Origin of the sequence: Pseudomonas sp. PA1(2017) (genome assembly GCF_001945375.1) — a bacterium.
Taxonomy (GTDB): Bacteria; Pseudomonadota; Gammaproteobacteria; order Pseudomonadales; family Pseudomonadaceae; genus Aquipseudomonas.
The window spans coordinates 57,672-113,501 of record NZ_MSXU01000010.1; the positions used below are offsets into that span (position 1 = coordinate 57,672).

A 55,830-nucleotide genomic window follows, 5' to 3' on the forward strand; every position below is an offset into this window, starting at 1 on the left:
ACGGTATTTGTCGTCCAGACGAATTTCGGCCAGAGACATAAGACGGCGCTCCTGTTGTTTTTATAGCGACCTGTCAGGTGACACGGTTAATCACCTGCCTGTTGCATCCACCAGGATCACTGTGAGGATGACTGCCTTAAGCATAGACCGGAGCGTGGCAATTTTTTCTTTCCCATTTATGCCGCCAACGCCAATACTGCGCATGAACGTTTCGAAAATAATCACAAATCGGAAACGAATATGCATGACTCCCTCAGTGCAATCGACCGCCGAATCCTTCGTCTCATGCAGCGCAATGCCGACCTCAGCGCCGCGGAAATCGCCAAGAAGGTCGAACTGTCCCAATCGCCTTGCTGGCGCCGTATCAATCGCCTTCAGGAAGAAGGCTTCATCGAGCGCAAGGTAGCGTTGCTCAGCCACAAGCGGCTCGGTTTCACCATCACGGTGTTCGTCAGCATCAAATTGTCCGCCCATGGGCGTAGCAATCTGGATGAGTTCGAGCGTGCGATTGCCGGTTATCCCGAGGTCATCGAGTGCTACACCATGGCAGGTAGCTCGGACTATCTGCTCAAGGTCGTGGCGCGGGATATCGCCAGTTACGAGCGTTTTCTGCGTGATCAATTGCTCCAGCGGCCCCATGTGCAGGAAGCCCATTCCGGCATCGCGATGAGCGAAGTCAAGCGCACTACCGAATTGCCTTTGGATTGACTCGCGAGAGTCGCCGTGCATTTTGCAATACAACAACTCAAGCACCTTGCAACATGCACGGAAACGCACGAGATATCAGTAACTAAGCTATTGATTTTAAAAGATTTTTTTTGAATAAATTCCTGGCACGGGAACTGCTATCTCACTCGCATAGAATTCGAATGCGAGAACCCACCCCATGAACAGCCTCATCGCCCTGGCCACTGCCATTGCCCTGACCCTGCTTGCAGGCGCCGCATTCGCCAATTTCCAGAACAACCAGCAACAAGCGACCGCCATGCAGCTGGTTCAGCAGATGCGCGCCACTCCGGTGCAATTTCAACACGCCACCAAAGTCGAGCCTGGTCAATTTGCTGCCAAGCCGCTGACCACCGGTGAGTGGGAGCCACGTCCACAACAGCGCTTCACATTCTGAGTGCCTGATCATGTGGAGCGTATTTTTCCCAGGTTTCGTGCTGCTACTGGCAACCATCACCTGTACGGCCATCTGGCTGATCGATGGACTCTCGGATAGAGCTCCACCCCAACACTCCAATGATGATCACAATGGTCCCCACGACCCTTTTTTCTAGAGGCAACCCTGCCGCGCGAGGAGAGCATGATGTCTAAACCAGCTGTATTGTTTCTGCTGATCGCGGTTCTATCAGGCGCTCTGCTTGCCTTGCCCGATCAGGCGACGTGGCTCACGTCCACCGCCAAGGTCACCCTGACGATGAGCAGTGTCGCCCTGGCCGTTGCCCTGCTGATCGGCAAGCGGGTCAAGTTCGACCCTATCCTGCGCTAGGGCACGATCACTCTTCGCTCGAGCCAGCTATCGGCTGTCGATGAGCTGGAGTAATCGCTGCACGGCGTTATCGAGACTGCCGGAGTTATCGAGCCGGACGATGCGCTCGTCACCTTGCAGGAGGGCACTGGCAGCCAGCTCGGCGCCACGTATCAATCGCGCTTCGATCTGAACGGCATCTTCCCGGGCTCGCGCAAGCAATCTTTGCCTGAGAATGGCGGGTTCGACTTCCAACAGAACGGCAAGCAGATCGGGATACCTTCGGCGAGCCTCTTCCAGATAGCTCCGTGAGCCATTGACGATCACTTGGCAATCGTCCGCGAGCCACCCGTCTATTTCTCTGGGAATACCGTAAGCCAAACCATTGGCACGCCAGACCATGGCGAAATCGCCAGCGCGCTCGCGTTCGTCGAACTCGTCTGGCAACACCGCAATGGCTTGTTCACCCACCGCTTCGGCTGAACGGGTGATGACCCGCCGGGCTATGCGGCAGCGACGCCCCTCAAGATAGGGGTGCAGGCCTTGTAGCACGCTGTCCTTGCCGGCCCCCGAAGGTCCCATCAGGTAGATCAGCCTGCCAGCATTCATCAAACACCTCGCCGAGAAGAGAAAACACAGAACATTAACCAGCTACACAGGGCTGCAGCGGATGCCGATCATATGCAATTCACGCTGCACGGGCGCTACCTAATGCGCGAGTGCATAGAAAACGCATTTTTTATCTCGATTCTTGGTGAATATCGCAAAAGGCGGCCCACTGCCATCCACCAGAAATGCGACGCTGCGCGCAATCAGAATCAATTTCGACAAGTTGTGCTGGCAAAAAGCCGGTACCCAGTCCAGAATACGACACGTAATTGGCGTCAAATATCTGCTGGCAAGAAGTACGATCACCAGACAAAATGCCGACGTCGTTGAACGGCATGGGCGAAAGATGGTCAGAACTCTGACATTCCGTAGCTATATGCCATTACAGCTTCGTTTCCCTGAACTAATTTGGTTGATGTATGCGCCCTATGAAACAGGCTATCTACTCCAGCCGTACGGCTGACAAGTTCGTCGTTCGGTTGCCCGACGGCATGCGCGAGCGCATTGCTGAAGTGGCTCGCCAACACCATCGCAGCATGAACTCCGAGATCATCGCTCGCCTGGAGCAGAGCATGCTTCAGGAAGGCGCGCTGGACGATGAGCTCGGCATAAGCCTCGACAGCCCTGAACTGTCATTGCACGAGCGCGAGCTGCTGCAACGTTTTCGACAGCTGTCGCGTCGCCAGCAGAACGCCCTGGTAGCGCTGATTGCGCACGATGCAGAGATGGCCGCCGGCAACGACGACTGACACAGCGCGCCATCGCAGAAAGCTCTTTACGCCACTTGCGGCGCCCCGCGAGCGACGGCATAGAAACGAAAAAACCGGCTAAAGGCCGGTTTTTTTGTTGGCTGCCAACGGGCGCCTAAAGCAGGAACAGCGAGGCCAACCCCAGGAAGATGAAGAAACCGCCGCTGTCGGTAACCGCGGTGATCATCACACTGGCGCCCATCGCAGGGTCACGCCCCATGCGCATCAGCGTCATGGGGATCAGCACCCCCATGAGCGCTGCGAGCAGCAGGTTGAGCGTCATCGCCGCGGTCATCACCACACCCAGCGACCAACTGTCGTACAACCCATAGGCCACGACGCCGATCACCCCACCCCACACCAGGCCGTTGATCAACGCGACGCCCAATTCCTTGCGAATCAGTCGCGAGGTATTTCCGGTGCTGACCTGGTCGAGCGCCATGGCCCGCACGATCATGGTGATGGTCTGATTACCCGAGTTACCGCCGATACCCGCTACGATCGGCATCAATGCCGCCAAGGCCACCAATTTTTCGATGGAGCCTTCGAACAGGCCGATGACGCGCGACGCCATGAATGCGGTGATCAGGTTGACGGCCAACCAGGCCCAGCGGTTGCGTACCGACTTCCACACCGAGGCGAAGATATCTTCTTCCTCACGCAGACCCGCCATATTGAGGACTTCGCTTTCGCTCTCCTCACGAATCAGGTCGACCATCTCATCGATGGTCAAACGGCCGATCAGCTTGCCGTTCTTGTCGACCACGGGCGCGGAAATCAAGTCATAACGCTCGAACGCCTGGGCGGCGTCATAGGCGTCTTCATCAGGATGAAAGCTGACCGGATCATTGGCCATGACCTCGGCGACCTGCTTTTCCGGGTCGTTCACCAACAGACGCTTGATCGACAGCACGCCCTTCAGCACGCCATCGTAATCGACCACGAACAGCTTGTCGGTATGGCCCGGCAACTCCTTGAGACGGCGCAGGTAGCGCAACACCACTTCGAGGCTGACGTCTTCGCGAATGGTGACCATCTCGAAGTCCATCAGCGCACCGACCTGCTCCTCCTCGTAGGAGAGCGCGGAACGCACCCGCTCACGCTGCTGGGCATCGAGGGTTTCCATGAGCTCGTGCACGACGTCGCGCGGCAGCTCGGAGGCCAGGTCGGCCAGTTCGTCGGCGTCCATCTCCTTGGCGGCCGCGAGGATCTCGTGATCCTCCATGTCGGCCAGCAGGGTTTCACGGACGGCATCGGACACTTCAAGAAGAATGTCACCGTCGCGATCGGCCTTGACCAGCTGCCAGATGGTCAGGCGGTCTTCCAACGGCAAGGCTTCGAGGATGTAAGCGACGTCGGCCGAGTGCAGGTCGTCGAGCTTGCGCTGCAGCTCGGTGAGGTTCTGCCGATGCACCAGACCTTCGACGCGGTCGTGGTGCGGGCCTTCCTGGCGATGAGTCAGGTCTTCGACCAGCCTGTGCCGCTGCAACAGTTCGACGACCTGAGCGAGTCGATCCTGCAGGCTTTCTTGCGGCTTCTTAGCTTCTACTTCGGTCATGGCACACTCCGCCCCCAGCGGCGGCGCGCGCCAGCGAGGGTCAATCAGTCAATACGTGATTGCACACTTGGAATTCTGAGTTACTACTGGGTAAGTCCATGGAAGGAATCCACAAGCCCCGGCGGGGCTGACGGCGCGAATAATAACATGCCAATCGGCCACGTACGTGACAAAGGCATGGCAGGACAAGCGCTTGCAGCATTTTCTTGAGAGCATCGGCACGAGTCCGGTGATGCGACGTTACCAAATCGGCACAAGACACCTGGCAACCGCAAGGGCATGACCTACGCTTGCGAGCACCCGACCAGGAGGAAGCCCTATGCGCTGGATGCATGGCGCAGCCGTATGCGCCATTCTGCTCTGCCCCGCCCTTTCACAGGCCTCGAGCGTCTTTCGCTGCGAAGACGCCGATGGCCACGTCACCTTTTCCCAGCACGGCTGCAGCGACCATCAGCAGCAGCACATACAAAGCACCCATAATCCAAGACCCGGAAGCGGCGCCCCCGTTCCGCTCGCAATTCCGAACAGCGATGACAGAGCCGGCAACGCCGCCAGGATCGATGCCAGTGAAAGCACCCTGACCGTGGTCGGCGGTCAGCAGGACGGCTGCGACAATGCCGTCACCGGCAGCGCCAGACGCGAAGCGATCATCAGAAAGCAGGTACGCGCCGGCATGACCCGCAGCGACGTGGAAAGCGCCCTGGGCAAGCCTGATCGCATCAGCACACGCAACGGCCAGACCACCTACCACTACGCGAGCAAGCACAACAGCGAACGCCGCACCGTCACCTTCGACCAAGAAGGCTGCGTGACCGGCAGACGATGAGACCTGTTACCGCTTCACGCACGGCCGCTGAAACGGCAACAGCGCCCAGGCAAAAACACCAGGCAAAGAAAAAGGGCCTGCATCGCTGCAGGCCCTTTTGATGTGGCGGACTCAGGAGGATTCGAACCTCCGACCGCTCGGTTCGTAGCCGAGTACTCTATCCAGCTGAGCTATGAGTCCGTGTGGCGCTTTTAGACCAGATCACCGCTGGTTGACGCTAAATGCCCTGCACTGCTGCAAGCCATTCAATATGGCGGACTCAGGAGGATTCGAACCTCCGACCGCTCGGTTCGTAGCCGAGTACTCTATCCAGCTGAGCTATGAGTCCGTTGGTGTTTTTATACCAGATCACCTCTGGTTGTTTGCCAGCCCGGTAAAACCCGGCTTGCCAAATAATGGCGGAGAAGGGGGGATTCGAACCCCCGACACCCTTTTGAGGTGTACTCCCTTAGCAGGGGAGCGCCTTCGGCCACTCGGCCACCTCTCCGCAACACGGGGCGCATGATAAACATGTTTTCCCCGTTTGCAAACCAAAATTTTGAGAAAAATTAATGGTTTGGTTCTTCGCCCTTCTCTTTCTGGATGCGCTGGTAAATCTCTTCGCGGTGAACGGCGACTTCCTTCGGCGCGTTGACGCCAATCCGCACCTGATTACCTTTAACACCCAATACGGTGACGGTGACTTCGTCACCCACCATCAGGGTCTCTCCGACCCGGCGAGTCAGAATCAGCATTCCTTTCTCCTTACGGATTCAATTTCGGACAACAAGTCTGCAAACGTGAAAAGCGCCGGCCTGACGCGAAAGCAACAGGCCAGCACTCAAGTATTGACCAGTACGGACGGAAGGAAAGTTCCACCAACACCAACCAAAACAACAAAAGGCGCGGGTAGCCGCGCCTTTTGCAGGATGCCTCAGTCGCCCTGACGGGCCGGGGCATCGAGTTCGAACGCAGTGTGCAGGGCGCGCACCGCCAATTCCAGATATTTCTCTTCGATGACCACCGAGACCTTGATCTCGGAAGTGGAGATCATCTGGATGTTGATGTTCTCCTTGGCCAGCGCTTCGAACATACGGCTGGCCACACCGGCATGGGAACGCATACCCACACCAACGATGGACACCTTGGCGATGTTAACGTCTCCGACCACTTCGCGAGCACCGAGTTCGCGCGCAGTGGCTTCGAGCACCTGCTGAGCGTTCTGGTAATCGTTGCGGTGCACGGTGAAGGTGAAGTCGGTGGTGTTATCGTGCGCGACATTCTGCACGATCATGTCCACTTCGATGTTGGCGGAGCTGATCGGGCCGAGAATCTTGAACGCAACGCCCGGCAGGTCAGGCACGCCACGGATGGTCAGCTTGGCTTCGTCGCGATTGAAGGCGATGCCGGAGATGATCGGCTGTTCCATGGATTCCTCTTCATCAAGGGTAATGAGGGTGCCCGGACCCTCCTGGAAGCTGTGCAGAACGCGCAGCGGGACGTTGTACTTGCCGGCGAACTCCACCGAGCGAATTTGCAGCACCTTCGAACCGAGGCTGGCCATTTCCAGCATCTCTTCGAAGGTGATCTTCTCCAGGCGCTGGGCCTTGGGCACCACACGCGGATCGGTGGTGTAAACGCCATCGACATCGGTGTAGATCTGGCACTCATCGGCCTTCAGCGCCGCCGCCAGGGCAACGCCGGTGGTGTCGGAACCGCCGCGGCCGAGGGTGGTGATGTTGCCCTGCTCATCCACGCCCTGGAAGCCGGCGACGACCACCACGCGACCGGCCTTGAGGTCGGCGCGGATATTGGTGTCGTCGATGCTCAGAATACGTGCCTTGGTGTGCGCGCTGTCGGTCAGGATGCGCACCTGGCTGCCGGTGTAGGACACCGCCGGCACGCCACGCTTGATCAGCGCCATGGCCAGCAGCGCGATGGTCACCTGCTCACCGGTGGAGACCATCACGTCGAGTTCGCGAGCGATCGGCTGGTCATCGCTGATCTGCTTGGCCAGGTCGATGAGGCGATTGGTCTCGCCGCTCATCGCGGATACCACGACGACGATATCGTCGCCCTTCTCGCGGAATTTCTTCACCTTCTCGGCGACCTGCGAGATTCGCTCGACGGTGCCGACGGAGGTACCGCCGAATTTCTGTACGATCAAAGCCATTTCAAAGCTGCCTCAGCCCGTGAAGGGCGCCCATTAAACAGACAACACCACCGCACACCACCGCGTCGTTCGCCGGGCATGGCGGGCGACGCGGTCACGCTTGAGTTACAGGCCTCAGAGGCCCTGTTCGACGAACGGGCCGACCAGCGCCAGGGCGCCATCGAGCGCAGCCACATCGACCCCGCCACCCTGCGCCATGTCCGGACGACCACCGCCCTTGCCGCCTACGGCTGCAGCGGCCTGTTTCATCAGGTCGCCGGCCTTCAGCTTGGCGGTCAGGTCCTGGGTCACGCCAGCCACCAGCACGACCTTGTCGTCCTGCACGCCGCCGAGCAGGATCACCGCACTGCCGAGCTTGTTCTTCAGTTGATCGACCAGCGCCAGCAGGCCTTTGCCATCAAGGCCATCGATGCGCGCGCTGAGCGTTTTCACGCCCTTGACGTCCACGGCCGAACCGGCCAGGTCGCTGCCTGCCGCACTGGCGGCCTTGGCCTTGAGCTGCTCCAGCTCCTTTTCCAGCTGACGATTGCGATCGATCACCGCCGCGAGCTTGTCGAGCAGGTTGTCGCGGCTGCCCTTGACCAGGCTCGCCGCCTCTTTCAATTGCTCCTCGGCACCGTTCAGGTAGGCGAATGCCGCTGCGCCGGTGACTGCCTCGATACGACGTACGCCGGCGGCCACACCGCCTTCGCTGACGATCTTGAACACGCCGATGTCGCCGGTACGGTTGGCATGAATGCCGCCGCACAGCTCGACCGAAAAGCCGTCGCCCATGGTCAGCACGCGCACGCTGTCGCCGTACTTCTCGCCAAACAGCGCCATGGCGCCCTTGGCCTTGGCGCTCTCGATGTCCATTTCCTCGGTTTGTACCGGGGTGTTGCGACGCACTTCGCGGTTGACGATCTCTTCCAGTTCTTTGAGCTGCTCAGGCTTGATCGCCTCGAAGTGGCTGAAGTCGAAACGCAGGCGCTGGCTGTCGACCAGCGAGCCTTTCTGCTGCACGTGCTCGCCAAGTACCTGGCGCAGCGCGGCATGCAGCAGGTGCGTAGCCGAGTGGTTGAGGCCGGTGGCGGTACGCACCGAAGCGTCCACTTCGGCGTTGATGGTGGCGCCGACGCTCAGGCTGCCCTTGCTGACCACGCCGTGGTGCAGCCACGCGCCACCGACCTTGGTGGTGTCGCGCACGTCGAAGCGCACACCCGGGCCTTCAAGGAAACCGCAGTCACCGATCTGGCCACCGGACTCGGCATAGAACGGCGTCTGGTCGAGCACTACGACACCCTCCTCGCCCTCGTTGAGGGTGTCGACGGGCTGGCCGTCGCGCAGCAGCACCAGCAGTTCGCCACTGGCAACCGTGGCGCCGTAGCCGAGGAAACGGGTGTCCTTGTCGACCTTGACCAAGCTGTTGTAGTCCACACCGAAGGAGCTGGCGGAGCGCGCACGCACGCGCTGAGCTTCCATCTCACGCTCGAAGCCGGCCTCGTCGAGGGTCAGCTCGCGCTCGCGGGCGATATCGCCGGTCAGGTCCATCGGGAAGCCGTAGGTGTCATACAGCTTGAAGATCACTTCGCCCGGGATGACCGAGCCCTGCAATTCGGCCAGATCCTGCTCGAGGATCTTCAGGCCCTGCTCCAGGGTCTTGGCGAACTGCTCTTCTTCGGTTTTCAGCACGCGCTCGATGTGCGCCTGCTGCTGTTTCAGCTCAGGGAAGGCTTCGCCCATCTCACTGACCAGGGCCGCGACGATCTTGTGGAAGAAGCTGCCCTTGGCGCCCAGCTTGTTACCGTGGCGGCAGGCGCGACGAATGATGCGGCGCAGCACGTAGCCGCGGCCTTCGTTGGACGGCGTGACGCCGTCGGCGATCAGGAAGCTGCAGGAGCGAATGTGATCCGCCACCACTTTCAGCGACGCGTCACCGTTGTTGGCGCAGCCGATAGCCTGGGCACTGGCAGCCAGCAGGCTCTGGAACAGGTCGATCTCGTAGTTGGAGTTGACGTGCTGCAGCACCGCGCTGATGCGCTCCAGGCCCATGCCGGTGTCCACGCTCGGCGCCGGCAGCGGGTGCAGCACGCCGTCCGCGGTCCGGTTGAACTGCATGAACACGTTGTTCCAGATCTCGATGTAACGGTCGCCATCTTCTTCCGGGCTGCCGGGCGGGCCGCCCCAGATGTGCTCGCCATGGTCGAAGAAAATTTCGGTGCAGGGGCCGCACGGACCGGTATCGCCCATGGTCCAGAAGTTGTCGGAAGCGTACGGCGCGCCCTTGTTGTCGCCGATGCGGATCATCCGCTCGGCCGGCACACCGACTTCCTTGTTCCAGATGTCGTAGGCCTCGTCATCGGTGGCGTACACCGTGACCCAGAGCTTGTCCTTGGGCAGTTTCAGCCACTTGTCGCCGGTCAGGAATTCCCAGGCGAAGTGGATGGCATCACGCTTGAAATAGTCGCCAAAGCTGAAGTTGCCGAGCATTTCGAAGAAGGTGTGGTGACGCGCGGTATAACCGACGTTTTCCAGGTCGTTATGCTTGCCACCGGCGCGCACGCACTTCTGGCTGGTGGCGGCGCGGGTATAGGCGCGCTTTTCCAGGCCCAGGAAGCAGTCCTTGAACTGGTTCATGCCGGCGTTGGTGAACAGCAACGTGGGGTCGTTGTTCGGAATCAGGGAGCTGGAAGCGACACGGGTGTGCCCCTTCTCTTCGAAGAAGCTCAGGAAAGCTTCACGGATTTCTGCGCTTTTCATTGGCAATTTCCAGGAAAACAGGCGGCCACGGCAGAGCCGGCAAAAGCCCGCATTATATCGGGCTTGTCCGCGGCGGCTAGGGCAAGGGCTGAATTATTTGCAGGCGGCGCGATGGCCGGAAAACACAGGGCCGCAGCGGCCAGGCCACTGCCTGGCACTGCACGCAGGCCTTCTCAGGCGCGGAAGGCGGCGAAGGCTTCGATCACCTGAGCCATGGCGCCGGCATCGACATCCAGATGCGTGACCATGCGCAGGCGTGGCGCGGCGCTCAGGCGGATACCCCGCTCGGCGCAGAAGTCCTTCAGCGCAGAGGCGCGCTCGCCGATCTGCACGTAGACCATGTTGGTCTGCACCGGCTCGACCGAATAGCCCAGCTCGCGCAGGCCGGCCGCCAGGGAATCGGCATTGGCGTGATCCTCCACCAGGCGCTCGACCTGATGGTCCAGCGCGTACAGCCCGGCTGCCGCCAGCACGCCGGCCTGACGCATGCCGCCGCCGACCATCTTGCGCAGACGACGAGCCTTGGCGATCAACGCCTCGCTGCCGCACAGCACCGAGCCGACCGGCGCCCCCAGGCCCTTGGACAGGCACACGGACACCGAGTCGAAATGGCGGGTGATTTCCCGCGCGTCGACACCCTGCCTGACCGCCGCATTGAACAGCCGCGCGCCATCCAGATGCAGCGCCAGGTCCTTGTTGTGCGTCAAGGCGCGAGCCTCGGCCAGGTACTGCAGCGGCAGCACCTTGCCCTGCATGGTGTTTTCCAGGGCCAGCAGACGGGTACGGGCGAAATGGAAGTCGTCCTGCTTGATCGCCGCTTCGACCCGGTCAAGATCCAGGGAGCCATCGAGTTCCATGTCCAGCGGCTGGGGCTGTATCGAGCCGAGCACCGCCGCGCCGCCACCTTCGTATTTATAGGTGTGCGCCTGCTGGCCGACGATGTATTCGTCGCCCCGCTCGCAGTGGGCCATCAGGCCAAGCAGGTTGCTCATGGTGCCGGTGGGCACGAACAGCGCCGCGGCAAAGCCGAGATCCCGCGCCAGGCGCTGCTCCAGCTGATTGACGGTCGGATCTTCGCCGTACACGTCATCGCCCAGTTCGGCGGCCAGCATCGCCTCGCGCATGCCGGCTGAGGGCTGGGTCACGGTGTCGCTACGCAGATCGATGATTCGCATGGGCACTCCTGTGCAAGTAAACAACGTGGATTGGCAGCGCTGCCGAGAGCCTGATCATGATCTTGATATGCATGAAGCGGCAGTCATGAGGCAGGAGCGGAAATCGTTGCTTTACCTGCGGGAGCGGGCCATACCCGCAAAATCACGGGCATGGCCCGTTCCCACAAGTGGCTGCCAGCCGCTACCGCCACTTAGCTGCCAAAATCGACAAGCCCGGGCTGCAAGATCATGAACAGATTCTAAGCGGTCACTCCAGTGAAGAGTCGGCAGCGGGCACCAGCAGGATGCCGGCACGCTGACCGTTATGGACTTTAGGGTTGGGAAAAATGATTCGTGCGCCCTGCTCTTCCACCACCCAGCGGCTGTTGGCCAGGTCTTCGGCGAGCAGATAGCCGGGCTCCAGCTCGGTGAAATTCTCCACGTCGGCAGGCAAGTGCAGAACGAAGGCATCGCTGTGCTTGATCAGCTCGCGGGAGAAGGCGAACAGCTTGAGGTGCTCGACGGCGCGCTCCTCGATCGGCGGCTCGTTGCCTTCGATCAGCGCCTGCAGACGCAATTCGAGGCGATCCAGATTGACCAGCTCGTTGTGGCCGAACGGCCTGGCCTTGCCTAGCTCGAGGGTGAAGGCTTCGGCGCCCAGCTCGGCGTAAGTGTAGGCACTGAAGGTGGTCGAGGGTTTGCTTTGCAGCAGCACCGCATCGATACCGGCGGCCTGCAGGCGCGCGCATTCGCGGCGCGACTGGCGACGCCCCTCGGCCCAGGGGTAAAGGGCGAATTGCTCGATACGCGAGGCGCGGATCGCCGTGTGCAGGTCGTAATGCAGGCGCTCGCGGCCGGAGTCGATGAAGAACGACGACGCCAGGTGTTCCAGTTCGCAGGCGCGCATCGCCTCGCCGCCACTGCTCAGCTCATGACGGCCGCTGAACAGGCGGTTGATGTCCTGCTCGACGAAACGCTCGCCATGGCGCATTGCTGCCGGGTTGCCGAACAGCAGCAGCACGCGTGCGCGCGGCTGCAACTCGCTGCGAGCGATGCGCCGCAGCAAGCGGTCGAGTAATTCGATCGGCGCGGTCTCGTTGCCGTGGATGCCCGCGGACAGCAACAGGTCCATGCCGTTGTCGCGCCCGCAGGCCGGGGTGATTTCGAGGGCGCCCTCGGCCAGCCAGCGCAAGCGCGTGCCCTGCGGCGTCAACTGGATCTTCGAGGCCGGCTCATGGCCGGTCAGGGTCAGTTCGAGCAGTTTGCCGAGGGCGAGCATGGGCGTTCCTCAGTGATTGCAGTCCGGACCATGGACATGGTCGTCGTCGGCGCCGTCATCGGCCGGCTCCATTTCCAGCTCCAGGCTGACCAGGTTGGTGGCCAGCGGGCGCAGCAGCAGATTGGCGTATTCGCTATCACCTTCGGCGACATCCACGCCGATCATCAGCTGGCCGTTGCCGACCTGCTGAATCCACACTTCCTTACCTTGCCACATTACGGCAAAACGGGTGCACGAGGTTTCCAGCTGGGTGCCGTCGGCGTCTTCGAGAATCAGTTGCAGGGCGTCGCTCATGGTAACTCCAGTAGGGTTGGCGGCTCGCCATCGAGCCGCTCAAATGAGTTGAAAGGGGTACACGGCGCCAAGATCGATGATTTGCGTCAACTCATCCAGCGCCGTGCGGCATTCGTCGAGTAGCTGCGGGTCGGCCAGGTCATGCTCGCTCAGGCGATCACGATAGTGGCAGTCGACCCATCGCAGCAGCCGCTCGTACAGTTCCGGCGTCAGCATCACGCCCGGGTTCATCGCCGCCAGCTCCTCTGCCTGCAAGGCTACACGCAGACGCAGGCAGGCGGGGCCGCCACCGTTCTGCATGCTCTGCTTGAGGTCGAAGGCACGAACCTCGGCAATCGGCCCGTCGCTGCCCAGCAGCGTCTGCAGGTAGGCCCAGACCCGCGGATTGCCGCGGCATTCCTCTGGCACCACCAACAGCATACGCCCGTCGGCACGGCTCAACAGCTGACTGTTGAACAGATAGGAGCGCACCGCATCCTCGACACCCAGCACGTGGCGCGGCACGCACACCGATTGCAACTGCCCACCGAGGCGCGCCAGCTTGTCGCCAAGCTCGCCCACCACCCGCTCGCTGTCGAGAAAGGCATCTTCGTGATGGAACAGCACCTGGCCGTTACCCACGGCTATCACGTCATTATGGAACACGCCCTGATCGACCACCGCAGGGTTCTGCTGGGCGAATACCACGGCGTCATCGGCGAGGCCGTGCAGCCGGGCCACGGCCTGGGAAGCCTCCAGGGTCTGGCGCGCCGGGTAGCGCTGCGGCGCCGGCAAGCGCAGGTCGAAGGCACTGCGGCCGAACACGAAGAACTCCACGCCCCGCTCGCCATAGTCGCGGCAGAAGCGGCTATGGTTGGCCGCGCCCTCGTCGCCGAACTGGCTGACGGCGGGCAAGGCGCCGTGGTGAGCGAAATGGCGCTCGTCAGCGAACATCGCTGCCAGCACTCGGCTGGTGGTGGGATGTTCGATGGAGCGGTGAAACTTGCAGTTGAGGTTGGCCGCGGTGAAATGCACGCGCCCGTCGGCGGTATCGGCGCTGGGGCTGACGGTCGCCGCATTGGCCGTCCACATGCTCGAGGCCGAGCAACTGGCGACCAGCAGCGGCATGGCCTCGCGCGCTGCCTTCTCGATCACCTGGGCATCGCTGCCAGTGAAACCACAGGCACGCAGCGCCTGCACATCGGGGCGCTCCTGGGGCGCGAGCACCGCCTGGGCGTAGCCCATGTCCATCAGTGCCTTCATCTTCGCCAGGCCCTGACGCGCCGCTTCCCGCGGGTTGGACGCCACCTGGCAGTTGTTCTGCGAGGCCACGTTGCCGTACGACAACCCGCCGTAGTTGTGTGTCGGGCCGACCAGCCCGTCGATGTTCAGCTCGCAGGAGGTGAGTCGACTCATAGGCTGACTCCCGGTGCCAGGCTGTCGGGCAACGCCAGTTGCTCGCTTTCCAGCGAAGCGACCGGATAGGCGCAGTAATCCGCCGCGTAATAGGCGCTGGGACGATGGTTGCCCGACGCGCCGATGCCGCCGAACGGCGCGCTGCTGGCGGCGCCGGTCAGTGGCTTGTTCCAGTTGACGATGCCGGCTCGGCTGCGCAACCAGAACTGCTCGTAACGCTCACGCGAATCGGACAGCAGCCCGGCCGCAAGCCCAAAACGGGTGGCGTTGGCTTCGACGATGGCGTCGTCGAAATCGGCATAGCGAATCACTTGCAGCAAGGGCCCGAACACTTCTTCGTCGGCGCGCGGTTGCACGGCGGTGACATCGATGATGCCAGGCGTCAGCAGCGCCGCGCCTTCGAGCGGCTGGCTCATGTCCAGCAGCGGCCGCGCGCCCTTGTCGATCAGCCGCTCCTGCACCTTGAGCAGGTGCTGGGCGGCGTCCAGGGAAATCACCGCGCCCATGAACGGCGCCGGCTCGGCATCGAAGGCGCCGACCTTGAGGCTGGCAGCCACACTGACCAGCCGCGCCAGCATCGCGTCGCCCCAATCGCCTTCGGGCACCAGCAAACGGCGGGCGCAGGTGCAGCGCTGGCCGGCGGAAATGAATGCGGACTGGACGATGCAATACACCGCCGCATCGACATCGGCAGGCTGATCGACGATCAGTGCATTGTTGCCGCCCATTTCCAGAGCCAGGATGGTTTGCGGGTGGCCGCCGAACTGTGCGTGCAATTGATTGCCGGTGCGGCTGGAGCCGGTGAAGAACAGGCCGTCGATACCCGGGTGAGCCGCCAGTGCCGCGCCAGTTTCCCGCGCGCCCTGCACCAGGTTCAGCACGCCAGCCGGCAGGCCGGCCTCGATCCAGCAGTTGAGCGTCAGCTCGGCGACCTTCGGGGCCTGCTCACTGGGTTTGAACACCACGGTATTGCCGGCCAGCAGGGCCGGCACGATATGCCCGTTGGGCAGATGACCGGGAAAGTTGTACGGGCCGAACACGGCGACCACGCCATGGGGCTTGTGGCGCAGCACGCTGCCCTGGGCGCCGCTGCGCTGGCCGGTGCGCTCGGCATGGCTGTGGATGGAGATGGCCACCTTGCCGATCATGCTGGCGACTTCGGTGATCGCTTCCCACAGCGGCTTACCGGTTTCTTCACCGATGGTGCGGGCAAGTTCGTCCTGCCGGGCTTTCAATACGGCGGCGAAGCGCTCGAGCAGTGCGATTCGTTCGCTCAATGGTGCCGCCGCCCATTCGGCGAAGGCTTCGCGGGCCGCCTGCACAGCCGCCTCGACCTGGGCCCCGTCGGCTTCGCGGCCCACCCAGAGCACCTGCTGGCTGACCGGGTCGAGGGACTCCAGGGTGCTGCCCTGTCCTATCTGCCAGAGACCTGCAATGTAATGCGTGCTCATGGTCTATCACTCCAGGCTTCACGGTTGCACAAGCCAGCGCTGGGCGCTGACCTGCTACCTGTCACGGCTGTCGCTCTATGGCAACATTGCCGGTCGGGGCGGCGCGCCGCCCCAGGTCACATCAGAAACGGTGGCTCAGGCCTTTACCGCCAAGGGCACTGCGCGCACTTGATCGCCGACATTCAGGCGCAGGCGCCGGGCGGTCAGCGGGTCGACCACCAGCGTCCCGGCAGCCATACGCGCACGGGCTGCGGTAATGCGGCAATCGGCATGCTTGCGGTTGTGCACCAAGTACACTGGCGCATCGTCGCCCGGCGTGCCGATGGCCAGCACCAGTAGCTGGCTGTCGCGAATCGCGCGGATCTTCGTGATCTCCGCCTCGATGGCCGGGCCGGCATCGAAGATATCGACATAGCCCTGGTAGCTGAAGCCTTCGGACTTGAGCATCGCCAGCGCCGGTTCGGTGTTCGGGTGCACTCGGCCGATCACCTCGCGGGCGGCTTCGGACAGGAAGCAGGTGTAAAGCGGAAACCGCGGCATCAGCTCGGCGATGAACGCCTTGTTACCGACGCCGGTGAGGTAGTCCGCCTGGGAGAACTCCATGCGGAAGAAGTGCCGACCCAGGCACTCCCAGAACGGCGAACGGCCCTGCTCGTCGGACACGCCGCGCATCTCGGCGATGATCTTCTCGCCGAAACGCTCACGAAACTCGGCGATGAACAGCAGCCGCGCCTTGGACAGCAAGCGCCCGTTCAGGCCGGTGCGATGGTCGGCATGCAGGAACAGCGAGCACAGTTCGGAATGACCGGTCAGGTCGTTGGCCAGGAATAGCGTCGGCACCTGGCGGTGGATGCCCAGCTCCTGAGACGCACAAACGGTCAGGCCGACCCGGTAGTTGTACCAGGACTCGCGCAAGCCGACGCCGCCGGCGATGGCGGAAATGCCCAGCACGCGGCCGTCATCGTCCTCGAGCACGAACATGTAGTCGCAATCGCCGCGCTCGGCTTCGCCGCTGAAGGTTTTCTCGGCGCGCCCGACCCGGTAGGCCAGGCGCGCTTCGTTGGCCGGCAGAGTGGTCAGGCCGGTGCCGGTGCTGCGTGCCAGGTCGATCAGTGCCGGCAGGTCACCGGCACGTACGGAGCGAACGATCATGCTGCCTCCGGAAAATCGCGAGCCAGACGGGTGGCGCTCATGGTTGGAAAACTCATACCGCCACCAGCCTTACCTGGCCGCCTTCGGCGACACCAAGGACCTGCGCGGTCTGCGGATCGAGCACCGCGGGCTGACCAGGCGCCCAATCCAATTGGGCGACGACCGCACGAAACCCCTGCAATTGCTCGTTGCTGACCAGGTAAGCCTGGCCGCCCTCCCCTGCCTCGCCGAGCACCACCGGCACCAGCGCGCTCTGGGCGATGGAGCGAATGCCGGAGGTGCGCGCATGCAGGGTCGGGCCGCCGTCGAAGATGTCGATGTAGTGGTCGGTTTCGAAGCCGTCGCGCATCAGGATGTCGAACGACACCTGGGCACGCGGGTGCACCAGGCCCATGGACTCCTGAGCGGCATCGGGCAGCAGCGGCACATAGATCGGGTAATGGGGCATCAGCTCTGCCAGGTAGGCGCGGCTGCGCAGCCCGCACAAGCGCTCGGCCTCGCCGTAGCTCATGCCGAAGAAATGCCGGCCGACCGCGTCCCAGAACGGCGATTCACCGGCGTCGTCGCTCTCGCCGACGATCTCCACCACCATGGCGTCGGCGAAGCGCTCCGGGTGGCAGGCGGCGAACAGCAGGCGCGCACGGGAATTGAGCTCGGCCCAGACACTGTCGACCAGCCCGCGCTCAACGTAGAAGCTGGTGAGCAGGCTGTTGCCGGTCAGGTCGTGGCACAGCGACAGGACGTGGATCTTGTTGTGGATCTTCAGCTCGCGGGAGTTGTGAACGAAGGTCTCGTTGCGAAAGCTGTAGAAAGGCTCGGAGTAGCCAGCCGAGGCGACGATGCCCGAGCAGCCGGACAGGCGACCCGTTTCGCTGTCTTCGAGCACGAAGAAATAGCGCTCCTCGCCGTTGAAGCTGACTTCGGCGGCGAACGACGCTTCCGACGCGGCGATCTTGTCGCGCAGGCGCTCGGCGTTGTCGGGCAGCGAGGTGACGCCCACCGGGCTGTCCGCGGCCAGGCGCTGCACTTCGGCGAGATCGGTCATTCGCGCAGGGCGCATAACCAGCATGGTTCACTCCTTCAGCAAGGCTGGGGCGTTGCAGCCCTGGCAGCGAGAATCATCGTCCGTGAGGCTGGCCGGCACGGGCCGACACAGCGAATTGAGCGGGCGGCGCCCAGCCGCCCGTAAGGGTCAGGCGCCGGCCAGCTTGGCCACGGCACGCTCGAAGCGATCCAGACCCTCGTCGATGTCGGCATCCTCGATCACCAGGCTGGGCGCAAAGCGCACCACGTCCGGGCCGGCCTGCAGGATCATCAGATTCTCGCCGGCCGCCGCATCGAAAAATTCACGCGCTTTGCCTTTCCAGGCATCGGAGAGCACCGCGCCGATCAACAGGCCCATGCCGCGCACTCCGGAGAACACCCCGTAGCGCTCGCCGATCTGCAGCAGGCGAGTCTTGAAGCGCTCATGCTTGGCCTTGACGCCCGCCAGTACCTCGGGTGTGTTGACCACGTCGAGCAGCGCCTCGGCGACCGCGCAGCCCAACGGGTTACCGCCATAGGTGGTGCCATGGGTGCCGACGGCCAGATGGCTGGCCAGGGCGTCGGTGGTCAGCATCGCCGCGATCGGGAAACCGCCGCCCAGGCTCTTGGCGCTGGACAGCACGTCAGGCGTCACGCCGTAGTGCTGGTAGGCATACAGATGACCGGAACGGCCGACACCGCTCTGCACCTCGTCGAACACCAGCAGCGCGTTGTGCTCGTCGCACAGCGCGCGAGCGCCTTGCAGATAGGCCAGATCCGCCGGCAGCACGCCACCCTCGCCCTGAATCGGCTCGATGACGACGGCGCAGGTTTTGTCGCTGATCGCCGCCTTGAGTGCTTCCAGGTCGTTGTACGGCACATGGGTGATGCCCTGGATCTTCGGCCCGAAGCCATCGGAATACTTCGGCTGGCCACCGACGCTGACGGTGAACAGGGTACGGCCATGGAAGCTGTTGGTCGCCGCGATGATCTCGTACTTGTCCGCCCCGAAGCGGTCGTGGGCTACACGGCGGGCCAGTTTGAACGCCGCTTCGTTGGCTTCGGCGCCGGAGTTGCAGAGGAACACTCGGTCGGCAAAGGTGGCGTCCACCAGCTTCTTGGCCAGGCGCAGCGCCGGCTCGTTGGTGAACACGTTGGAGACGTGCCACAGCTTGCCGGCCTGCTCGGTCAGCGCCTGGACCAGCGCCGGATGGGCATGGCCCAGGGCGTTGACGGCGATGCCGCCGGAGAAGTCGATCAGCTCGCGACCGCTCTGGTCCCAGACGCGCGAACCGGCGCCGCGAACCGGTACGAACGTAGCCGGCGCGTAACTGGGCACCATCACCTGGTCGAAATCGGCGCGTTGCACCGGGTCGTGCTGAACGGACATCGGGACTCTCCTGACGAGACACACAGGCCTGGCGGGCCTGCGATGCGAAAGATTGTAGGGGGTGCTAATGGGCGGGCATTGCCGGCATGCGACAACTTCTTACAGCGCCGTAGCTGGCCGCAGCTGGGGGAACTCCGTCCGTCGGCCCGCGAGGTGCAGTTTAAACGTTGCGGCTGCTCCGGCGCACGGGTCGACTAACATTTATCGACAGCACCCATCGAGGTGGGGCGGATCAGCAAGGGATTTGCCGACCCGAAGCGGCCTGGGGCATGAAAAATATTTTCATTCGCCCTGCTGCGGCATATTGCCAGCCCCTGGAGTGACGGTGATATCATTTTGCTCGCAGTGCGACGTTCTATTGTGAACGACGTCTCACTGTCGGCCATCAAGGATCTGATGGTCTGACGCAGGTTCCTATCAATGCTGTGCATCGACTCGTCCAGTCAAGGAAGCACGAGATGACCGCCAAAGAACAACAACTGACCGAACTGCTCACCCTCACCTCTCGCAGCATCACCCATATGACTGCCGCCATGACGGCGCTGTCATTCGACCTGCTGCGCAGCGATGACAGCGGCGTTCGCTCTGCCGCTTCGAAGATGATCACCCGCCTCGGCGCGGTGAGCCGTGAGCTGGATCAGCAGTGGGTGCTGATCAGCGAACTGACTGGTGTCGAAGCCCCGACCCGCGTCGATGCCATAGAGGAAGTCCAGCTGCACTCGGCCTGAGTCGCATCGCTTCCCGTACGGGCCGACGTCGTCGGCCCGCCTAAATGCTCTCCCCCGTCAGCAGTCCCCGTTTAGCCGCGTGCCGCCAAGTACTCGCGCTGCAGCACAGCAACCAGTTCGGCCGCCGGCATCGCCCGAGCCAGGGCCGCGCCCTGCCCGGCCCAATGGGCGGCGAACTCGGCATTGCCGGCCTTGGCGGCGGCGGCGATCAGTTGCTTGCCAGCATCGTAGGCAATCCCGAACCCAGGCACTGCAGGGTGGCCGGGCGCCCCGACTTCGGCCATGAAACGATTGACGATGCCGCGCGCCAGGCGCCCGGAAATCGCCGTAGTGACCTGGGTGACCTGCGCCCGCTCGCTGCCCAGCATGCGGCGATAGGCCTCGTTGGCGGCCGACTCGGGGCAAAGAATGAATGCGGTGCCCAGCTGCGCAGCGCTGGCCCCCAAGCTCAAGGCCGCGGCGATCCCGGCGCCATCCATGATGCCGCCAGCGGCGATCACCGGGCGCTTCAGGTGCTTGACCAGCACCCGCACCAGGGCCAGCGTGCCGATGCCCTGATCGTAGGCTGGGTCGAAAACGCCGCGGTGGCCGCCGGCCTCGATGCCCTGGGCAACGATGATGTCGATGCCCGCATCCTGGGCCAGCAACCCCTCCTCCAGCGTGGTGGCCGACGCCAGCAAGGTGATGCCGGCGCTTTTCAGGGCATCGATGCGCGGCTGAGGCGGCAGCCCAAGATGAAAGCTGACGATGGGCGGTCGTTCTTCCAGCAGAACCTGCAGTTGCCCTTCGTCCTCCTGGAAACTGCAGTAGATATCCCGGATGGCCTCTGGCGCAGCCGCGCCGAACTCGGCGAAATAAGGCTGCAAGTGCGCCAGCCACGCCTGTTCCCTGGCCGCATCAGCGACGCTCAGGCGATGGCAGAACACGTTGATGTTGAACGGTTTGCTCGTAGCGGCTCGGGTTTCCCGGATCATCTGCCGGCCGGCCTCGGCCTGCACCGCGGCGATGGAGATCGAGCCCAGCCCGCCGGCGTTGCTGACCGCCGCGGCAAGAGCCGGCGTGGCGGTGCCCGCCATGGGGGCTTGGATGATCGGATAGTCGATGCCCAGAGCTGCGCAACTCATAAGATCCTCGCTTGATGAAGATGACACGGCTCCCGACTATAACGCCGCGGGCCGCGTAACGCTCACCTGACCGGCCAGCCGCACAATCCGTTTTACCTGCCGCCCCTGACTTGGCACTCTGTAACTTCTCCGATCAGGCAGGTCCCCGATGAGCCTTCGCACCGCCCACGTTCAGTTGCATACGGCCGCCCTGCTGGTCGGCGTTTCGGCGCTGTTCGGCGAATCACTGAAGGTCAGCGCCAGCATGATCGTGCTGGGCCGCTCGGCCTTCGCGCTCTTGGCCCTGAGCCTTTTCTGCCTGTGCCTGGGCAAGCGGCCCTGGCGCGGCGTCACTTCGGCCACCGCTGCCAAGCTACTGGCCACGGGCCTGGTGCTGGGGGCGCACTGGCTGCTGTTCTTCATGGCGGTGCAAACCGGCGGCGTGGCCGTGGCGACCCTGGGCTTCGCCTCGTTTCCCGCGTTCACCGCGCTGACCGAACGGCTGGTGTTCGGCCAGCGCCTGGGGCGTAGTGATCGCGGGATACTGGTGCTGGTATCGATCGGGCTGGTACTGATCACCCCGTCGTTCGACCTGCGCGATGGCGCCACCGTCGGCCTGCTCTACGGCGTGCTGTCCGGTGCGATATATGCGGCGATTGCCGTGGCCAACAAGCATGCGGCCAGCAACGTCGATGGCCTGGCTTCGTGCTGGTGGCAATGCCTGGCAATCAGCTTCGCGCTGCTGTTCTGGTGCCTGCCGGAGATGCCGACCATCAGCACTCACGACTGGTGGCAACTGGCGGCCCTGGGCGTGCTGTGCACGGCCCTGGCCTACAGCCTGTTCATCGCCTCGCTGCGCCACGTGCGCACCCACACCGCTGCAGTGGTGATCACCATGGAGCCGATCTATGCCATCGCCGGCGCCTGGTTGCTGTTCGGTGCCGTACCGACCGCCGGCATGTTGCTCGGTGGCGCGCTGATTCTTGGCGCCGTGGCCTGGGCCGGCCTGCAGGGCGGCCACTGACCACTCTTACTCAAGGTTGCCAGGTGGTGCGCTCGCCGCTGAGCCGGTGGTCGAGAAAGCTCGCCGCGCTGATCAGTGCCAGGTGGCTCAGCGCCTGGGGCGTGTTGCCCAGATGGTGGCCGCGCTTGTCCAGTTCCTCGGCGTACAAACCCAGCGGGTTGGCATAGCGCAACAGTTGCTCGAACTCCAGATGGGCCTTTTCAATCCTGCCGGCACGCGCCAGGCACTCGACGTACCAGAACGAGCACGCCATGAACGAGCCCTCCTCGCCTTCCAGCCCGTCGTCGGTGCGATAGCGATACACCATGCCGTCGCGCACCAGTTGCTGCTCGACGGCCTCCAGGGTCGCCAGCCAGCGCGGGTCGGTGGCGGCGACGAAACGCATCAACGGCATCAGCAGCATGGAGCCGTCGACGTCCTGGCAGCCGATGCGCTGCACGAAATGGCCGCAGCTCTCGTCCCAGAAATTGTTCCATATGTCGTCATGGATGGCCTGGCGCTCGTCGTTCCAGCGCGCGAACGGCGCCGGCAGCGAACGTTTCTGGGCCAGGCGGATGGCACGATCCAGCGCGACCCAGCACATCAGCCGCGAATGCAGGAAATGTTGCTCCTCGCCGCGAATCTCCCAGATGCCGACATCCTTCTGCTGCCAGCTGTCGCATACCTGATCGACGATGCCCACCACGTGTTTCCAACCCTCGTGGGAGATCGCCTCGCCGTACTTGTTGGCCAGGTAAACGGCGTCCAGCAGTTCGCCGAAGATATCCAGCTGGGTTTGCTCGTGGGCTTCGTTGCCGATACGCACCGGCTTAGCGCCGCCATGGCCGGCCAGGTGATCGAGGGAGCTTTCAGGCAAGTGATGCTGCCCGCGCAGGCTGTAGAGAATGCGCAGGTGCGCCGGCGTTTCCGAGCAGTCTTCGACGCGGTCGCGCACCCAACGCATGAAGGCATTGGCCTCGTCGGAGAAACCCAGACGCATGAAGGCGTATACGGTGAACGAGGCGTCGCGAATCCAGGTGTAGCGATAATCCCAGTTGCGCTCACCGCCCGGCGCTTCCGGCAGGCCGTAGGTGGCGGCGGCGATGATGCCGCCGTGCTTGCGCGAGGTCAGCAGCTTGAGCGCCAACGCCGATCGATGGACCATCTCGCGCCAGCGTCCGCGGTAGTTGGACTGCTTCATCCAGCGCCGCCAGTACCTCACGGTCTCGTCGCGGCAATGCTCGCAGGCACCAGCGGACACCAGAGGATCATCCGGCGCACCGAGCACGAACTCCGCGTGCTCGCCTTCGCGCAGCTCGAATTCGGCAACTGCGCACTGATCGTCGACCTCCAGCGCCTCGCTCGCCGATAGCCGCAGGCTGGGTTGGCCCGGCGCAGTGAACAGCACGTCGCCGCCTTCCAGCTCGGCGACCGTGTCAGCGCGGCTGTAGTCGTGGCGCACCCGGCAGCGCAGGCGGATGGTGGCGTGGCCGGAGACCACGCGAATGGTGCGAATCAGCCTTGGCGCAGCGTCGACATCCGCGTTGATCGGCATCAGGTCGGTGCATTCCACTATCGCCTGCTCGTCCAGCCAGCGCGTTTGCAGCACGTTGGTATCAGGCAGATACAGCTGTTGACGGCGCGCCTCGGGCAGATCCGGCGCCAGCTGGAAAACCCCGGCTTCGGGCTTGTCGAGCAAGGCACTGAAGATCGACGGGCTGTCGAAATCCGGCCAGCAGAAGAAGTCCACGCAACCACTGTCGGCGACCAGCGCGGCACTGCGCATGTCGCCGATGATGCCGTGGGCCTCGATGGGCATCTGACGATTATGGATATCAGCCATTGTCACGAAACTCCGGGTAAAGGCTCATGCCGCCGTCGATGAACAGCGTGGTGCCGTGAACGTAATCAGCCATGTCGGAGGCCAGCCAAACCACCGCATTGGCGACGTCCTGAGCGTCGCCGATACGGCCGTAGGGAATCAGCTCGAGCAATTTGTCGGCAGCCGCACCTTCGGTGGCTTCACGGTTGATCGCGGTGCGGATGGCCCCCGGCGCAATTGCGTTGACGCGAATGCGCTGCTCGCCCACTTCCTGGGCCACGCTGCGCATCAGCAGGTCGAGCCCGCCCTTGGAGGCCGCGTAGTTGGCGCGCCCTGCCCAGGGAATCAGCTGGTGCACGGAACTCATCTGGATGATCTTGCCGGCCGCGCGGGAAATCTCCTCGCGAATGCCCTGCTCGGCGAACTGCCGCAGCGCCGCGCGCACGCAGAGAAACTGACCGGTGAGGTTGACCTGCAGCACCTGGTTCCACTCGTCCAGGCTCATGTCCACGGTCGGCGCGTCGCGCTGCATGCCGGAATTGGCCAGCAGAATGTCCAGCCGCCCGAACGCGGAAAGGGTTTCAGCGAACAGCGCCTCGACGTCCTGCTCGCTGGACACATCCGCCTGTACGGCGATGGCCTGGCCACCACCATCGCGAATTTGCGCGGCGAGCTTTTCGGCAGCCTCACGCCCGGACCGATAGTTGAGCACCACCGCGGCGCCCGCTTCGGCCAGCGCCTTGGCCGAAGCCGCGCCGATACCTGAACTCGCCCCGGTGACCAGCGCGACCTGAGACTGCAGAGAGATGAGCATGGCCGTTTCCCTTTCCTCGACTTGCTACACCTGACTGAAAGCAAAGCGGCAGAGTTCAGGGAAAAACCCGCTGCCGTCGATCAGGCTGCCAGCACCTCCAGGGCGGCGCTCCGATCCAAGAATAACCGGCCATGGGAGGAGAGTTGCCATGCAAGACATCGAAGCGCTGCTCGATTATCTGAAGCGTCACAAGTTGTATCTGACCACCGCCGAGTCCTGCACCGCCGGCATGGTCGTGGCGCTGCTCGCCAAGCATCCCGGCAGCGGCGAATGCCTGGACAGCGGTCATGTGGTGTATTCGCCAGCCGCCAAGAAACGCTTGCTGGGCGTGAGCCAGCACACCCTCGACAACTTCAACCTGACCAGCGAGGAAGTGGCGCGGGCCATGGCCAAGGGCGCGCTAGACGGCAGCCCGGCCAATGTCGCCGTCGCCACCACAGGCGTCGCGGGTCCCGAACCACAGGGCGAGATTGCTGCCGGCACCCTGTGCTTCGCCTGGGCCTTTCGCCTGGCAGACGGCAACATCCAGCTGTATTCGAGCACCGAACATTTCGCCGGCGACCGCTCGCGCATCCTCGATGAAGCCGCCCGCTTCGCCCTGCTGCGCCTGCCCGAGCGGCACGCGCAGCTGCTTGGCGAGGGTTAGCGCCGGCCTTTACCAGGCAGGATCGAACCCAATACCTGCTTGGTGGCCTGGCGCAGGATGCCGCCCTGGTTCGGGTCGCCCTGCCACAGAGTGGACGCAAAGGCCTTGGCCTGGGCCAAGGTGATATGCGGCGGCAAAGGCGGCACATCGGGGTCGGTCTTGAATTCGATGACCACCGGGCGGTCAGCGGCCAGCGCCTGCTCCCAGGCCGCCGCGACGTCCTCCTCGCGGTCGACATATATCCCCAGCAACCCGATGGACTCGGCGAACTGGTGATAGGCGACGCTGGGAATGTCCTGGGAGGCCGAGAACTTCGGGTCGCCTTCCATCACCCGCTGCTCCCAGGTCACCTGGTTGAGGTCTTCGTTGTTGAACACCGCGCAGATCCAGCGCTTGTCCTGCCATTCGCGCCAGTATTTGGCGACCGTGATCAGCTCGGCCATGTTGTTCATCTGCATGGCGCCGTCGCCGACCAGCGCCACCACTGGGCGATCCGGGTGGGCGAACTTGGCGGCAATCGCATAGGGAACCGCCGCGCCCATGGAGGCCAGACCACCGGACAGCGAACAGAGCATGTCCTCGCGCATCTTTACGTCACGGGCGAACCAGTTGGCGCAGGAGCCGGAATCACTGGTCACCACCGCGCGATCCGGCAGGCGCGGCGACAGCTCGAAGGCCACCCGCTGCGGGTTGATCGGCGAAGCCGAAGCCATGGCGCGGCGCTTCAGGGTGGTCTGCCACTGCGCCGTCCAGCGTTCGATGCGCTTGCGCCAGGTGCGCAGCGTCTTGCGTTCGAGCAACGGCAGCAGCGCCTGCAGGGTGTCCGCGGCATCGCCCTGCAAATTGACCTCCATGGGATAGCGCAAGCCGAGCATGTCGGCCTGGATATCGATCTGCACGGCGCGCGCCTGGCCTTCCTTGGGCAGGAATTCGGCATAGGGAAAGCCCGAGCCGATCATCAGCAAGGTGTCGCATTCGTTCATCATCTGATAACTGGGCTTGGTGCCCAGCAGGCCGATGGAGCCGGTCACCCAGGGCAGATCGTCCGGCAGCGCGGCTTTGCCGAGTAACGCCTTGGCCACGCCGGCACCCAGCACTTCGGCCACCTCGGTCACCTGTTTGCCAGCACCGAGCGCGCCGGCACCGATCAGGATCGCTACCTTCTTGCCGGCATTGAGCACATCCGCGGCGCGCTGCAGGTCAGCCTCGTACGGCACAACCCGCGGCCGGCTGTAACCTACGCCCGAATGCAGGGTGCCGTGCTCGCGGGGCGGCTCCTCGTAGGGCAGCGTCTGTAGATCATTGGGCAGAATGATCGCCGTCACCCGACGATCGCCCAGCGCCGTGCGAATGCTGCGGTCGACCAGGTGACGCACCTGGGACGGCGCGCTGGCCTGCTGGACGAAGGCGCCGGCGACGTCCTTGAACATCGACAGTAGATCCACCTCCTGCTGGTAATGGCCGCCCAGGGCGTTGCGCGCCTGCTGGCCGACGATCGCCAGCACCGGCATGTGGTCCATGCGCGCATCGTACAAACCGGTGAGCAGATGGGCCGCACCGGGACCGGAGGTGGCGATGCATACGCCCAGGTCGCCAGAGAACTTGGCGTCGGCCGCCGCCATGAACGCGGCCATTTCCTCATGGCGCGCCTGGATGAAGCGGATCTTGCCCTCGGCCTTGGCCAGGGCGCCGAATACGCCGTTGATGCCATCCCCTGGATAGCCATAGATGCGCCGAACGCCCCATTCGTGAAGGCGTTCTACGATGAAATCTGCGACGGTCATGCTCATGGAAAACTCGCTCGAAGTTCGGGCCCGCTGGGCCGACATGGATGGAGTTGCCACGCGAGGTCTCTGTGCGCGACGGCTCGGCCCGGTAGTTCGCTGCCGGACAGAAAATCTTGACCGGGGCCCGCTCACAGAGGTTTAAGGTTTCTGCCAGACCGCTGCACCTGGGTTGAAGGCAAGCCGCCGCGGGGCAAAAAGATCGAACATGCAGCGCCCGTCACCCTCAAACCCTCTAGAGCAACGCACCGAGGGACGAGGCATGACCCAGCGAGTACCCGATCCGACCCAGGCACCCGACTTGCCAGGCGAGCCCCCTCCACTCGGCCAGCCCCACGAACCCGACAACGATGCGCTACCGGACAAGCCACAGCCCGACCCCGTTTGAGCAGGCTTGAACCGTTGGCCCGTCACATCAGGCAGGAGTGAACACATGGTCGCCTTCGAACCGCAATCGCAACCCGAACGACAGGGCCCGGCGCCTCAGAACGTCAGAGGCTGGGAGCGCCTGTTGTCCATCGGCGGGGGATTGCTGCTGGCCACGCTCGGCGCGAGCAAGCACGGCGAGCGTGGCCGGCGCCAGTTGAGCGTGGGCGGCCTGTTGCTGCTGCGTGGGCTGAGCGGGCATTGCAGCGTGAAAAGCGCGGTGGACGACCCGCTGGCTGAAATCCGCTACCTGCGCGCCCGTGTACAGCGCCTCCAGGAGCTGGTGCTGATGGCCGAGGAAGTCGCCGATCGCACCCGCGCCACGCCAGCTCCGCCCGTGCCGCCGGTACCAGTCACGCCGGCACCAGCGGACCTGGGCACGCCGATTGCCGATGAATTCGCCAGCCGCGAGCAGAGCCGATAACAGGCATTGCCATACCGCATTTTTAGCATCAACAGGTGTAGTCATATGGATAACGACAGCAAAGACCGCCCGCACAAGCGCCCTGCCAAGATCATTTCCGGGCACTGGCAGCACGATGCTCAGGAACGACTACGCGCACGCATCCAGGCCGAGCAGTCGCATACCGATGAGTTGGAAGCCCTGGCCAACATCGCCCGCTCCACCATCGCCGACCTGGAAAACCCCGACGCCATGGCCTCGCCGGATCGCTTGCGCGAGGCCGGGCGCCAACTCGCCGCTCTACGCGACGCCTTGAACAACTACAGCGGCCACGCCGTGCACAGCGTCGACCGCTTCGCCCGCAAGCATCCGCTGTGGCTGGCGGCCGGCGGCGTGGCGGTAGGCATTTTGGTGAGTCGCGTGTTGCGCAAGCGACGCAGCCACGCTGATGGCTATTCCCATGGAGGGACGTTGCGATGAACGACGATCTCCGGCAACCGCCACTGGAGCCCTCGCTGCTCGGCCTGCTGCGCCAGTTGACGCGAGAAGTGCAGACGCTATTCACCAAGGAGCTGGCGCTGGCCAAGGTCGAGCTCAATGCTTCGTTGCAAGCCACAAAGACCGGCATCGCCGCCGTCGCGGGCGGTGCCATCGTGCTGCTGTGCGGCGTGCTGATGCTGCTGCTCGCCGCTGTCTATGGCCTCAGCGAAGTGATGCCGCCTTGGGCGGCCGCATTGATCGTAGGCGTCGTGGTGATCGTGATCGGCCTGATCATGCTCAAGGTCGGGCAACAGAAATTCGCCCCTTCCCAACTCACTCCCGAACGCACCCTGGACTCCTTGCAGAAAGACAAGGAAGCGGTGCAGAGGCAAATGTCATGAGTACCCATAGCAGCATCGCCACCGAATCGCTCAAGTCCCCGGAAGTGCTCGAGCAGGAAATCGACCAGCAGCGCAGCCGTATCGATGCACTTATCGATGACGTGGAGGCACGCCTGACCCCGCAGCGGCTGATCGACCAAGCGCTAGCCTATGGTCGCGACAGCGGCGGCCTGGAAATGGCCGAACGCCTGGGGCAAACCCTCAAGGCCAACCCGGTACCGGTCGCCATGACCGCCATCGGCCTGGCCTGGCTGGCCGTCGAGCAGGCGCGCCGACACACGCCGAAGGCGCCCGAGCCTGATGCGCCGGAGGATCACGAATCCCTGGCCGATGCCCTGCACAGTGCCAAACAGTCGCTGGAACAGAGCACCCAAGCCGCGCGCCGCAAACTGCACGACCTTGCCGATGGTGCCAGCGCCGCGACACAACAGGTCAAGCAGAGCGCCAGCGCCGTGAGCCAGGCCGTGCATCGCCACCCGTGGGCCTTCGCGGCTGCCGGTTTGGCAGCAGGCGCCTTGGTGGGGCTGCTGGGCACAGGGCGCCGGCACTCGCTAGAAGACGAGCTGGTAAAGGAAAGCTACGTGGTGCCGGATATCGAAGCCGGCTTCGATGAACTCGCCGATGTGCCGGATGACGAGCCACCCTTTCGCCCCGGCGCGATCTGACGTCGGGTAAAAGGCGAAACGCAGAAACGAAAAAAGCGCCCTAAGGCGCTTTTTTACGTTGCTCCCGGGTGTTCAGTGGGCCCTGGAAGCGATATATGGCGCAGCGGACGGGACTCGAACCCGCGACCCCCGGCGTGACAGGCCGGTATTCTAACCGACTGAACTACCGCTGCGCATACCTCGATTGGTGGGTGATGACGGGATCGAACCGCCGACCCTCTGCTTGTAAGGCAGATGCTCTCCCGGCTGAGCTAATCACCCTTCACTCTCGAAGTGGGGCGCATTCTAGAGAGCACCCTGCCCCTTGGCAACCCCCTTTGTGAAAAAAATTTATTGGCGATCCAAAGGCTTAGCAATCACCGCCATTTGGCGGGGCAAATCACGCGACGACTCGATATGGGGTTGGCCTAATCCAACAGCGGAAGGAATAATGCGCCCTCGCGCGGGTCTGATCGTCGCGCGGCGTGATTGCCTATCCGCCGCCAGACTGCCCATGCGCTGCCTGAGGCAGCTGCCATGCGCCCGAATTGAAGATTTCCTGCGCGCCGCGGCGCGCACCCATTAACTGGAGACAACCCGCTCATGTGGTTTCGCAACCTGCTGGTCTACCGCCTCACCCAGGACGTCGACTTCGATACCGAAAAACTGCAAACCGCACTGGCCGCCAAGCCGGCGCGCCCCTGCGCCAGCCAGGAACTGGCGACCTATGGGTTCGTTGCCCCTTTCGGCAAGGGCGAGGATGCACCGCTGGTGCATGAAAGCCAGGGCTTCCTGCTGATCTCCGCTCGCAAGGAAGAGCGCATTCTGCCCGGCAGCGTGGTCAAGGACGCCGTGAAGGAGAAGGTCGACGAGATCGAAAGCGAGCAGATGCGCAAGGTCTACAAGAAGGAGCGCGAGCAGATCAAGGACGAGATCGTCCAGGCCTTCCTGCCCCGCGCCTTCATTCGCAAGTCCGCGACCTTCGCCGCCATCGCCCCGGCCCAGGGCCTGATCATCGTCAACGCCTCGAGCCCCAAGCGCGCCGAAGACCTACTCTCCACCCTGCGCGAAGCCATCGGCTCGCTGCCAGTGCGTCCGCTGACCGTGAAGATCGCTCCGAGCGCGACCATGACCGACTGGGTCAAGGCCCAGCAGGCCGCGGCCGACTTCCACGTGCTGGACGAGTGTGAGCTGCGCGACACTCACGAAGACGGCGGCATCGTGCGCTGCAAGCGCCAGGACCTGACCGGCGAAGAAGTGCAACTGCACATGAGCTCCGGCAAGCAGGTGACCCAACTGTCCCTGGCCTGGCAGGACAAGCTGTCCTTCGTGCTCGATGACAAGCTGGTGGTCAAGCGCCTGAAGTTCGAGGACCTGCTGCAGGAGCAGGCCGAACAGGATGGCGGCGACGACGACCTGAGCCAGCAGGACGCCAGCTTCACGCTGATGATGCTGACCCTGATCGAGTTCCTGCCGGCACTGTTCGAAGCCCTGGGGGGCGAAGACACTCCGCAAGGACTCTAAAGGCTGCTGCGCGTCGGCCCTGCGGCGTTGAAAATAGGCTCGAAACGCTCATGTACAAAAGTACAGTCGGTCGCGACCCGGCCGCTTGATTCGCTGCGCTCACCCTACGGGCCAGCCTTCGGCTGTTACTTCGCTACGCTGCGTTTCTCGCCTATTTTGTGGGGGCCGCCTAGGCTTGCAGGGCTTTAGCTCGCGAGCCTTTCAATTGCAGCTGCTCTCTTGCAACAGCCCAATACCCCGCTCCATCCGACCGCCACCGCTGTCTATCCAACAATAACTGGCTGCACAGTGCTCCGCCTTTGGAGCCTGCTACGGCTTTATAGGGAATTTCTGCCATGTCTGCCTTGGTCGCCCTCAGCCGCTTCGTCGGCAACACCTTCGCCATCTGGGTTCTGCTATTCGCCGTGCTGGCGTTTCTGCTTCCGAGTGCCTTCCTGCCGCTGACGGCATTCATCGTGCCGCTGCTCGGGTTGATCATGTTCGGCATGGGCCTGACCCTGAAAGCAGAGGACTTTCGTGAAGTGGGGCGGCGCCCCGGTCGCGTGCTGGTCGGCGTGCTGGCGCAGTTCATCATCATGCCGGGCCTAGCCTGGCTGCTCTGCAAACTGTTCGCCCTGCCACCGGAGATCGCCGTTGGGGTAATTCTGGTCGGCTGCTGCCCAGGCGGCACCGCCTCCAACGTGATCACCTGGTTCGCCCGGGGCGACCTGGCCCTGTCGGTATCGATCACCTCGGTCACCACACTCATGGCGCCCGTGGTGACACCGGCGTTGATCTGGCTGCTGGCCTCCGAATGGTTGCCGGTGTCCTTCTCGGCCATGTTCCTGTCGATTCTTCAGGTAGTGCTGCTGCCCATCGTTCTCGGCCTGATCGTGCAGCGCGTGCTGGGCGACAAGGTTCGCGTGGTGGTGGATATCCTGCCACTGACTTCGGTGCTGGCCATTGTCGCCATTGTCGCCGCGGTAGTGGCGGCCAGCCAGGCGAAGATCGCCGAGTCGGGCCTGCTGATCATGGCGGTGGTGATGCTGCACAACGGCCTCGGGCTTGGCCTGGGTTACCTGGCCGGGGTACTGACCGGCATGCCCCTGGCGCAACGCAAGACGCTGTCCATCGAGGTCGGCATGCAGAACTCCGGGCTCGGCGCGGCCCTGGCCAGCGCCCACTTCTCGCCGTTGGCGGCAGTGCCCAGCGCATTGTTCAGCGTGTGGCACAACCTCTCCGGCGCGTTGCTGGCCACCTTCCTGCGGCGGATGAAGGACGACAAGCCGGCCGATTGAACGGCTTGCCCCAACCGGCCAATCGTGCACACTATTGGAGCACGCCGGGGACGACCCCGGCTCAAGTGCATGATTACCGGGGACGACCCCATTCGACTGGAGTCGCCTATGTCCTGGATCATCCTGTTCTTCGCCGGCCTGTTCGAGGTCGGCTGGGCCGTCGGCCTGAAGTACACCGACGGTTTCACCCGTCCCCTGCCGACCGTGCTCACCATCGCCGCCATGCTGGTCAGTTTGGGCCTGCTCGGCCTGGCCATGAAGGAGCTGCCCCTGGGCACCGCCTACGCGATCTGGACGGGCGTGGGCGCCGTTGGCACGGTGATCGCCGGGATCATCCTGTTCGGTGAGTCCATGGCATTGATCCGCCTGGTCAGCGTGGCGCTGATCATCTGCGGGCTGATCGGCCTGAAGATGAGCCACGGCTGAATGAAGAAGCCCGCCGATTGGCGGGCTTCTTCATTCAGCGATTATCCCCACGCAACGCCTTAACCTCGGCCTGCAGCACCTGCCGCGTCGCCGACGTTGCCTCGATGGGCGCCCCCGCTACCAGGTCGATCCGCGACCAGAAGCGGCGGAACAGGCCCTTGCGCGGATCACGGCTGAAGAAGCTGCCCCACAGCCCGCCCAGCGCCATGGGAATCACCGGCACCGGGTTGTCCTGCAGGATGCGCTCCACGCCCGCCTTGAACTCGTCGATCTCGCCGTCGGCGGTCAGCTTGCCCTCCGGGAAGATACACACCAGCTCGCCGTCGCGCAGGTATTCGCCGATGCGCTTGAACGCCGCATCGAACACCAGCAGGTCTTCGCTGCGCCCGGCGATCGGCACCGTGCCGGCGGTGCGGAAGATGAAGTTGAGCACCGGCAGGTTGTAGATCTTGTAGTACATGACGAAGCGCACCGGGCGACGCACCGCACCACCGATCAGCAGCGCATCGACGAACGACACGTGGTTGCACACCAGCACCGCCGGCCCCTCTTCCGGAATCGAGTCGAGGCCCTTGTGCGACACCCGGTACATGGAGTGGCCGAGCATCCAGATCAGGAAGCGCATGGTGAATTCGGGGACGATCTTGAAGATGTAGCTGTTGACCGCCACGTTCATCAGCGAAATGACCAGGAACAGCTGGGGGATCGACAGCCCGGCGACGCTCAGGAACAGGATCGACACCACTGCCGAGACGACCATGAACGCCGCATTGAGGATGTTGTTGGCGGCGATCACCCGGGCCCGCTCGTTCTCGGCGGTGCGCGACTGGATCAACGCATACAGCGGCACGATGTAGAAGCCGCCGAACACGCCAATGCCGAGGATCGAGGCCATTACCCACCAGGCGTGGCCGAAGCCCAGCAGCGCCAGCCAGTCGTAGGGCTGCGCCGCCTCGGGAATGCCGCCCGAGGCCGCCCAGAGCAGGATGCCGAACACCGTCAGGCCGATGGAACCGAACGGCACCAGGCCGATTTCCACCTTGCGCCCGCTCATGCGCTCGCAAAGCATCGAGCCCAGCGCGATACCCACCGAGAACACGGTGAGAATCAGGGTGACCACGCTCTCGTCACCGTGCAGCCACTCCTTGGAATAGGCCGGGATCTGCGTCAGGTACACCGCGCCGAGAAACCAGAACCAGGAGTTGCCGACCAGCGAGCGCGACACCGCCTTGGGCTGCGTCAGGCCCATGCGCAGGGTCAGCCAGGTTTGCCGGAAGATGTTCCAGTCCAGCGTCAGATCCGGCAGCGCGGCACCGGCCCGCGGAATGCCGCGGGCCGACAGGTAGCCGAGCATCGCCACCAGCACCACCGAGACGGCGACGATCACGCTGTAGTGAGCACTGGTGAGCATGATGCCGGCGCCGATGGTGCCCGCCAGGATCGCCAGAAAGGTGCCCATTTCCACCAGCGCGTTGCCGCCTACCAACTCCTCAGGCTTGAGCGCCTGGGGCAGGATCGAGTACTTCACCGGGCCGAACAGCGCCGATTGAATGCCCATGGTGAACAGCACCGCGAGCATCAGCGTCAGGTTGCCGAGCAGCACACCGAGGGCGCCGACCAGCATGATGAAGATCTCGAAGAACTTCAGCCGGCGGATCAGCAGGTCCTTGGCGAACTTCTCGCCGAACTGGCCGCCGAGGGCGGAAAACAGGAAGAACGGCAGGATGAACAGCATGGCCGCGACGTTGACCAGCAGGTCGCGATCCGCGTCAAGGCTGAGCTTGAAGAGAATCGCCAGGATCAACGACTGCTTGAAGATGTTGTCGTTGAACGCGCCGAGCAGCTGCGTGACGAAGAACGGCAGGAAGCGCCGGCTCTTCAGCAGAGCGAATTGCGAGTGCTGACTCATCGATACCTTTCCCTTTGCGGATTCGATGAGCATTGGACTGCAACTGCCCGGGCAAAGCCACAGCCATGGGCATTTTTGTCGACGCGTCGCGCCTTTTCAGTTGAACAGCGGGTTACCACGCAGGCGCGCAACGGCCAGGTCGACGAAGGCACGCACCTTGGCCGGCGCCTGACGGCCCTCGGGGTACAGCACGTGAATCGGCAGCGGTGGCTCCTCGAAGTCTTCGAGCACGATCTGCAACGCGCCCTCCTGCAGCGCCTGACCAACTTGATAGTGCAGCACCCGGGTCAGCCCCCAGCCGGCCCTGGCGGTGGCGATCGCCGACTCGTTGGTGTTGCATTGCAGCACCGGGTCTACCAGCACTCGCTGGCCCTCGGCGAAGCGCCATTCCGGTGAGGCCCAGGCGCTCTGCGACACGGCGATGCGATGGTGTTTCAAGTCGGCGGGCGTGGTCGGCACGCCGTATTTCTCCAGGTAACACGGCGCCGCGCAGATCACCCGGCGTACCGCGCCGACCTGGATGGCGGTAAAGCCCGAATCCGCCAGGTGACCGATACGAACCGCCACATCGATGCCCTCGTCGAGGATATTCACCGGCCGGTCGACGAAAAAGGTGCGCGCGTGCATGCCCGGGTAGGCATCCAGATAATCGAGCACCAGGGGCAGCACGTGCAGGTGGCCGAACATCGACGCCGCGGTCACCGCCAGGGTGCCGGACGGCTCGGCATAATGCCCGGCAGCGGCCAGTTCCGCCTCGGCGATGTCGGCGAGAATGCGCCGGCAATCCTGCAGGTAGCGGCTGCCGGCATCGGTAGTCTTCACCGAACGCGTGGTGCGCACCAGCAATCGCGCGCCGATCAGGTCCTCGAGGCCGGCGACGATGCGCGTCACCGCCGGCGCGCTCATGTGCATCTGCCGCGCGGTACTGGCGAAGCTGCCCGTCTCCGCGACCTTCACGAATACCCGCATCGCCTGCCAACGATCCATCCACCCGCTCCTCTGCTTTAAGCGTTGGCTGCGCTGGTGGCGCAGCCCAGCGAGTATGCCGTATCCGCGCGTCCTGAGCGGCAATGCGGTTCAGGGCTGCAAGGTCAGGCGCCCACGCAGAAATACCGCCATCCGAAATCTCGTAGGAGAGGCTTCAGCCTCGAGCTCTTGTGCGCCCCGCTGGCCAAAATCGAGCCTGAAGGCCCTCCCACAAAAGCTGCGCGGACTGCCACAGATTCGCTCTCTGCGCCGCTCAGAGCGCCAGTTCGAGGCGCTCGTCACTGGCGCCTTGCGGCTGCGCCGGTACTGCACAGCAGATCAGCACTTCATCATCGCCGTGGGGCGCGCTGGGTTCTTTCAGGTAGCTCACCGCGCCTTTCACCAGGCGCGTCTTGCAGGTGCCGCAAGAGCCTTCGCGGCAACTGAACTCCGGTTCCAGGCCGCGAGCCTCGGCCAGCTCCAGCAAGGTGCCGGAGCCCGGTGTCCAGCGCCCCTCCTTCAGGGACTCGGTAAACAGTACCGGCACCGCCTCGGTGGCCGGCGGAGCCGTCACGGCGGCCGCCGCCGGCTGATCGGGGCGACGCACCAGGGACGCCGGCCCGAAGCCTTCGGCATGGATGCGCCCATCGGCGATGTTGTAGCCGCGCAGGCCGTCGTACAGCCCCTGGGTGAAGGCCGGCGGCCCGCACAGGTAGAAGGCGTAATCGTCGAAGGCCAGATAACGGGTCAGCAGCGCCATGTCGATGCGCCCAGCAGTGTCGTAATCGACACCCGGCTCGGCGCCGCTGCTGTCGCTCAGCACCCGCACCAGCCTGACCGCGCCCTGGGCGGCGGCCACCAGGTCGCCGAGTTCGCGGTCGAAGGCGCGATCGGCTTTAGAGCGCGCGGCGTAGAACAATGTGACCGGCCTGATCCGCTGCCGACGCCAGCCTTCGTAGACCACATGGCGCAGCATCGCCAGCATCGGCGTGATGCCGATGCCACCGGCCAGCAGCACCAGCGGGCGCTCCTCCTGCGCATCGAGGGTGAATGCCCCGGCCGGCGCGCGGGCGTCGATCAGGTCGCCCTCGCGCAACCCGTCATGGATGAATTGCGACACCCGCCCCTCGCGCTTGACGCTGATCCGGTAGATGCCGTCGGACGGCGCCACCGACAGGGTGTAAGTACGAATCAGCGGCTTCTCGCCCGCGGCCATTTGCAGCCGAATCGGCAAATGCTGGCCGGCCAGGTGCGGCAACACCCCGGCACCGTCGACCGGCTCCAGGTGCAGGGAACGGATAGACCGGCTTTCCTGAACGATGCGCACGATCCTCATCGGCCGCCACTGTGTGGCGTACTGGGCCGCGCGCAGCTGACCGGCAGCCTGTTGCCAGTTGCCGGTGAGCAGCGAGCTGTCCGCCCAGCCGTCCTTGCGCATGGCCCAGCGCAAGGCCATGGCTCCCGGGCGCCGCATGATGCGCCGGGCACGAAAGGTCCACAGCCGCTCAGCGCCCTGGAAGGCACCGATTTCCGGGGATTCGAAGATCACCTCGGCGTCGCCGCTCAGTTGCAGCACGTCGCCCGTGGTGAAATCCACGAACAGCAGACCGGCCTTGCCGTTGAGCACGATGTTGCCGAGGGTGGAAAAGAACAGGTTGCCGTTGAAGTCCGGGATGGTCAGGGTGGCGTCGGCATTGATGCGCACGAAGCCGGTGTTGCCGCCACGGTGCGAGACGTCCACCTGGCGCTGCCCTTCGACATCGGCATAGGTCGCCACGAAAAAGGTGTCGGCGCCTTCGATCACCGCCCGCGCCGCGGCATCCAGCGCCGGCAACTGCTCGACGGTAGCGGCGAACGGCGCCGCCGGATCACGGGCAAAGGTGAAATCGCGCTGCTGGATGTAGCGTGGGCAGTTGCCGAAACTCTGCTCGACCGCCACCCGCAGACCCTTGCCGCCCGCCGCCACCACGCCGTTCATGCGGTTACGCCGACGGCTGTGCAGCTCGATGCCCAGAAGGCCCAACGCAGCGCCCTCGCCCATGCCCTCCGCGATGGGATCATCGGCCTGGGGCCGGGCCGCGATGTCCAGCGCGGTGGGCGTCGGCGAGGCCATGAAACCGGCCAGGCCTTCGAGCATGCCGGCCCAGGCATCGCCCTGCCCATCCACGCTGCCCAGCACGATGAACGGCAGCTGGGCGTAGAAATCCCGGTGCTGGTCGGGCATGAAGTCACGCACCACGCGCTTGCCGACCGCGTCCATCCGTTCGACTACACCGAGTTTTGCTTGGATGAAGGTTTCCCCCGAGTGCCAGGTGGCGGGCGCGTTCGCTGGGTCGCTCATGTGCGGTTCTCCTCGGCGGCAGCTCAAACGCCGGCGGTCAGCCCGGCAGGCGTCTGGGGAATGGCCACGAAGCCGGGCAGCGCCTCGATGCGCGCCAGGAAGGCCCGGACCTGCTCGTAGGCCGACAGGTCGACGTTGCCCTCCGGCGCCCGGGCCAGGTAGCTGTACAGCGCCACGTCGGCGATGGTCGGGTGGTCGGCGGCCAGCCACTGGCGATCGCTCAGGTGGCGCTCCAGGCGGGCGAGCAGTACGTGGGCACGGGCGATCACTTCTTCGGCATTGAAGTCGGCACCGAACACCGTGATCAGGCGCGCCGCGCAAGGGCCGTAAGCCAGTTCGCCGGCGGCCACGGACAGCCAGCGCTGCACCGCCGCCGCACCAGCGGGATCTTCCGGCAGCCAGTCGGTGCGCCCGGTCTTCTTGGCCAGGTAAACGAGGATGGCGTTGGAGTCGGCGACCACCACGCCGTCGTCTTCCAGCACCGGCACCTGGCCGAAGGGGTTGAGCGCGAGGAATTCAGGCTGTTTGTTGGCACCGCCGGCCAGGTCGACCTCGACCAGCTCGGGCTTCAGGCCCAGCAGCGAAGCGAACAGAACGGCGCGATGGGCATGGCCTGACAGCGTAACGTGATGGATTTTCATGGGTCGGCTCCTGGTTGACGGTGGGCCGGGAGAAGCCCCGTGCCGTGCAACCAGCTTGCGACCGCAGCGCGTTTTGAGGAATAGGCGTTGTCGGCATTACTTTATTGCGATAAGTGGAACAATCCGATTCCCGCGTCAGATGGGCAATTGCCCCAGCGCCCAGCGCAGCGCGAAGAAGATCACCAACCCGCCGCCGATGGTCGCCAGCAGATGGCGCGTCACCACGGCGATGACGATGGTCGCCAGACCCGCCAGCAGATAGGCGTTGTCCCAGTTCACGGCCCAGTTGCGACCGTCCGGCAGGAGCATGGCTGGCACCACGATGGCGGTCAGCACCGCGGTCGGCACGTAATGCAGGGCCTGACGCACCGCCTGGGGAAAGCGCAGGTTGGGAAAGGCGAACAGGCTGTAGCGCGTGGCGAAGGTGATCGCCAGCATGCCGAGGATCAGGATCCAGTTTTCCATCAGCAGGGCTCCTCCTGCAGGGGAGCCTGGGTGCGCTCGAGCAATACGCCGATCAGGATGCCGGCGAAAGCAGCGGCCATCAGCCCGAGTTTGTACGGCAGGTCGTGAAAGATCAGCGCGACCACGGCCGCCACCAGGGCGGCAGCGACCTGGGGGCGATTGCGCAACATCGGCACGACGATGCCGACGAAGGTGGCGATCATCGCGAAATCCAGCCCCCAGGCGGCGAGGTTCGGCACCGCCTGGCCGAACAGCAGGCCGATCAGCGTACAGCCGATCCAGTTGCCGTACATGGCCAGGCCGGCACCAAGAAAGTACCAGTGCTTGTTTGGCGAGTCGTCGTGCTGGGCATAGCGCTGCTGCACCACGGCAAAGGCCTCGTCGGTCAGCCAGAACGCCAGCGGGATGCGCCAGCGCTTGGGCAGGTGGCGCACGAACGGCTGCAGGGTGGCGCTGTACAGCGCATGGCGCAGATTGACCACCAGGGTGGTCAGCCACAGCACCGCCAGGGTGGCGCCGCCCGTGAGCAGGCTGACGGCGATGAACTGCGCGGAGCCGGCGAACACCAGCACCGACATGCCGATGGTCTGCCAGGCGTCGAGCCCGGCGGCACCGGCCAGGCTGCCATAGATGATGCCAAACGGCATGGCGCCGAGCAGCATCGGCAGCATGTCGCGCAGACCCTGGAAGAATTCTTGGTATCGGGACATCGGCTCGTCGCTTGACTGGAAAGATCGCCCGCTGGCAACCGGAAGCGCATCAGGCTAGCCCGGCCGGTCTCTGCTGTCTTGAACGATCTTGCGCAGTTCTCGTGATAATCGGGATTCTCTGCTGTAACTGTGGGAGCGGGCGGGGACGCATAGCAGGTAGCCCGGGTTGAGCGCAGCGATACCCGGGAAAACAAACCTGGGTATCGCTGCGCTCAACCGCAGGCTACGGGGCTGCGATGGCAAGCCTTGCGGTATTCACCTGGCCCCACGCCATACACCTGCTTGAACTGTCGCGTCAGGTGGCTTTGGTCGGCAAAGCCCAGTTGCAGCGCCACGCCCAGCGGTGCACAGCCGTCACGCAGCAGCGCCCGCGCCTGCTCCAACCGGCGTTGCTGCAGCCAGGCGTGGGGCGGCAGGCCGGTGGCGCGGCGAAACACCCGGGCGAAATGAAATGGCGAGAGGTTCACCGCGGCGGCCAGTTCCTCCAGCGATGGCGGCTCGCCCAGGCGCGCGGCCAGCAGCTCCTTGGCCAGGCTCACCGCCCGCGGTTCCAGACCGGCGACGGCCGCCTGTCTGACCCCGGCATGGCGCTGGAACAGCATCAGCAGCGTCTCGCGCCATGCCGTCTGCTGCTGCAGCACGCTGGCGTCGCTGTCGAGCAGGCGGTGCAACTGGCCGAAGGCCCGATGCAGTTCGACGTCCTGCAGCACGCTGGCGGCGAACGACGGCAGGCCGCGGTGCGCCAGGCCCAGTTCGTCGAGCACGCCATTGACCTGGGCCGGCGCCGGGTAGAAGGCGCGGTACAACCAACCCTGCTCATGGGCCGACGAGCCGGTGTGCACTTCATCCGGGTTGATCAGCACCATGCTGCCGACCGGCGCCAGGTGATCGGCACCGCGATGACGAAAGCGCTGGGCGCCGTGCTCGATCACGGTGAACACGAAACCTTCATGCACGTGCGGGGTAAAGCGTTGCTTGATGTAGCGCGCCTGCAGCAGCTCCACGCCGGCCAGCGCGGGGCTTTCCCAGAAGCGGATGCGCTCGCCGGTGGGCATGGCTCACACGCCGAAGCGTGCCTCCAGCCCGGCCTTGACCACCGGCCATTCCTGGTCGGTGATGCTGTACAGCACGGTGTCGTCGAGGCGCCCGTCGGCCAGGCGGCGATGATTGCGCAGCAGGCCCTCGCGAACCGCGCCGAGCTTTTCGATGGCGCGCTGGGAGCGCTGGTTGCTGGCGGCGGTTTTCAGTTGCACGCGAACCATCTGCCAGCTCTCGAAGGCGTGGCGCAGCATCAGGTACTTGATCATGCTGTTCAGGCCCGTGCCGTGCTGGGCGGCGTCCAGCCAGGTCCAGCCGATTTCCACGGCAGGCAGCGTCGGCATGAAGTCGGCGAAACGGGTTGTGCCGACCACCTGATCACCCAGGCGGATCACGAAGGGCAAGGCGCGCTCCTCGCGCTGATCGTGCAGGGCCTGGCGGTACCAGTCCAGGCGCTGGGTGCCGCTCATGTAGAGCAGCTCATCGCGATTGGCTTCGGCCAGGCTGACCAGCGCCGGAATATCGCCATCGAGCAACGGTTCGATGCGCAGGGCACCGCGCTGCAGGGTGATCAATTGCGGCTTGAACATCGGTTTTCTCCAGGTACAACGCTTGCCAGGCGTGTCAGTTTCTCACCGAATAAACGGCCTGTCTGCCAAAAAACGGCAGCGCCCAGCGTGCCGCAAGTGCACGGCGGTGCCCCTGCGACCTTGGTCGCGCCTGACGCTGCGCCGCTTTGCTGCGACACTACGCAGGCGTGCCAGGGTACGCTCGCACCATTGCCCTTCTGTTTCGTGGAGTCTGCATGTCGCTGTCCAGTTGGCTTATCGCTGCAGTCGCCCTGCTCTATATGGCCGTGCTGTTCGCCATCGCCTTCTACGGTGACCGCCGCCGCAAGCCACTGCCGCCGAAAGTTCGCGCCTGGGTCTACTCGCTGTCGCTGGCGGTGTACTGCACCAGCTGGACCTTCTTCGGCGCCGTCGGCCAGGCGGCCGAACAACTGTGGTCGTTTCTGCCCATCTACCTGGGGCCGATGCTGCTTCTGCTGTTCGCCCCCTGGGTGATCGAGAAGATGGTGCTGATCAGCAAGCAGGAGAACATCACCTCGATCGCCGACTTCATCGCCGCGCGCTACGGCAAGTCGCAGTCCCTGGCCATCGTCGTCGCGCTGATCTGCCTGGTCGGCGTGCTGCCCTACATCGCCCTGCAGCTCAAGGGCATCGTGCTCGGCGTGAACCTGCTGATCGGCTCGGAAACCGACGCCGACGGCACCCGCGCCCAGGACACCGCGCTGATCGTCTCGGTGATCCTGGCGCTGTTCACCATCCTGTTCGGCACTCGCAACCTGGACGTCACCGAGCACCACCGCGGCATGGTGCTGGCCATCGCCTTCGAGTCGCTGGTCAAGCTGCTGGCCTTCATCGCCGTCGGCGCCTTCGTCACCTACGGGCTGTTCAATGGTTTCGGCGACCTGTTCAGCCAGGCGCAGCGCAGCCGCGAGCTGGAGGCGTACTGGGCCGAGGCGGTGAACTGGCCGGCGATGCTGGTGCAGACCGGTATGGCGATGATCGCCATCGTCTGCCTGCCGCGGCAGTTCCACGTCACCGTGGTGGAAAACACCGACCCGCGTGACCTGCGCCTGGCGCGCTGGGTATTCCCGCTGTACCTGCTGCTGGCCGCGCTGTTCGTGATTCCCATCGCTCTGGCCGGGCAGATGCTGCTGCCCGGCGGAGTCAGCCCGGACTCCTTCGTGATCAGCCTGCCGCTCGCCGAAGCCCACCCGGCGCTGGCCCTGCTGGCCTTCATCGGGGGCGCGTCGGCGGCCACCGGCATGGTGATCGTCGCGTCGGTGGCGCTGTCGACGATGATCTCCAACGACATGCTGCTGCCCTGGCTGCTGCACCGCAAAAGCACCGAGCGGCCGTTCGAGGCCTTCCGCCACTGGATGCTCACGGCACGAAGGGTCAGCATCGTGCTGATCCTGCTGCTGGCCTACGTGTGCTATCGCCTGCTCGGCACCAACGCCAGCCTGGCGACCATCGGGCAGATCTCCTTCGCCGCCATCGGCCAACTGGCGCCGGCGATGTTCGGCGCGCTGGTGTGGAAGCAGGCCAACCGTCGCGGCGTGTTCGCCGGGCTGATCACCGGCGCGGCGCTGTGGATCTACACCCTGGTGCTGCCGGTGCTGGCCCGCGGCCTGGGCTGGCCGCTGGACATCTTCCCCGGCCTGCGCACCCTCCTCTACGCGCCGATCGGTTTCGAGGTCGACGCCCTGACCCGCGGCGTGGTGCTGTCGCTGGCCGGCAACCTGACGCTGTTCGCCTGGGTATCGTTCTTCTCGCGCACCCGAGTGTCCGAGCACTGGCAAGCCGGGCGCTTCGTCAACCACGATTTCGGCAACAAACAGGGCGGCCGCGGCGCCCTGGCGGTGCAGGTCAACGACCTGCTGCTGCTCGCCGGCCGTTTCGTCGGCGAAGAACGCGCGCAGGAAAGCTTCAGCCACTTCGCCCGTCGCCAGGGCAAAGCCTTCAACTCGGCGCAGCCGGCCAACAGCGAATGGATCGCCCACACCGAGCGCCTGCTCGCCGGCGTGCTCGGCGCCTCCTCGACCCGCGCGGTGGTCAAGGCGGCCATCGAAGGCCGCGACATGCAGGTCGAGGACGTGGTGCGCATCGTCGACGAAGCCAGCGAGGTGCTGCAGTTCAACCGCGCACTGCTGCAGGGCGCCATCGAGAACATCAGCCAGGGCATCAGCGTGGTCGACCAGTCCCTGCGTCTGGTGGCCTGGAACCAGCGCTACCTGGAAATCTTCGAATACCCGGACGGGCTGATCTGCGTCGGCCGGCCGATCGCCGAGATCATCCGCTTCAACGCCGAGCGCGGCATGCTCGGCAGCGCCGACGTCGAGGAGAGCGTCGCCAAGCGCCTGTACTGGATGCGCCAGGGCACCGCCCACAGCTACGAGCGGGTGTTTCCCAATGGGCGCGTCATCGAGCTGATCGGCAACCCAATGCCCGGCGGCGGCTTCGTCATGAGCTTCACCGACATCACCGAATTCCGCGAAGCCGAGCGCGCCCTCAAGGCCGCCAACGAAGGCCTCGAACAGCGCGTCGCCGAGCGCACCCATGAACTGTCGCAACTGAACAAGGCGCTGACCGCCGCCACCGGCGTGGCCGAAGCGGCCAATGCCTCGAAGACCCGCTTTCTCGCCGCGGTCAGCCATGACCTGATGCAACCGCTGAACGCCGCCCGGCTGTTCTCCGCCGCCCTCTCCCACCAGGAAGAAGCGCTGCCCCACGAGGCTCAGGAGCTGGTGCGCCACCTGGACAGCTCGCTGCGTTCGGCCGAGGACCTGATCAGCGACCTGCTGGACATCTCGCGCCTGGAGAACGGCCGCATCACCCCGGACCGCAATGCCTTCGCCCTCAACAGCCTGTTCGACACCCTCGGCGCCGAATTCCGCGTGCTGGCCGCAGAGCATGGCGTGGATTTCCATATGCAGGGCAGCAAACTGCGGGTAGACAGCGATAGTAAGCTGCTGCGCCGCGTGCTGCAGAACTTCCTCACCAACGCCTTCCGCTATGCCAAGGGCCGTGTGCTACTCGGCGTGCGCCGCCAGGGTGCGAATCTGCGCCTGGAGGTATGGGATCGCGGCCCGGGCATTCCCGAGGACAAACGGCAGACCATCTTCGAAGAATTCAAACGCCTGGACAGCCACCAGACCCGCGCCGAAAAAGGTCTGGGCCTGGGCCTCGCGATCGCCGACGGGCTGTGCCGCGTGCTCGGCCACAGCCTGGAAGTGCGTTCCTGGCCCGGCAAGGGCAGCGTGTTCAGCGTCACCGTGCCGATCGCTCGCCACCAGGCGCCAGCGGCCCAGCGGGCGCGGCCGGAAAGCAGCGGCCAACTGCTCACCGGCACCCAGGTGCTGTGCATCGACAACGAGGAAAGCATTCTTACCGGCATGCACAGCCTGCTTTCGCGCTGGGGCTGCCAGGTCTGGTCGGCGCGCACTCGCGCCGAATGCGAGCAACTGCTCGACGAGGACGTACGCCCGCACCTGGCCCTGGTCGACTATCACCTCGATGAAGGCGACACCGGCACCGAGCTGATGGCCTGGCTGCGCACTCGCCTGGGCGAACCGGTGCCCGGCGTGGTGATCAGCGCCGACGGCCGCCCCGAACTGATCGCCCAGGTGCACGCTGCGGGCCTGGATTTCCTACCCAAGCCGGTGAAGCCAGCGGCGCTGCGGGCGTTGATCAGCCGGCATTTGCCGAGACAGTAGCGTGACCAGCCTATGGCGCGCTTTTGTGGGAGCGCGCCATGCGCGCGAAAATTCGCGGCCATGAACTGGGCGTCCCCGCTTGGTTTCACAATGCTCTTGGGACGCAGGATGGGTCGGGCCGCGTAGGTGCAACCCATCTACAAGACTGCAGCAAGGTAGAAGCAAACATCATTGCTTCACCTGTGGGAACGGGCGGGGACGCCTAGTCCGTGCCCGTGTTTTTCGCGGGCATGGCCCGCTCCCACAGATGATCACCAGCCCACCCTGCGGGAACGAGCGGCTGCTACCAACACATAGCTTCCATCGCCTCGCGTTTGACATACGGCCGAGCCAGTCGTGAACGGATTACACCTATCCAAGACGCGCGCGGCTGTTGCAGTACGCCGCGTTTCTTGCGAAAACGCAGGCCCCGACAACCGACCGGAGAAGCGAAATGAGCGACGAATTACGTATCGAAGATATCCACCAGGGCGATGGCAAGGCGGTGGTCAAGGGCGCGCTGATCACCACCCAGTACCGCGGCTGGCTGGAGGACGGCACCGAGTTCGACTCGTCCTATTCGCGCGGCAAGCCGTTCCAGTGCGTGATCGGCACCGGGCGCGTGATCAAGGGCTGGGACCAGGGCCTGATGGGCATGCAGGTCGGCGGCAAGCGCCGGCTGTTCGTGCCGGCGCACCTGGCCTATGGTGAACGCTCGATGGGCGCGATCACGCCGAATTCCAACCTGAGTTTCGAAATCGAGCTGCTGGAAGTGCTGACGCGGGACGACTGAAGCGCACCGCGCCCGCGTTTTATCGCCTGGGTTGCGGCTCGACCCGGTCGAAGCGCAGGCCCTCGCTGCCCTTGATGTTCCAGGCTTCGCCCTGGGTGCCGACGAAGCTGACGTCGGTGAAGCTCGAGTCGCGCAGACCGTCGATCTGCGCGCCCGCCCCGCCCTTGAAGCGCACCTGCTCGAAGGCGACGTTCTCATGGAAGGCGTCGTGGGCGCTGTCGCCCTTGACCTGAATCGCCGCGCCGGCGGCACCCTCCACCGTCACGTTGCTCACGCGGATATCGCGGAACTGCCCCGGCACGGTCGAGCGCTCGTAGTCGAGGATGGCGTTGGGGTCGTGGTAATCCAGGGTCATGATCACCCCCTGCTTGACCGGGTTGCGGATCGCCGAGTCGCGGAAGGTGACGTTGCGCGCGCCGCCGCCCATGAAATTGGTGCTTTTCATGCGCAGGCCGGTGTCGGTGCCATCGGACACGTTGTCTTCGGCGAGGATGTTCTGGATCCAGCCACCGGTATGGCTGCCGGCGACCACCATGCCGTGGCCGCGGCGGAAGAAGTTGTTGAAGATCCAGGCATCTTCCTGGGGCGGCTGCTTGGTGGCGCCAGCGCCGGTGCCAGACGCGAAGTTGACGCAATCGTCGCCCGTGTCGAAAAAGTTGTTGAAGACCATCGCACCCTTGCTGTTGGCGAACTCGATGCCATCGCCGTTGTTGGCGTCGTAGGTCTTGTGCACGGTACCCGCCATCACCACGTTCTCGGTCTCCAGGTTCATGATCCCGTGGTAGGCCGGGTTGAGCACGGTGAAGCCGCCGTAGAACACGTTCTTGACGTTGCGCAGGGTCATCAGTGAAGAGCGCATCTGCCCGTAGGCGTCCTTGACGATGATGCCACGCGCCACCGCCTTTTCGACCTGATCCCTGGCCAGGATGCCGTCCTCCCTGTAGCGGGTATTGTCACTGGCCCGGTAGAACGGCAGCGGCTTGCCGAGCTCGTCCTGGCTGTCGTCGTTGCGCTTCCAGCCGTTGCCGTCGATGGTGCCCTTGCCGACGATGCGGATGTTCTCGAACGACTGGTGCTGGCGCGGATCGCGCGGCAGCGCGTTGATCAGCGACGCCGGGCGCACCATGGTCGAATACGGGTACTGGATGTAACCCTGCAGCGGGTAATCCTCGCTGCGCTCGGAGCCCAGCAGCGTGGCGCCCTCGGCGATTTCCAGGGTCATGTTGCTTTTCAGGTACAGCGCACCGGTCTTGAACACCCCGGCCGGAATCAGCACCTTGCAGTTCGATGAACAGAGATCGATGGTCTTCTGGATGGCCGCGGTATTGAGCGTCTTGCCATCGCCCTTGGCGCCCTGGGCCTCGATGTTGAACACCTCGGGAACCGTCGTGGTGCGCTGCATCAGCACCGGGCTGTCGGCCGACTCGCGGCCCTTGGCATCCACCGAGCGCACAGTGAAGCGATATTGCGTCTCCGGCTTCAGGCCGTCGACGGTGTAGTTATGGAAGGCGATGCGATGGTGGAAATTGGCCGTGTCGGCCGCGTAGAAGTGGTCGATAAAGGGCTTGGCCGGTGAATGCTGGTCGTTATTGGCATTGGCGCCGCCCAGCTTTTTACCATCCATGTACACGTGATAGTCGACGATGCCAGCGGCATCTTGCGGTTTCTCCCAGACCAGAATGATCTGGCGGTCGTCATAGGCCAGAGTCGGCACTTGGATGTTCGGCGGCGCCTCCAGCGCCAGGGCGGCACTACTGGCCAACAAAATCAGAGGTATGACAACGCACTTTGATCGATGAGATTTAGTTAGAGAAACAGGCGTAAAAAGGCGCTTGATGAGCGGCATGGTTGTTGTCCTTGTTATGGCCAATCCATTGAATAACCTGAAGATACCAAGGCAATTTGCCAGGCGGTCGACAGCGCAATCGTCACACTCCCAAGAAGTATGACAACCGACAAGATAGACGAGATCTGGGCTGCGTCCAGCCCTGGCGTCACGCCACCGCTCGAATGCGGGAGGGAAAAGGATCAGTCGTCCAGCGGCTCATCCAGCGGCAGCCCGGCTGCACGTTCGAGCAGCTCGGGAGGCAGGCTCTTGCTGGCCCGGGCGCCGAGCAGCTTGAGGTTTTCAGCGCGACTGATGAGGTTGCCGCGGCCGTCGACCAGCTTGTTGCGCGCGCCGGAATAGGCCTTGTCGAGCTGCTGCAGGCGCATGCCGACTTCGTCCAGATCCTGAATGAAGGCCACGAACTTGTCGTACAGCGCCCCTGCCCGCTCGGCAATTTCCCGAGCGTTCTGACTCTGCCGTTCCTGGCGCCACAGGCTGTCGATCACCCGCAGGGTCGCCAGCAGCGTGGTCGGGCTGACGATCACGATGTGCTGGTCGAAGGCTTCCTGGAACAGCCCAGGATCAGCCTGCAGAGCCGCTGCGAATGCGGCCTCGATCGGCACGAAAAGCAGAACGAAATCCAGGCTGTGCAGCCCGTCGAGGTGCTGGTAATCCTTGAGCGACAGGCCCTTGAGGTGGCTGCGCAGCGATAGTACGTGCTGTTTCAGCGCCACCTGCCGCACCGTTTCCTCGCTGGCCGACACATACTGCTGATAAGCGGTGAGGCTGACCTTTGCATCGACCACCACCTGCTTGTCGCCTGGCAGCTGGATCAGCACGTCCGGCTGGAAACGCTCGCCCTCGGCACTCTTCAGGCTGACCTGGGTGTGGTACTCACGGCCCTTCTGCAGGCCGGCATGTTCGAGCACGCGTTCGAGCACTAGCTCACCCCAGTTGCCCTGGGTCTTCTGGCCCTTGAGTGCCTGGGTGAGGTTCATCGCCTCCTCGCTCAGACGCTGATTGAGCCCCTGCAGGCGCTCCAGTTCCTTGCCCAGAGAAAAGCGCTCGCGCGCCTCCTGCTGGTAGCTCTCCTCGACGCGCTTCTCGAAGGCCTGGATGCGTTCCTTGAGCGGGTCGAGCAATTGCCCCAGGCGCTGCTGGCTGGTTTCCGAGAAACGTTGCTCGCGCTCGTCGAAGATCTTGCCGGCCAACTCGGCGAACTGCGCACGCAAGGCATCACGGGCGCCTTGCAGATCCTCCAGGCGCTGCTGGTGGTTTTCCTGCTGTTCGTGCAGTTCGGCCGCCAGCCCGGCCCGCTCGCTGTCCAGACGACGCAGCTCGGTTTCCTGGCGCTCGCGCAGGGTCTGCGCGCCCTCGAGCTGATCACGGGCCAGTTGCAGATCGTTCTGCAGCAAGTGGGTTTCGCGGCGCAGGGCGGCCAGTTCGGCCTGCTGATCAGCCTTGATTTCGAGAATCTCGGCAAGCTCGTCGCGGCAATTGTCCAACTGCGCACTGAGGCCGGCCTGGGTCAGCTGCGCCGCATTCATGCGCTCTTGGGCCAGCCCCGACTGCAGGCGCATGTCCTCGGCCTGTCGCAAGGCGGCGGCCATGCGCAACCACAACGCAGCGGCGGCCAGCAGCGCGCCGGCCAGGAAAGCCGGCAACAGGGTCAGGAGATCGAAAGGCATAAAGGCATCCAGGCAAGACTGCCGGGCAGTATAACCGCGCGGCCGCTCGGCAGCGGCTACAACAGAGCTCCTCTAAAGAAGCCGCAACAGATCCCGGGCCTCGTGGTGCCCCTGCAGCGCCGCCAGCTCCAGCCAATGCCTGGCCTGCTCCGGCTCGAGGGTGCGCGGCTGGCAATACAGGCGGCCCAGTTCCAGCTGGGCATGGCCATCGCCGGCACGCGCCGCCTGACGTAGCAGCTCCAGGCCGATGCGCCGGTCACGGGTATTGCCGCATTCGCGGCAGAGCATCTGGCCCAGCCGACTTTGCGCCTGCACCACGCCGCGGCGCGCAGGCTGCTTGAGCAGGCGGCCGGCGATGCGTTTCACACTGGGCGCATGGCCAAGGCGCGGGCTGTCCAGCAGCCAGGCGGCCACACGAACGGGAACCTGGGTACGGACGGGAAGCGTATGGAGTTCACTGCGGGGTAACGCGCGGGGCATAAGGATAAAGCGGGGCTCTTGAACAGGCGCGCCACTCTACTCTTTTTTATTCACAGGTAAAGCCCCGGCCCGCCCCAGAGCGGCTGGAGATGACAATCCACAGAAGCTGTGGATAACTTTGTGGGTATGGTGGGCGAAATATCCCCTAACACTGATGGAATGGGCCTCCCGCTTAAACTGCTCATTTTTTCACCACATCAAAAAAGTCTATATTTTTCATAAACTTATATTTATGCCTACGCTATTGCTCGGCTTTTGACAAGTGGCAATATGCGGCTTGACAAGCTGCCTCGCGATTGTGCACAAGTCCGCCGCGAGGCCTCTGAAATGCCCTTTTGCAGGGCGAAATCAGCCTTGACATCTCGGCACGCCACGACGGACGGGGCATGCAGCCCATGCACCAATGATGCTCCTGTCACGCGCACGCCATAAAAGTATGAAGCACCAATCAGGCGCGTCCGGTTTGGCAGGCCACACCCGTTCGGGTTACCGTCGCCGATTCATCGGTTCTTGGATCCTCGCCCATGCTCAGCCGCCGCATCTGGCTGCGACTGTCCGTCACACTCGTCCTGCTGCTGATGCTGGTGGCCGCCGTTTATCTGGGCAGTCGCCATTTACTTCAGCGCAGCGGCATTGAAACCCTCGACTGGCACGGTGTTTCGCTTTCGGACCGGGGCCTGCGCATCGACAGTCTCGCGCTGCGCCAGCGCGGCAGCGCCGGCACGCTCGAATTGCACGGCAATGATCTGCACCTGGCCTGGCGTGACTTCGGCTTCAGCCTGCCGGTGTGGCGGCACATTACGATTGACCGCCTGTCGCTAAGCTGGCGACCGGTCGAAGAAAATGCCCCAGACGCCGTGCCGCCGCCCGACCTCGACCTGCATCGCCTGGCCGCACCGCTGGCCCTGCTGCCACGCAGTCTGTCGATCACTCACCTCCAGGCCGCCCTGCCCTGCGCTCGCGGGCAATGCATCGCCAGTGGCGGCCTGGACCTGCAGCGCGGTGACGATGAACGTATCGCCCTGCAGGGAAACTTTGCCCAACAAGAGCAGATCGTGAGCGCCGCGCTCGTTCTAGAACCCAGTACTGACGCGCTCGATCTGCAGATAACCCTGGCGGTGGATCGACAGCCCCAGGCGACTCTGACCAGCCACCTGCAGGAGCGCGGTGACGGCCTGAGCTGGACCGGCCAGCTCGACGCCACCGCGCTTACCCAGGCCGTCACGCTGCAGAACCTGCTGAGCACCTGGGCACTGCCCGCCGGCAAGCAATGGCCGGCAGCACCGGGCGAGGCCAGCCTCGCCGCTACCTGGCAGCTCGACCTGCCTCGCCGCCAGCCGGATGTGAACAACCTGCTGGCGGCGAGCGGCCAATTCGATGTGCACGGCAACCTGCCGCAGCCGTGGCCGCTGCCCGGCGTCGGCCTGCTACAGGGGCAGTTGGCCCTGGCGGCTCATAATGAAGGCTCACAGTGGATTGCCAGGCGAGTCGAGGCCGATCTGCAGCTCAGCGAACCGAATCCCGGCTGGCTGGCGGCGCTGCCGCCGGAGCTGCGCAGCGAATCCCTGCACCTGCAGGTGCAGGCGGATACACCACTGGCCGACTTGCGCCCGGAATTGGCCGAGCGCAGCCTGCCCTTGAAATTGACCGCTGCGCTACACGGCACCACTCGCCTGGATTTGCAGGGCCGCCTGGCCGTCGCCAGCTCGGCGCCCTGGGCGGTGCAGTTTGCCGATACGCGCCTGACCACCCGCACCGCCAGAGCGAACCAGGCCGGCTGGCAAGCCACCGAGCTGAGCAGCGCGCTGAACCTGGCAGGCTACGCCGACGACGGCGCAATCGAACTGAACCTTGGCCACGGTTCGCAGCTGCAGGCTGCCAGCCTGAAAGGCGCCGTGCTGAGCGCGCAGAAACTGCAGGCCGGGGTAGGTGGCAGCACCTTGAAGCTGGCGCTGCAGGAGGGCGCCTTGCAAGGCTGGCAATTCAAGGGCCCGCTGAACCTGAGCACCACGCGCCTGCTGCAAGCCAACCTCAAACCCCAGGGCTGGCGCTTGCAAGGCCAGTTGGCCGCGGTCGATGGAGCCGGCACCCTGCAGGGCAAACTGAACAACGACAGCGAACTGCAACTCGACCTCACTGCCGGTCTCGACGCGAAACAGAACCTGCAACTCAAGGCCACCCTTGGCGAGTTGTTCCTGCGCTCCGGCAACCCGCTGGCCAAGACCCTGGTGCAATGGCCCGAACTGCTCGACCTTAACAACGGTCGCCTGAATGCCGATGCGAATCTGGACCTGGCCGCCGGCAGCAGCGCGCCGAGCCTCGACTTGAACCTGACCGGCAAGGGCCTGGGCGGCATCTACGACCGCTCCGAACTCAGTGGCCTGGATACGCGCCTGCAATTCAAGCTGGCGCGCCAGCGCTTCGAGCTCTACATCCCACAAGTGAAACTGCAACAGGCCAACCCCGGCCTGCCCATCGGCCCCGGCGAAGCCCGAGTGCGTTACAGCGCGCCGCTGGCCGCTGCCGCCAAAGGCCGGTTGGAAGTGAACCTGGCACGCACCACGCTGATGGGTGGCCAGGTCACCCTGACGCCGGGGCAGTGGAATCTGGATGCTGGCAATCTGTTGTTTCGCATTCAGCTTCGCGGCCTGGAACTCCAGCAGCTATTCGCCCTCTACCCCGCTGAAGGCCTGGCAGGCAGCGGCACCCTGGACGGCGACCTGCCAGTGCGCCTGGGCCCGAAGGGTATAGAGATAGACGACGGCCACGTCGCCGCCCGCCAGCCCGGTGGCTACCTGCAGTTCAGCTCGGAAAGGATCAAGGCCCTGGGCCGCAGCAACCCGGCAATGCAACTGGTGACGCAATCGCTGGAGGACTTCCGGTTCACCACCCTGAACAGCGCGGTCGACTATGATCAGCACGGCACGCTGAACCTGGGGATGCGCCTGGAAGGCCAGAACCCGGCCATCGAGAACGGCCGGCCGATTCACTTCAACATCAACCTGGAGGAAGACATCCCCACCCTGCTCGCCAGCCTGCAGCTGACCGACCGGGTCAACGACATCATCACACGGCGCGTGCAGCAGCGAATGCTGCAGCGCAATACCGCCCCCAAGGAGCCTTGACGAGGAGAAGCGCCATGCGCTTGCGTAGTTGCATCACCGCCCTGCTGCTGGGGCTACTGACCACAGCCTGTACCCCGACGGTACAACTGGCGATGCCCAACGAGCCGATCAACATCAACCTGAATGTGAAGATCGAGCACGAGATCTATATCAAGGTGGATAAGGCGCTGGACAGCATGTTCAGTGAATCCAGCGGACTGTTCTGAGGAGCCACGCATGAACCTGATCAAACCCTTCGCCGGCCTGTTGCTGCTGCTCAGCCTGAGCCTGCCGGCCCACGCCCTCAGCCTCAACGAGGCGATGTCCGCCCTGGGTGATGCCAAGGCCAGCGGACAGCTCGGTGAAATGCCCAACGGCTACCTCGGCGTGGTCAAGGCCGGTGGCCAGGCCGACGAGATCGCCAGGCAGATCAACGCCGCACGCCGCGCCGAGTACCAGAAGCTCGCTCAGCAGAACGGCATCCAGCTCAGCGACGTGGAGACCATCGCAGGCCAGAAGGCCATCGACAGAACCCCCGCTGGCCAATACATCCAGCAACAGGGCCAGTGGCGCCGCAAGTGACGCCGCAGAGCGCTCGCCGCACGGTGCGAGCGCTTTCTCAATTTCAGTAAAAAAATCCCGCAGCCCTCGTCAGCTCTGGCCTGGCGCGGAACTCGGTTACCGGCGCCCAGTCTCACCTCCAGCTATCGCCACCGATCAGAGGACGACCGAGATGAGCCTTGTCGACTGCCCCGAATGCCAACACCGCATCTCCGATAAGGCTTATGCCTGCCCGCAGTGCGGCAACCCGATGAAAGCGCAGCCCGGCACTCGCTGGCTCACCGAGAAGAACGTCGGTCAGGTGGCCGGCGCGACCACCGCCTGGCTCACGGCCCCTTGGATCGCCCGCCTGGTGTTTGGCGTGGTGGCGATGATCTGCATCACCGTGATCATCGTCGCCAGTTGAGCAGCGTTCAGGGGCGGCGAAGCAGCCGCGCCACATCCCTGGCGGCCACATCGATGGCCGCTTCGTCGTAGGCCGCGAAGCCCATCACCAGCCCTGGCGCCTGGGGCTGCACGCAATAGCGCTGCAGGGGCATCACGTCGATGCCCGCCTCGGCCAGGCGCGCCTGGGCATCACCCTCCTCCATGCCGTGAAGCCGGCAGACCACATCCAGGCCGGCGCGAATCGGCGGTACTTCGAGCAAACCTTGCCAATGCTGCTCGGCGGCCGCCGAGAGCGCCTCGGCCCGGGCGGCGTAAAGCTTGCGCATGCGTCGCAGGTGGCGATCGAAGTGGCCCTGATCGATGAAGTCCGCCAGTACCGCCTGGGCCACGCTGTTGGCATGCCGCGCGGTCAACGACACCATTCGCGTGAAGCCTTCCACCAGCTGCGGCGGCAGCACCACGTAGGCCATGCGCAGGGACGGAAACAGCAGCTTGCTGAAGGTGCCGGCGAGAATCACCGACGCATCGGCCCCGGCCATGCTGCGCAGCGCCGGGATGGGCTTGGCGACGAAACGGTACTCGCTGTCGTAGTCGTCCTCGAAGATGTAGCTGCCCTGCTCGCTGGCCCAGCGTAGCAGCGCCAGGCGCCTCGCTGGCGACAGCTCGCCGCCCAGCGGTGCCTGGTGCGAGGGCGTTACGTAGGCCAACCGCGCATCCGGCGCCAGCCCCAGGGCCGTGTCGACCTGCAGGCCTTCTCGGTCGACCGGCACATCGACCACCGCCACGCCGCTGGCCTTAATCAGTTGCCGGGCGCCGGGGTAGCCGGGGTCTTCCATCCACACCCGTTCACCCGGCGCCACCAGCAGGCGCAAAGTCAGGTCCATTGCCTGCTGCACGCTGCCGAGAATCACGATGCGCTCGGCGCCGACCTGCACGCCCCGGGCAATCGCCAGGTATTGAGCGATGGCAGTGCGCAAAGCAGGCAGGCCGGCGGGGTCGGCATCGAGCATGTCCAGCAGGCGCGAGGAGCGGAGATGAGCGGTGTGCAGTTTGCGCCACAGGTCGATAGGGAATGCCAGCACGTCCCCCCGGTGCGGGAAGAACGGCCGCAAGCCGCGCTGGGTAGCGCCACTCATGAACACCGGCTTTTCCGCCTGCAAGCGCTGCGACCACGCCGTATCCGGCGCGGCCCGCGGCTGTTCGACGGGCGCTTGGGCCGGGCACCCGGCAGCGCCGGCGTTGAGCGTGGCATCCGGCAGCACCGTGCATACCCGCGTGCCATAGCCGCTCCCGGTATCCAGATAACCTTCGGACTGCAGTTGCTGATAGGCCGCCTGCACGGTACCGCGCGCCATGCCGTAGTGCTCGGCCAGGGCGCGGGTGCTGGGCACTTGACTACCCGACGGCAGGCGACTGCTGAGAATCGCCTCGCGCAACGCGCCATACAGCCAGCCCTGCAGGCTCTCACCAGGCTGCGGTGCACCAAGTGGCAGCGAAACAACCAGGGGGCCCGCTTTTCTGTTCGCCATCATCGTCTCGCTTGGACCAATCAGTTGACGTTTTATGGATCATTACGCTGATCCGATTCAAGCAGTAATCGCTCCATCAGCCCGCCTGGCCTAACGACCGGCCCGAGATCGGTTGGGCCGGAGCGAGCCGCTCGGCACCAGCCCAGGGAATCGACCACCACTCTCTTGCAGCAATCGACGCATCTTGCTCTAATTTGCGACTAATTCTTATCTGCATTGAGGCGCGCAAACGCCTTCGGGTCCGTGCTCTCGATGACGCCTTCCGATAACTCCGCCCTGCACCAGCTGTACGCCAGCCATCGCGGTTGGCTGCAGCAATTCCTGCGCCGTCGCCTGGGTGACAGCGCTGATGCCGCTGACCTGGTGCAAGACACTTTCGTGCGCCTGCTGCTGCGCCCGCGTCGCT

At 64.3% G+C, this 55,830-nt stretch carries 53 protein-coding genes and 5 tRNA genes (2 of these 58 running past the window's edge); 22 read left to right on the forward strand and 36 right to left on the reverse strand.

The window, feature by feature from the left end; translation table 11 throughout:
• Nucleotides 1–39: the 5' end (the start) of an indolepyruvate ferredoxin oxidoreductase family protein gene (locus tag BVH01_RS14805; protein ID WP_075931092.1), read on the reverse strand. Its footprint begins 3,429 nt before the window's first position; the window shows 39 of its 3,468 coding nt (coding positions 1–39); its start codon is at nt 37–39; its stop codon lies beyond the left edge, outside the window.
• Nucleotides 40–90: 51 nt separating this feature from the next.
• Nucleotides 91–246, reverse strand: coding sequence for a hypothetical protein (locus tag BVH01_RS24665; protein ID WP_168177290.1), 156 nt, complete (start codon nt 244–246; stop codon nt 91–93).
• On the opposite strand from BVH01_RS24665, the gene BVH01_RS14810 reads away from it, so the two are divergent.
• The 3 genes from BVH01_RS14810 (at nt 241) to BVH01_RS24445 (ending at nt 1,492) form a co-directional block, all read left to right on the forward strand.
• Entirely contained in the window at nt 241–708 is a 468-nt protein-coding gene (locus BVH01_RS14810; RefSeq protein ID WP_075931093.1) for an Lrp/AsnC family transcriptional regulator, read from the forward strand. The genes BVH01_RS24665 and BVH01_RS14810 overlap by 6 nt on opposite strands.
• 178 nt (nt 709–886) lie before the next feature.
• Nucleotides 887–1,123 carry a hypothetical protein gene (locus tag BVH01_RS14815; protein ID WP_075931094.1) on the forward strand — a complete coding sequence of 79 codons (237 nt, stop codon included), beginning with the start codon at nt 887–889 and terminating at the stop codon, nt 1,121–1,123.
• Nucleotides 1,124–1,309: 186 nt separating this feature from the next.
• On the forward strand, nt 1,310–1,492 hold the full coding sequence (locus BVH01_RS24445; protein WP_139315626.1) for a PA3371 family protein: 183 nt from the start codon (nt 1,310–1,312) through the stop codon (nt 1,490–1,492).
• 27 nt (nt 1,493–1,519) lie between these two features.
• Here the strand turns inward: BVH01_RS24445 and phnN are convergent, their stop codons facing one another.
• Nucleotides 1,520–2,080 carry a phosphonate metabolism protein/1,5-bisphosphokinase (PRPP-forming) PhnN gene (gene phnN, locus BVH01_RS14820; protein WP_075931095.1) on the reverse strand — a complete coding sequence of 187 codons (561 nt, stop codon included), beginning with the start codon at nt 2,078–2,080 and terminating at the stop codon, nt 1,520–1,522.
• A 419-nt stretch (nt 2,081–2,499) separates the two neighbouring features.
• On the opposite strand from phnN, the gene BVH01_RS14825 reads away from it, so the two are divergent.
• Nucleotides 2,500–2,829 carry an Arc family DNA-binding protein gene (locus BVH01_RS14825; protein WP_075931096.1) on the forward strand — a complete coding sequence of 110 codons (330 nt, stop codon included), beginning with the start codon at nt 2,500–2,502 and terminating at the stop codon, nt 2,827–2,829.
• Between the two features lie 115 nt (nt 2,830–2,944).
• Here BVH01_RS14825 and mgtE read toward each other — a convergent pair whose 3' ends face one another.
• Nucleotides 2,945–4,387 (reverse strand): magnesium transporter, encoded by a 1,443-nt coding sequence (gene mgtE / locus BVH01_RS14830; RefSeq protein WP_075931097.1) that lies wholly within the window; start codon nt 4,385–4,387, stop codon nt 2,945–2,947.
• 319 nt (nt 4,388–4,706) lie between these two features.
• Between mgtE and BVH01_RS14835 the strand changes: the two genes are divergently transcribed.
• Entirely contained in the window at nt 4,707–5,213 is a 507-nt protein-coding gene (locus BVH01_RS14835) for a DUF4124 domain-containing protein (protein WP_075931098.1), read from the forward strand.
• Between the two features lie 103 nt (nt 5,214–5,316).
• Here BVH01_RS14835 and BVH01_RS14840 read toward each other — a convergent pair.
• From BVH01_RS14840 to BVH01_RS14905, 14 genes are all read right to left on the reverse strand, one after another.
• Nucleotides 5,317–5,393 (reverse strand) — tRNA-Arg (locus BVH01_RS14840).
• Between the two features lie 71 nt (nt 5,394–5,464).
• Nucleotides 5,465–5,541, reverse strand: a tRNA-Arg gene (locus BVH01_RS14845).
• A 68-nt stretch (nt 5,542–5,609) separates the two neighbouring features.
• A tRNA-Ser gene (locus tag BVH01_RS14850) sits at nt 5,610–5,700 on the reverse strand.
• A 61-nt stretch (nt 5,701–5,761) separates the two neighbouring features.
• Nucleotides 5,762–5,947 (reverse strand): carbon storage regulator CsrA, encoded by a 186-nt coding sequence (gene csrA, locus BVH01_RS14855; RefSeq protein WP_013792214.1) that lies wholly within the window; start codon nt 5,945–5,947, stop codon nt 5,762–5,764.
• Nucleotides 5,948–6,126: 179 nt separating this feature from the next.
• On the reverse strand, nt 6,127–7,365 hold the full coding sequence (locus tag BVH01_RS14860) for an aspartate kinase (protein ID WP_075931099.1): 1,239 nt from the start codon (nt 7,363–7,365) through the stop codon (nt 6,127–6,129).
• 114 nt (nt 7,366–7,479) lie between these two features.
• Nucleotides 7,480–10,104 carry an alanine--tRNA ligase gene (alaS, locus tag BVH01_RS14865; RefSeq protein ID WP_075931100.1) on the reverse strand — a complete coding sequence of 875 codons (2,625 nt, stop codon included), beginning with the start codon at nt 10,102–10,104 and terminating at the stop codon, nt 7,480–7,482.
• Between the two features lie 173 nt (nt 10,105–10,277).
• Nucleotides 10,278–11,279 (reverse strand): low-specificity L-threonine aldolase, encoded by a 1,002-nt coding sequence (gene ltaE, locus BVH01_RS14870; protein WP_075931101.1) that lies wholly within the window; start codon nt 11,277–11,279, stop codon nt 10,278–10,280.
• Between the two features lie 247 nt (nt 11,280–11,526).
• Complete coding sequence (gene astE / locus BVH01_RS14875; RefSeq protein WP_075931102.1) at nt 11,527–12,537, reverse strand: succinylglutamate desuccinylase; 1,011 nt, start codon at nt 12,535–12,537, stop codon at nt 11,527–11,529.
• A 9-nt stretch (nt 12,538–12,546) separates the two neighbouring features.
• Nucleotides 12,547–12,831 (reverse strand): hypothetical protein, encoded by a 285-nt coding sequence (locus BVH01_RS14880; protein WP_013792219.1) that lies wholly within the window; start codon nt 12,829–12,831, stop codon nt 12,547–12,549.
• A gap of 39 nt (nt 12,832–12,870) precedes the next feature.
• The gene (gene astB, locus BVH01_RS14885; RefSeq protein WP_075931103.1) at nt 12,871–14,226 is read right to left on the reverse strand and encodes an N-succinylarginine dihydrolase; all 1,356 of its coding nucleotides are present in this window, start codon (nt 14,224–14,226) and stop codon (nt 12,871–12,873) included.
• Entirely contained in the window at nt 14,223–15,677 is a 1,455-nt protein-coding gene (gene astD, locus BVH01_RS14890; protein WP_075931104.1) for a succinylglutamate-semialdehyde dehydrogenase, read from the reverse strand. The genes astB and astD overlap by 4 nt, the downstream gene beginning before the upstream one ends.
• 135 nt (nt 15,678–15,812) lie before the next feature.
• Nucleotides 15,813–16,829, reverse strand: coding sequence for an arginine N-succinyltransferase (astA, locus tag BVH01_RS14895; RefSeq protein WP_075931105.1), 1,017 nt, complete (start codon nt 16,827–16,829; stop codon nt 15,813–15,815).
• Between the two features lie 52 nt (nt 16,830–16,881).
• Entirely contained in the window at nt 16,882–17,898 is a 1,017-nt protein-coding gene (gene aruF / locus BVH01_RS14900) for an arginine/ornithine succinyltransferase subunit alpha (protein WP_075931106.1), read from the reverse strand.
• Nucleotides 17,899–18,021: 123 nt separating this feature from the next.
• A complete protein-coding gene (locus BVH01_RS14905; RefSeq protein WP_075931107.1) occupies nt 18,022–19,242 on the reverse strand; it encodes an aspartate aminotransferase family protein in 1,221 nt (406 codons plus the stop codon).
• A 458-nt stretch (nt 19,243–19,700) separates the two neighbouring features.
• On the opposite strand from BVH01_RS14905, the gene BVH01_RS14910 reads away from it, so the two are divergent.
• On the forward strand, nt 19,701–19,970 hold the full coding sequence (locus tag BVH01_RS14910; RefSeq protein ID WP_075931108.1) for a hypothetical protein: 270 nt from the start codon (nt 19,701–19,703) through the stop codon (nt 19,968–19,970).
• A 71-nt stretch (nt 19,971–20,041) separates the two neighbouring features.
• On the opposite strand, the gene BVH01_RS14915 is transcribed toward BVH01_RS14910, so the two are convergent.
• On the reverse strand, nt 20,042–21,094 hold the full coding sequence (locus BVH01_RS14915) for a nitronate monooxygenase family protein (protein WP_075931109.1): 1,053 nt from the start codon (nt 21,092–21,094) through the stop codon (nt 20,042–20,044).
• A gap of 148 nt (nt 21,095–21,242) precedes the next feature.
• Between BVH01_RS14915 and BVH01_RS14920 the strand changes: the two genes are divergently transcribed.
• Nucleotides 21,243–22,097 (forward strand): DMT family transporter, encoded by an 855-nt coding sequence (locus BVH01_RS14920; protein ID WP_075931110.1) that lies wholly within the window; start codon nt 21,243–21,245, stop codon nt 22,095–22,097.
• Nucleotides 22,098–22,107: 10 nt separating this feature from the next.
• On the opposite strand, the gene BVH01_RS14925 is transcribed toward BVH01_RS14920, so the two are convergent.
• Complete coding sequence (locus BVH01_RS14925) at nt 22,108–23,919, reverse strand: glycoside hydrolase family 15 protein (RefSeq protein ID WP_075931111.1); 1,812 nt, start codon at nt 23,917–23,919, stop codon at nt 22,108–22,110.
• Nucleotides 23,912–24,712, reverse strand: coding sequence for a glucose 1-dehydrogenase (locus BVH01_RS14930; protein WP_075931112.1), 801 nt, complete (start codon nt 24,710–24,712; stop codon nt 23,912–23,914). The genes BVH01_RS14925 and BVH01_RS14930 overlap by 8 nt, the downstream gene beginning before the upstream one ends.
• Before the next feature lie 148 nt (nt 24,713–24,860).
• On the opposite strand from BVH01_RS14930, the gene BVH01_RS14935 reads away from it, so the two are divergent.
• Nucleotides 24,861–25,358 (forward strand): CinA family protein, encoded by a 498-nt coding sequence (locus BVH01_RS14935; protein ID WP_075931113.1) that lies wholly within the window; start codon nt 24,861–24,863, stop codon nt 25,356–25,358.
• On the opposite strand, the gene BVH01_RS14940 is transcribed toward BVH01_RS14935, so the two are convergent.
• Nucleotides 25,355–27,148, reverse strand: coding sequence for a thiamine pyrophosphate-requiring protein (locus BVH01_RS14940; RefSeq protein WP_075931114.1), 1,794 nt, complete (start codon nt 27,146–27,148; stop codon nt 25,355–25,357). The two genes, BVH01_RS14935 and BVH01_RS14940, sit on opposite strands and share 4 nt — an antisense overlap.
• Nucleotides 27,149–27,575: 427 nt before the next feature.
• On the opposite strand from BVH01_RS14940, the gene BVH01_RS14945 reads away from it, so the two are divergent.
• From BVH01_RS14945 to BVH01_RS14960, 4 genes are read left to right on the forward strand one after another with little or no spacing between them, the layout of a single operon-like run.
• Entirely contained in the window at nt 27,576–27,992 is a 417-nt protein-coding gene (locus BVH01_RS14945) for a YgaP-like transmembrane domain (protein WP_075931115.1), read from the forward strand.
• A gap of 45 nt (nt 27,993–28,037) precedes the next feature.
• The gene (locus BVH01_RS14950; protein ID WP_075931116.1) at nt 28,038–28,451 is read left to right on the forward strand and encodes a hypothetical protein; all 414 of its coding nucleotides are present in this window, start codon (nt 28,038–28,040) and stop codon (nt 28,449–28,451) included.
• Nucleotides 28,448–28,852: a phage holin family protein gene (locus BVH01_RS14955; RefSeq protein WP_075931117.1), complete on the forward strand. Its 405-nt coding sequence runs from the start codon at nt 28,448–28,450 to the stop codon at nt 28,850–28,852. Before BVH01_RS14950 ends, BVH01_RS14955 begins: the two co-directional genes overlap by 4 nt.
• The gene (locus tag BVH01_RS14960; protein WP_075931118.1) at nt 28,849–29,517 is read left to right on the forward strand and encodes a DUF3618 domain-containing protein; all 669 of its coding nucleotides are present in this window, start codon (nt 28,849–28,851) and stop codon (nt 29,515–29,517) included. Before BVH01_RS14955 ends, BVH01_RS14960 begins: the two co-directional genes overlap by 4 nt.
• Before the next feature lie 96 nt (nt 29,518–29,613).
• On the opposite strand, the gene BVH01_RS14965 is transcribed toward BVH01_RS14960, so the two are convergent.
• Both BVH01_RS14965 and BVH01_RS14970 read right to left on the reverse strand, forming a co-directional pair.
• Nucleotides 29,614–29,690, reverse strand: a tRNA-Asp gene (locus BVH01_RS14965).
• A gap of 12 nt (nt 29,691–29,702) precedes the next feature.
• Nucleotides 29,703–29,778, reverse strand: a tRNA-Val gene (locus BVH01_RS14970).
• 321 nt (nt 29,779–30,099) lie between these two features.
• Here BVH01_RS14970 and rdgC point away from each other — a divergent pair.
• The 3 genes from rdgC to sugE all read left to right on the forward strand — a co-directional run bounded on the left by rdgC (nt 30,100) and on the right by sugE (nt 32,723).
• Nucleotides 30,100–31,020, forward strand: a complete 921-nt coding sequence (gene rdgC, locus BVH01_RS14975; protein ID WP_075931119.1) for a recombination-associated protein RdgC — start codon at nt 30,100–30,102, stop codon at nt 31,018–31,020.
• Nucleotides 31,021–31,355: 335 nt separating this feature from the next.
• A complete protein-coding gene (locus tag BVH01_RS14980; protein ID WP_075931120.1) occupies nt 31,356–32,297 on the forward strand; it encodes a bile acid:sodium symporter family protein in 942 nt (313 codons plus the stop codon).
• Between the two features lie 108 nt (nt 32,298–32,405).
• Nucleotides 32,406–32,723: a quaternary ammonium compound efflux SMR transporter SugE gene (gene sugE / locus BVH01_RS14985; protein ID WP_075931121.1), complete on the forward strand. Its 318-nt coding sequence runs from the start codon at nt 32,406–32,408 to the stop codon at nt 32,721–32,723.
• A 34-nt stretch (nt 32,724–32,757) separates the two neighbouring features.
• Here the strand turns inward: sugE and BVH01_RS14990 are convergent, their stop codons facing one another.
• The 8 genes from BVH01_RS14990 to BVH01_RS15025 form a co-directional block, all read right to left on the reverse strand.
• Nucleotides 32,758–34,632, reverse strand: coding sequence for an MFS transporter (locus BVH01_RS14990; RefSeq protein WP_075931122.1), 1,875 nt, complete (start codon nt 34,630–34,632; stop codon nt 32,758–32,760).
• A gap of 96 nt (nt 34,633–34,728) precedes the next feature.
• Nucleotides 34,729–35,619 (reverse strand): LysR family transcriptional regulator, encoded by an 891-nt coding sequence (locus BVH01_RS14995; RefSeq protein WP_075931123.1) that lies wholly within the window; start codon nt 35,617–35,619, stop codon nt 34,729–34,731.
• 253 nt (nt 35,620–35,872) lie between these two features.
• A complete protein-coding gene (locus BVH01_RS15000; protein ID WP_075931124.1) occupies nt 35,873–37,939 on the reverse strand; it encodes a pyridoxamine 5'-phosphate oxidase family protein in 2,067 nt (688 codons plus the stop codon).
• Nucleotides 37,940–37,962: 23 nt separating this feature from the next.
• Nucleotides 37,963–38,580 (reverse strand): glutathione S-transferase family protein, encoded by a 618-nt coding sequence (locus BVH01_RS15005; RefSeq protein ID WP_075931125.1) that lies wholly within the window; start codon nt 38,578–38,580, stop codon nt 37,963–37,965.
• A 135-nt stretch (nt 38,581–38,715) separates the two neighbouring features.
• Nucleotides 38,716–39,045, reverse strand: a complete 330-nt coding sequence (locus BVH01_RS15010) for an AzlD domain-containing protein (RefSeq protein WP_075931126.1) — start codon at nt 39,043–39,045, stop codon at nt 38,716–38,718.
• A complete protein-coding gene (locus BVH01_RS15015) occupies nt 39,045–39,755 on the reverse strand; it encodes an AzlC family ABC transporter permease (protein ID WP_075931127.1) in 711 nt (236 codons plus the stop codon). Before BVH01_RS15015 ends, BVH01_RS15010 begins: the two co-directional genes overlap by 1 nt.
• A 212-nt stretch (nt 39,756–39,967) precedes the next feature.
• On the reverse strand, nt 39,968–40,810 hold the full coding sequence (locus tag BVH01_RS15020) for an AraC family transcriptional regulator (RefSeq protein WP_075931128.1): 843 nt from the start codon (nt 40,808–40,810) through the stop codon (nt 39,968–39,970).
• A 3-nt stretch (nt 40,811–40,813) separates the two neighbouring features.
• Entirely contained in the window at nt 40,814–41,383 is a 570-nt protein-coding gene (locus BVH01_RS15025; protein ID WP_027906108.1) for a GNAT family N-acetyltransferase, read from the reverse strand.
• A 215-nt stretch (nt 41,384–41,598) separates the two neighbouring features.
• On the opposite strand from BVH01_RS15025, the gene BVH01_RS15030 reads away from it, so the two are divergent.
• Nucleotides 41,599–45,075 carry a hybrid sensor histidine kinase/response regulator gene (locus BVH01_RS15030; protein WP_075931129.1) on the forward strand — a complete coding sequence of 1,159 codons (3,477 nt, stop codon included), beginning with the start codon at nt 41,599–41,601 and terminating at the stop codon, nt 45,073–45,075.
• A gap of 433 nt (nt 45,076–45,508) precedes the next feature.
• Complete coding sequence (locus BVH01_RS15035; protein ID WP_013792249.1) at nt 45,509–45,847, forward strand: FKBP-type peptidyl-prolyl cis-trans isomerase; 339 nt, start codon at nt 45,509–45,511, stop codon at nt 45,845–45,847.
• 19 nt (nt 45,848–45,866) lie between these two features.
• Here the strand turns inward: BVH01_RS15035 and BVH01_RS15040 are convergent, their stop codons facing one another.
• The 3 genes from BVH01_RS15040 to BVH01_RS15050 form a co-directional block, all read right to left on the reverse strand.
• Nucleotides 45,867–47,693 carry a glycosyl hydrolase family 28 protein gene (locus BVH01_RS15040; RefSeq protein WP_083659489.1) on the reverse strand — a complete coding sequence of 609 codons (1,827 nt, stop codon included), beginning with the start codon at nt 47,691–47,693 and terminating at the stop codon, nt 45,867–45,869.
• A 182-nt stretch (nt 47,694–47,875) separates the two neighbouring features.
• Complete coding sequence (rmuC, locus tag BVH01_RS15045; protein ID WP_075931130.1) at nt 47,876–49,363, reverse strand: DNA recombination protein RmuC; 1,488 nt, start codon at nt 49,361–49,363, stop codon at nt 47,876–47,878.
• Nucleotides 49,364–49,435: 72 nt separating this feature from the next.
• Entirely contained in the window at nt 49,436–49,843 is a 408-nt protein-coding gene (locus tag BVH01_RS15050) for a tetratricopeptide repeat protein (protein ID WP_075931131.1), read from the reverse strand.
• 524 nt (nt 49,844–50,367) lie between these two features.
• Here BVH01_RS15050 and BVH01_RS15055 point away from each other — a divergent pair.
• The 4 genes from BVH01_RS15055 to BVH01_RS15070 all read left to right on the forward strand — a co-directional run bounded on the left by BVH01_RS15055 (nt 50,368) and on the right by BVH01_RS15070 (nt 53,914).
• A complete protein-coding gene (locus tag BVH01_RS15055; RefSeq protein ID WP_075931132.1) occupies nt 50,368–52,968 on the forward strand; it encodes a YdbH domain-containing protein in 2,601 nt (866 codons plus the stop codon).
• Nucleotides 52,969–52,982: 14 nt separating this feature from the next.
• Complete coding sequence (locus BVH01_RS15060) at nt 52,983–53,174, forward strand: YnbE family lipoprotein (protein ID WP_013792254.1); 192 nt, start codon at nt 52,983–52,985, stop codon at nt 53,172–53,174.
• A 10-nt stretch (nt 53,175–53,184) separates the two neighbouring features.
• Nucleotides 53,185–53,529 carry a YdbL family protein gene (locus BVH01_RS15065; RefSeq protein ID WP_075931133.1) on the forward strand — a complete coding sequence of 115 codons (345 nt, stop codon included), beginning with the start codon at nt 53,185–53,187 and terminating at the stop codon, nt 53,527–53,529.
• Between the two features lie 151 nt (nt 53,530–53,680).
• Entirely contained in the window at nt 53,681–53,914 is a 234-nt protein-coding gene (locus tag BVH01_RS15070; protein ID WP_075931134.1) for a zinc ribbon domain-containing protein, read from the forward strand.
• Between the two features lie 7 nt (nt 53,915–53,921).
• Here BVH01_RS15070 and BVH01_RS15075 read toward each other — a convergent pair whose 3' ends face one another.
• The gene (locus BVH01_RS15075) at nt 53,922–55,424 is read right to left on the reverse strand and encodes a PLP-dependent aminotransferase family protein (protein ID WP_075931135.1); all 1,503 of its coding nucleotides are present in this window, start codon (nt 55,422–55,424) and stop codon (nt 53,922–53,924) included.
• A gap of 252 nt (nt 55,425–55,676) precedes the next feature.
• Between BVH01_RS15075 and BVH01_RS15080 the strand changes: the two genes are divergently transcribed.
• On the forward strand, nt 55,677–55,830 hold the beginning of the coding sequence (locus BVH01_RS15080; RefSeq protein WP_075931136.1) for a sigma-70 family RNA polymerase sigma factor. The gene runs 371 nt beyond the window's last position; 154 of the gene's 525 nt are visible here — the first part of the coding sequence; it begins with the start codon at nt 55,677–55,679; the stop codon falls past the right edge of the window.

Coding starts and splice junctions, on each gene's coding strand:
- BVH01_RS14810 (WP_075931093.1), top strand. CDS start 241: ATGCATGACTCCCTCAGTGCAATCGACCGCCGAATCCTTCGTCTCATG.
- BVH01_RS24665 (WP_168177290.1), bottom strand. CDS start 246: ATGCATATTCGTTTCCGATTTGTGATTATTTTCGAAACGTTCATGCGC.
- BVH01_RS14815 (WP_075931094.1), top strand. CDS start 887: ATGAACAGCCTCATCGCCCTGGCCACTGCCATTGCCCTGACCCTGCTT.
- BVH01_RS24445 (WP_139315626.1), top strand. CDS start 1,310: ATGTCTAAACCAGCTGTATTGTTTCTGCTGATCGCGGTTCTATCAGGC.
- phnN (WP_075931095.1), bottom strand. CDS start 2,080: ATGAATGCTGGCAGGCTGATCTACCTGATGGGACCTTCGGGGGCCGGC.
- BVH01_RS14825 (WP_075931096.1), top strand. CDS start 2,500: ATGCGCCCTATGAAACAGGCTATCTACTCCAGCCGTACGGCTGACAAG.
- mgtE (WP_075931097.1), bottom strand. CDS start 4,387: ATGACCGAAGTAGAAGCTAAGAAGCCGCAAGAAAGCCTGCAGGATCGA.
- BVH01_RS14835 (WP_075931098.1), top strand. CDS start 4,707: ATGCGCTGGATGCATGGCGCAGCCGTATGCGCCATTCTGCTCTGCCCC.
- csrA (WP_013792214.1), bottom strand. CDS start 5,947: ATGCTGATTCTGACTCGCCGGGTCGGAGAGACCCTGATGGTGGGTGAC.
- BVH01_RS14860 (WP_075931099.1), bottom strand. CDS start 7,365: ATGGCTTTGATCGTACAGAAATTCGGCGGTACCTCCGTCGGCACCGTC.
- alaS (WP_075931100.1), bottom strand. CDS start 10,104: ATGAAAAGCGCAGAAATCCGTGAAGCTTTCCTGAGCTTCTTCGAAGAG.
- ltaE (WP_075931101.1), bottom strand. CDS start 11,279: ATGCGAATCATCGATCTGCGTAGCGACACCGTGACCCAGCCCTCAGCC.
- astE (WP_075931102.1), bottom strand. CDS start 12,537: ATGCTCGCCCTCGGCAAACTGCTCGAACTGACCCTGACCGGCCATGAG.
- BVH01_RS14880 (WP_013792219.1), bottom strand. CDS start 12,831: ATGAGCGACGCCCTGCAACTGATTCTCGAAGACGCCGACGGCACCCAG.
- astB (WP_075931103.1), bottom strand. CDS start 14,226: ATGAGTCGACTCACCTCCTGCGAGCTGAACATCGACGGGCTGGTCGGC.
- astD (WP_075931104.1), bottom strand. CDS start 15,677: ATGAGCACGCATTACATTGCAGGTCTCTGGCAGATAGGACAGGGCAGC.
- astA (WP_075931105.1), bottom strand. CDS start 16,829: ATGATCGTTCGCTCCGTACGTGCCGGTGACCTGCCGGCACTGATCGAC.
- aruF (WP_075931106.1), bottom strand. CDS start 17,898: ATGCTGGTTATGCGCCCTGCGCGAATGACCGATCTCGCCGAAGTGCAG.
- BVH01_RS14905 (WP_075931107.1), bottom strand. CDS start 19,242: ATGTCCGTTCAGCACGACCCGGTGCAACGCGCCGATTTCGACCAGGTG.
- BVH01_RS14910 (WP_075931108.1), top strand. CDS start 19,701: ATGACCGCCAAAGAACAACAACTGACCGAACTGCTCACCCTCACCTCT.
- BVH01_RS14915 (WP_075931109.1), bottom strand. CDS start 21,094: ATGAGTTGCGCAGCTCTGGGCATCGACTATCCGATCATCCAAGCCCCC.
- BVH01_RS14920 (WP_075931110.1), top strand. CDS start 21,243: ATGAGCCTTCGCACCGCCCACGTTCAGTTGCATACGGCCGCCCTGCTG.
- BVH01_RS14925 (WP_075931111.1), bottom strand. CDS start 23,919: ATGGCTGATATCCATAATCGTCAGATGCCCATCGAGGCCCACGGCATC.
- BVH01_RS14930 (WP_075931112.1), bottom strand. CDS start 24,712: ATGCTCATCTCTCTGCAGTCTCAGGTCGCGCTGGTCACCGGGGCGAGT.
- BVH01_RS14935 (WP_075931113.1), top strand. CDS start 24,861: ATGCAAGACATCGAAGCGCTGCTCGATTATCTGAAGCGTCACAAGTTG.
- BVH01_RS14940 (WP_075931114.1), bottom strand. CDS start 27,148: ATGAGCATGACCGTCGCAGATTTCATCGTAGAACGCCTTCACGAATGG.
- BVH01_RS14945 (WP_075931115.1), top strand. CDS start 27,576: ATGGTCGCCTTCGAACCGCAATCGCAACCCGAACGACAGGGCCCGGCG.
- BVH01_RS14950 (WP_075931116.1), top strand. CDS start 28,038: ATGGATAACGACAGCAAAGACCGCCCGCACAAGCGCCCTGCCAAGATC.
- BVH01_RS14955 (WP_075931117.1), top strand. CDS start 28,448: ATGAACGACGATCTCCGGCAACCGCCACTGGAGCCCTCGCTGCTCGGC.
- BVH01_RS14960 (WP_075931118.1), top strand. CDS start 28,849: ATGAGTACCCATAGCAGCATCGCCACCGAATCGCTCAAGTCCCCGGAA.
- rdgC (WP_075931119.1), top strand. CDS start 30,100: ATGTGGTTTCGCAACCTGCTGGTCTACCGCCTCACCCAGGACGTCGAC.
- BVH01_RS14980 (WP_075931120.1), top strand. CDS start 31,356: ATGTCTGCCTTGGTCGCCCTCAGCCGCTTCGTCGGCAACACCTTCGCC.
- sugE (WP_075931121.1), top strand. CDS start 32,406: ATGTCCTGGATCATCCTGTTCTTCGCCGGCCTGTTCGAGGTCGGCTGG.
- BVH01_RS14990 (WP_075931122.1), bottom strand. CDS start 34,632: ATGAGTCAGCACTCGCAATTCGCTCTGCTGAAGAGCCGGCGCTTCCTG.
- BVH01_RS14995 (WP_075931123.1), bottom strand. CDS start 35,619: ATGGATCGTTGGCAGGCGATGCGGGTATTCGTGAAGGTCGCGGAGACG.
- BVH01_RS15000 (WP_075931124.1), bottom strand. CDS start 37,939: ATGAGCGACCCAGCGAACGCGCCCGCCACCTGGCACTCGGGGGAAACC.
- BVH01_RS15005 (WP_075931125.1), bottom strand. CDS start 38,580: ATGAAAATCCATCACGTTACGCTGTCAGGCCATGCCCATCGCGCCGTT.
- BVH01_RS15010 (WP_075931126.1), bottom strand. CDS start 39,045: ATGGAAAACTGGATCCTGATCCTCGGCATGCTGGCGATCACCTTCGCC.
- BVH01_RS15015 (WP_075931127.1), bottom strand. CDS start 39,755: ATGTCCCGATACCAAGAATTCTTCCAGGGTCTGCGCGACATGCTGCCG.
- BVH01_RS15020 (WP_075931128.1), bottom strand. CDS start 40,810: ATGCCCACCGGCGAGCGCATCCGCTTCTGGGAAAGCCCCGCGCTGGCC.
- BVH01_RS15025 (WP_027906108.1), bottom strand. CDS start 41,383: ATGTTCAAGCCGCAATTGATCACCCTGCAGCGCGGTGCCCTGCGCATC.
- BVH01_RS15030 (WP_075931129.1), top strand. CDS start 41,599: ATGTCGCTGTCCAGTTGGCTTATCGCTGCAGTCGCCCTGCTCTATATG.
- BVH01_RS15035 (WP_013792249.1), top strand. CDS start 45,509: ATGAGCGACGAATTACGTATCGAAGATATCCACCAGGGCGATGGCAAG.
- BVH01_RS15040 (WP_083659489.1), bottom strand. CDS start 47,693: ATGCCGCTCATCAAGCGCCTTTTTACGCCTGTTTCTCTAACTAAATCT.
- rmuC (WP_075931130.1), bottom strand. CDS start 49,363: ATGCCTTTCGATCTCCTGACCCTGTTGCCGGCTTTCCTGGCCGGCGCG.
- BVH01_RS15050 (WP_075931131.1), bottom strand. CDS start 49,843: ATGCCCCGCGCGTTACCCCGCAGTGAACTCCATACGCTTCCCGTCCGT.
- BVH01_RS15055 (WP_075931132.1), top strand. CDS start 50,368: ATGCTCAGCCGCCGCATCTGGCTGCGACTGTCCGTCACACTCGTCCTG.
- BVH01_RS15060 (WP_013792254.1), top strand. CDS start 52,983: ATGCGCTTGCGTAGTTGCATCACCGCCCTGCTGCTGGGGCTACTGACC.
- BVH01_RS15065 (WP_075931133.1), top strand. CDS start 53,185: ATGAACCTGATCAAACCCTTCGCCGGCCTGTTGCTGCTGCTCAGCCTG.
- BVH01_RS15070 (WP_075931134.1), top strand. CDS start 53,681: ATGAGCCTTGTCGACTGCCCCGAATGCCAACACCGCATCTCCGATAAG.
- BVH01_RS15075 (WP_075931135.1), bottom strand. CDS start 55,424: ATGGCGAACAGAAAAGCGGGCCCCCTGGTTGTTTCGCTGCCACTTGGT.